Source organism: Marinobacter pelagius (genome assembly GCF_003315345.1).
In the GTDB taxonomy this organism is placed as follows: Bacteria; Pseudomonadota; Gammaproteobacteria; order Pseudomonadales; family Oleiphilaceae; genus Marinobacter; species Marinobacter pelagius_A.
Genome location: NZ_QNRO01000001.1, coordinates 286,897 through 340,056 on the forward strand (window position 1 = coordinate 286,897; position 53,160 = coordinate 340,056).

The following is a 53,160-nucleotide window of genomic DNA, read 5'->3' on the forward strand; positions in this document are numbered from 1 at the left end:
ACCCAGGGAGCTGGCCGAGGTCTCTCCCAGTTGCAGCAGCTGCAGTGGCCGCATCAACAACAGCATCAGGGCCGCCAGGATCACGACCCTGGGCCAGAGATCCGCGAACGGTTGCCAGTTGTTCTGGACCAGGGAGCCGGCGCCCCAGATGAACAGGTTGCCTAGCCACTCGCCCTTGAGCAACAGGAACGCCATGTTGGTGGCGCCGAGGAAGAAGGTGATTACCAGGCCGGCGAGGATCACGGTGACCGGGGAAAAGCCCAGCCGCCAGGTCAGGGCGATGACCATGGCAATGGCCAGCAGGCCGCCGGCAATGGCAGGCAGGTCCGGGCTGAAGGCGAGCAGGCCCGGGAAGAAGAGCGAGGCGACGGTGACGCCAAACTGACTCCCGGCGGCAACGCCGAGGGTGGTCGGCGAGGCCAGTGGGTTGCCGAGGATCTGCTGGGTGACGGCACCGGCGAGCCCCAGTGCCGCGCCGACCAGGACTGCCATGGCCACCCTGGGTGCCCAGCTGAAGTGCGCTAGCACCGACGCGTAGGTATCCGGATTGAAGGTCCAGAAAGCACTCAGCAGGGCCAGCGGGTCCAGTTGCTGCAGGCAGGGCAGGACACTGGCCAGAAGCGCGGTCAGCCACAGGAGCGCGGCCGCCACCGGCAAGCGGGCGGGAAGGGCCGGGCGCTGTGCCGGGAGGGTGGCGGTATTACTGTACATTATCCGAACCTCCCGCCAGCAGACTGTCGGTAATCTGGGTGGCCAGCCGCTTGACCGGGTAGATGCCCCCGAAAGGCCAGGTGGCCTCCACCTGGTACACCTGATCCCGTTGCACTGCCGGCAGGTAGGTCCAGAACGGACTATCGGCGAGGGTGTCGGCCAGCCCTGGCGGTGTCGGGGAGATCACGATAAGCCGGGCCTCCCGAAACGGTGCAATCGCTTCCAGACCGACCACGGAAAACCCCCAGAAATTTCCCGGGTGGGGCCAGGCGTTGGTCAACCCGAGGGCGTCGAGTGCGGTCTGGTAAAGACCGTTCGGGGCGTAGATGCGCACGTGCCGGGCGTCGAGGAAGTTCACCAGCGCGACAGGTCGCTCCGTGACACCCGCCTCGGCAAGTCGCTTCCGCTGGTTGGCGAGGGTCTGCTCGATATCCTCCACCACCTCTTGTGCGCGTGCTTCCCGACCCAGCATTTCGCCGAGGGTGAGTAGCATCTTGCGGGCTTTGGCAAAGGGTTGCGAACCCTCCCTGTAAACACTGACCACATAAGTGGGGGCCAGTCGTTCAAGCAGGTCTGCGGCCGGGGCCATTTCGGCGCTGGTCACGATCAGGTCCGGCTTCAGCTCGGCAATGGCTTCCAGGCTGGGCGCTACCCGTGTGCCGACATTGCGCACACCGCTTTCCGGCAGCGCTGGCTTCCGGACCCAGTGGCTGTAACCAGCCAGGTCGGCCACCCCGACGGGTGTAACTCCGAGCAACAGCAACGCTTCGGTGGCTGCCCAGTTGAGGGCAACGATGCGTTCGGGAACCTTGTCCAGGGTGAGGGTGCCATTCTCGTGCTGCCAGGTGCCCGCGTTGGCGGGTATGGCGAGTGTGATTAACAGGAGAAAGAGGCCAGCCAGCCCCGCGAATTTAGTGCACATAGGAAACCCACTGCCCCGGAGCCCGTTCCATCACACCCATGGGCACGCCATAAATGGTTTCCAGGATGCCGGAATCCATGATGTCCTCGGGACGGCCATCGGCCACCAAACGGCCGGCCTTGATGGCTACAAGACGGTCGCAGAAGCGAGCGGCCAGGTCCACGTCGTGCAGGACAACAATGACGGTCAGCTCCCGTTGCTCGGCCAGGCGATGCACCAGGCGCAGGGTTTCCACCTGGTGTTTCACATCCAGTGCGGAAATGGGTTCGTCCAGGAGCAGACAGCGGGTCTGCTGGGCCAGCAGCATGGCGATCCACGCCCGCTGGCGCTCGCCGCCGGACAGGGTGTCGACGGAGCGGTGGGTGAACGGTTCCAGGCCGGTGTCGGCAATGGCCTGGTCGATCAGTCGGTGGTCTTCCCGGTTATAGCGTCCCAGGGGGCCCCGCCAGGGGTAACGGCCGAGGGCAACCAGTTCGCGCACCGTCAATCCATCGGTGCCCGGTGGATGCTGGGGCAGGTAACCGACGGTGCGGGCGAATTCCCTTGCCCCGGTGCTGCGAAAGGACCGGCCTAGCAGGCTGACGTTGCCCTCCGAGGGAGCCTGATGCCTGGCCAGTACCTTGAGCAGTGTCGATTTGCCGGAACCGTTGTGGCCAAGCAGGGCAGTGACTTCCCCTTCCTGAAAACCGATGTTGATATTGCGAAGAATGGGGGTGTCACCGATACGGACACCCAGGCTGGATACTTCGAAGAACGCCGACATGCAGACTCCCTTGTTCTGAGAGTCTGCAGGTTAATCTAAATACGAATTACTATCAATAATGGTGTTGGGTTTGAAGCTCAGACTTGCCCGGTCTGGACGCGCCATTGAGCCCGGTAGGCTCCGTCCTTCGACAGCAGGGTTTCGTGGTTGCCCTGCTCGACGACCCGGCCGTTCTCGATCACCGCTATGGTGTCCGCATCCACGATCGTGGACAGGCGGTGGGCGATCATGATCACCGTGCGGTTGTGGCCGATCCGGCGCAGGGAACGCTGGATGGCGGCCTCGGTTTCGTTGTCCACCGCGCTGGTGGCCTCGTCCAGCACCAGGATCGGCGGGTTCTTCAGCAGGGCGCGGGCCAGGGACAGGCGCTGGCGCTGGCCACCGGAGAGCCGTACTCCTCGCTCGCCGACCGGCGTACCCAGGCCTTCCGGCAGGGCTTCGATAAAGGACCATGCTTCAGCGGTCTTCGCGGCCTCGATGATTTCCTCATCGGTGGCATCGGGCTTGCCGTAGGCCAGATTCTCGCGGATGGAACCCTCAAACAGGTATACATCCTGGCTGACCAGACCGATGGCCCCGCGCAGGGACTTGAGATTGATGTCCCGGATCGGCTGACCATCGATGTGGATCTCGCCGTGGCTCGGGTCGTAGAAGCGCAACAGCAGCTTGATCAGCGTGGACTTGCCGGAACCGGTGGCGCCCACCAGAGCCAGGGTGTTGCCGGCCGGTACGTTCAGGCTGATGTCCCGGATGCCGGCGCCGCTGGAGGGGTAGTGGAAGCTGAGGTTGCGGAATTCCACCTCACCCTTTACCGGCTGCGCCAGGTCCTTGCCGCCTTCGTCCCGCACGTGGACCGGTTCGGCCAGCAGGTTCAGGATGCGCCGGGTACTGGCCATGGCCCGTTCGAACAGGTCGATGACTTCTGCCAGACCGGTCAGCGGCCAGAGCAGACGCTGGGTCAGGAACACCAGCACGCCGTAGGCGCCCACGTTCAGGGTGCCTTCCAGGGCCATCATGCCGCCGACGGTAAAGGTGGCCAGGAAGCCCGCGAGGATGGCCATGCGGATGACCGGAATGAAGGCGGAACTGATGCGGATGGCCCTGCGGTTGGCATCCACATACGCCTCGCTGCTGGCCTTGAGCCGCTCTGCCTCCCGTTGCTCGGCGGTAAAGCTCTTGATGGTGGCGATGCCGCCGAGGTTGTTGGCCAGCCGGCTGGACAGGTCGCCTACCTTTTCACGAACGTCGGCATACAGGGGGCCGGCCTTGCGTTGGAAATAGAAGGCGCCCCAGATGATCAGGGGAATCGGAGTGAAGGCCAGCAGGGCGACGGTGGGCGAAATCACGAAGAACACAGCGCCGACCGCCACCACGGTAACCAGGACCTGGATCATGGCGTTGGCGCCGCCATCGAGGAAGCGCTCGAGCTGGTTGACGTCGTCGTTCATGGTGGCCACCAGCTGGCCGGAACTGCGGGCCTCGAAGAAGCTCATGTCCAGCCGCTGGGCATGTTCGTAGGCGTCCTGGCGCAGGTCGGATTGCAGGCGCTGGGCGAGATTTCGCCAGAGAATCTGGAACAGGTACTCGAACAGGGATTCCCCGGCCCAGATGAAGAAGGTCAGTATCGCCAGGACCGTGATCTGCTCCCGGGCGGTCTCGAAGCCGAGCCCGGCCACGAAGCTCTGCTCCTGATTCACCACCACGTCGATGGCGACCCCGATGAGGATCTCCGGGGCGATGTCGAAGAGTTTGTTGATGATGGAGCAGGTGGTGGCGGCAATGATCTGACGGCGGTAACCGCGGGCATAACGCAGAAGGCGGCCCAGGGCGGCGAAGCTGCTGGCATGGGTCTGGCTGTGGCTTGGCATGGTGTGCTCTTGACTGTACCTGATGCTGGTTGGCAGGAAGAGCGCCAAGGGTAGCGGTTCGCGAACGGGATTAAAAGAGAATCATTATCAAAAAAGCCCCGTTCGAGACGGGGCTTCAGGCGTCCGTTGGATCACGAGTCGCTGACGCTGTCGTCCTCAAGGGTGACGACACTGTCGGCCATCACCTCCGCGGACTCGAAGGTATCATCTTCCATATCACCTGTGACGGTGACCAGATCGCCTTTTTCGATCTGCTGGAAACCTTCGCCATCCATTGGATCGTAGGGCATCAGTGCGGTATCCACGGTCATTTTCTGTGCGCCGGAATCGATGGTGAATTCGGCGCCATTTACACCGGTTACCGTACCAGTGAGGATCAGGTCACCCACACTCAATGTTGGTGCGACATCGAGATCGGTGAAGGTTTCCTCGTCCATGGCACTGGCATAGAAGTAAGTACCGAGATTGTCCACGTAGACGCTGCTGGCCTCGACTTTGGCGCCCTCGAAGGTGTCGTCATCCACTTCACCATAAACGGTGACTTCATCCCCCGGAAGGACTTCGCCGTTTTCCTCGAACCAGTCCCAGTCGTCCATTTCAACCGTGACCAGGCCTTTGCCATAGTCCAGCATGAAGGTATCTTCGGTGGTGCTTGTGACCTTGCCGCTCAGGGTGATCCATGAACCGTCCGGGGCAAGGTACGGGCTTTCATTTTCCGCTGCTGAGTCCGCGGCGAGAGTTGCAGCCGGTGCGGCCAGCAGGGTGGAAGCGATTGCCAGTGAAAGCGTGGTGCGTTTCATAATCAGATCTCCTTACCAATCCTGGTGTGTTGATCTGTGAATGTGTGGATGCGGTGTGTTGCTTTGGTCACCGTATCCATCGCCTCTGGCTCTCAACCTGATGTTTCGTTCCCGAGAATAAAGGGGATTGAATCTTTGTTAATGTTCTGGAAATGTGAATGGAAGCTGGGGAAACCGTCCAGAAATGCGGCATGCCGCATTTCTAGAGAATCTCCACGCCCTCACACTTGTATCGACCTATTAATGTATCTTCCTGCAACAGGTTGCCCTCCAGGTCAAAACAGAACAGGTAGGTTTCGGTGCGGTCGCCGATTTCCACGCTTTTCAGGCCAATGCATTCGCTCGGATGGCCGGGGATGAGTTTGAAGGAAGATATGCCCCGGTCCGGTGTTCGGGGGCCGATTTCCAGGGTGCGGATATCGGTGAAATCCGGGTTGGCCATGATCAGTGTATTGCCCCCGCGCTCCTGTTCGTCCACCGGTTCGTCGAAAGGCGTGGTGGAGATCTTGCGCGGGAAAAACAGCCACTGGTTGCGATAGGGGTGCCATTCGGCGGCTTCGTGTGTGACATAGCCCTGTTCGCCGACGCCAAGTGCTGTGCGCATATTCTGGTAGTACTGGTGCCAGTCGACGCTCTCGAGTGCGTAATTCCGGTCCAGCACCTTGATCCACTCTTCCCGCGCGTTCTTGCCGTGGCTGCCGACGATCATCTGGTCGCCCTTCAAGGTGGCCCACTCGCTTTTGAATCCCTTGAAGGCTTCGTCGCCACTGCCGGTCATCAGGATGTGGCGGGGTATCAGCTGGTTTTCATTGCGGATTTCGCACACCAGACCTGTGCGGTCATCGAAGGTGATCAGCCGCTGGCCGAAGAGCACCAGTTCCGAGAATTCGGCGCCCCGACCTCCTTCGGCGATGAGGCTGATAAGTTGGTGTTCTCCACTCTGGTGTGCCGGGATTTCCTCCAGTCGGTAGCGAACCTTGCCGGTGTCCGGATCGGTTTCCCGATAAAGCTTGTCGTAACGCAGGGTGGAACGCCATGCGACCTGGCCGTCTTCCAGCTGGATCTGGGCGGCATGGTCTTCGTCGGTGATGATGGCCAGGGTGTATTCGCTGGTGTCCGGTCCGTAGCGTTCGAGGCGGGCAATGTCGGCGGGTTTCCGGCTCATGGTCGTCCTCCCGATTCGGGGTGGCTGTGTTACTTTACCTTGGACAAATAGGCCGGTATTTACCAGTTATTTGCCTGGACGTTTGTGGTTGCGTTGCAGCCAGCGGTCGAGCTGGTCGGCAAATTCCTTGCGGTCGGTCTGGCTGAACGGGGCCGGGCCACCGGTGACCTGGCCGGCGCTGCGCATTTCTTCCATGAAGTTGCGCATGGCAAGGCGCTGGCGAATATTTTCTTTGGTGAAGGCCTGGCCCCGTGGGTTGAAGACGTCGGCGCCTTTATCGATGGCCTCGGCGGCCAGGGGGATATCCTGGGTGATGACGAGGTCGCCTTTGGTCATCTGGTCCATGATTTCGTTGTCGGCGACGTCGAAGCCGTGGGGGACCTGGCGGCGGCTGATCCAGGGGCTCGGCGGCAGGCTTATGGCGTGGTTGGCGATGAACGTGGTCTGGATTTGCCAGCGGGTGGCGGCGCGGCAGAGGATTTCCCGGATGGGGACGGGGCAGGCGTCGGCGTCGACCCAGATTGGCATTTCGTTTTTCCTTTGATGGTGGCTCTGAGGATAGAGTTTAACTGTTCTTGAATTGAGCTTGTTAGTTGATGTCCGCGTATTTTGGAGTATGGGGCCTTATCTTGGCGTAGGCGACTTCGGTCAGCACTGTCCAAAAACCGCTACGAGCACGTCCCTGTGCGCTTGTTTCAGGCCATCCTTGGCCTTCAACATTTTTGGACAGTGCTGACCGAAGCCGCTCTCTGGCTCAGGGAGATGACTCCGCGATAATTGGAGGGAGACCAACGTGATACCTCGAAAAATGTTCTTGTCGATGGTCCTGAGTACTTTGGCGTTGCTCTTACCGCTCCAGGTTTTGGCTAGCGACGAAAACGCCGAAGCTTGGGAGGCTCTCAGAGAGGGCCGCGCCATCCTCATTCTCCGTCATGCCCTCGCCCCCGGGACAGGCGACCCCGCCAATTTTGATCTGAACGACTGCAGCACCCAGCGGAACCTGAACGAGGCCGGTCGGGAACAGGCGCGGGCGTGGAAGCCGTTTTTGGCGGAGCACGGGATTGTGGAAGCGCGGGTATTTACCAGTCAGTGGTGCCGGTGTCGGGATACGGCTACGGAGATGAACGTGGGGGAGGTGACGGAGTGGCCGTCGTTGAATTCGTTTTTCCAGGGCCGGGGCGATGGGGCTACCCAGACCCGGCAGACGATTGCTTTGGCGAATGAGCTGGAGCCGGGGCTGCCGGTGGTGATGGTGTCGCATCAGGTGAATATCACCCGGTTGGCCGGGATCTATCCTTCGTCCAATGAGGGTGTGATTCTGGCGTTGCCGTTGTCGGAGGATCCGACGGTGCTGGCGCGGGTGGCGCCGGGGCGTTAGGGAATCGGCGGCTGGGGTTTCTGGTATAATCCGGTTCTCATTCAATTAACAGGAAATGATAATGTCCCAGCTTCCTCCTTGCCCCCAGTGTGGTTCCGAGTTCACTTATGAAGATGGTGTTCAGTTGGTTTGTCCCGAGTGTGGGCATGAGTGGTCCGAGGCTGAGCAAGCCAATGCTGAGACCGGTAAGGTGGTTCGTGATGCCAATGGCAATGAACTCCAGGACGGCGATACGGTCACTGTCATCAAGGACTTGAAGGTCAAGGGCTCAAGTTCAGTGGTGAAGGTTGGCACCAAGGTGAAGAATATTCGCCTGGTGGAAGGTGATCACGATATCGATTGCAAGATCGACGGCATCGGTGCTATGAAACTGAAGTCGGAGTTCGTCAAGAAGGCCTGACGGCCGTTGTCCGTTACCGGGAGCTTCAGGAGAGAGCAGATGGTTGAGAAGGACCAGGAAGGGGTTTCACAGCCTGAGGTCCCGCACCACAAGCGCCATGAGCTGCACCAGGAGCTTCCGGTCGACTTTCCGGATCCGTTCTTTCGCGGTCTGCACCGGATTATCCGCTTTGCCATACGAGTATTGGCCGTACTCATGGTGGCAGTGATTCTCTGGGGCGTGGGTGATGTGATTTATATCATCTACGACCGACTGATCACGCCGCCTTTCCTGCTGCTGAATATCAACGACATTTTCTACACCTTCGGCGCTTTCATGGCGGTGCTGATTGCTGTGGAAATCTTTATCAATATCCGGCTTTACCTTGGCACGAATGTGTTCCCGGTCCAGTTGGTGGTTGCCACGGCGCTGATGGCGATTGCCCGGAAGGTGATCGTGCTGGATTTTGAGACTCTCACTCCCATGTATCTGATTGGTATCGCGGCAACCACGCTGGCGCTCGGATTGACCTACTGGCTGCTCCGGCAGGGTAACCAGTACCAGGAGTGGGATGACTGACACCCCGGATTGATCAATTGCCTCCTCTCGTCTAAACCTTAAACAGAGCCCCGTCGGGCCGGGCCAAGGAGTACGGGATGAGACAACGCCATGAATTTCATGTGGATAGCACCCGCTATCTGGATGACCACGGCAAGCCGCTGGATGACTTGCCCGCCCTCGCCGGGGACACCGAGCGTATCCTGGCTGCCTACCGCAATATGGTGCTGACCCGCACCTTCGATTCCAAAGTCATCGCCCTGCAACGCACCGGCAAGTGTGGCACCTACGCTTCTGTGCTCGGGCACGAAGTGATTGGAACCGCCATTGGCCAGAGCATGGCCAAAACCGATGTGTTTGTACCTTATTACCGGGATCAGGCGGTGCACACGCTCCGTGGCTTGAGCCTGAGGGACATGATGCTGTACTGGGGTGGCGACGAGCGGGGCAGTGCGAACTGGGAGAATTGCCCGGAAGACCTGCCCATTGCGGTGCCCATCGCGACCCAGTGCTGTCATGCCGTGGGCGTGGCCTCGGCGATCAGAATCCGGGGCGAGGAGCGGGCGGTGGTTTGCTGCGTGGGTGACGGTGGTACTTCCAAGGGGGATTTTCTGGAAAGCATCAACCTGGCCGGGGCCTGGCATTTGCCGGTAGTGTTTGTTGCCATCAACAACCAGTGGGCAATCTCCACGCCGCGCAGCCTCCAGACCGGGGCCGAGACCATCGCCCAGAAAGCCATCAGCGCCGGCCTGCCGGGGCATGCAGTGGACGGCAACGACTATTTTGCCGCCTCGGAGGTTCTGGATACCGCCCTGGAGCGGGCCCGTGGTGGCAAGGGCGCGACTCTGATCGAGGCGGTGACTTACCGGCTTGGAGACCATACCACCGCTGACGACGCCACCCGCTACCGCACCGCCGAGGACCTCAAACGGGCCTGGGAGAAGGATGGCGTCAAACGCCTGCAGAACTGGCTGCACGATAACGACCTCTGGGATGCCGACAAGGAAAAGGCACTGCAAGCCGACTGCAAGAACAGGGTGGAGAAGGCGGTTGAGGAATACCTGGCCACGGAACCCCAGCCACCTACCGCGATGGTCGATTACCTGTTCGAGACACTTCCCCCGGCTCTTCAGGCCCAGCGTGAACGGATCGCCGCCAAATACCGGGGAGGTGAGTCATGAGCAAGGGCGAGCTGCGTGACGTGACCCTGGTGGAGGCGGTCAACCTGGCCCTTCACTGGGAAATGGAGCACGACGAGAATGTGGTGGTACTGGGCGAGGATATCGCCACCAACGGCGGTGTGTTCCGGGCTACCGTGGGCCTGAAGGAGAAGTTCGGTTTCAAAAGGGTGATGGACACACCGCTGGCGGAAAACCTGATTGCCGGCACCTCCGTGGGTATGGCCACCCAGGGCCTGAAGCCGGTGGCGGAGTTCCAGTTCATGGGGTTTATCTACGCTGGCATGGAGCAGATCGTCAGCCACGCTGCCCGCATGCGTAACCGCACCCGGGGCCGGTTGCATTGCCCCATCGTGTACCGCGCACCCTTTGGCGGTGGTATCCACGCCCCCGAACACCATTCCGAGAGCACCGAGGCGCTGTTCGCCCACATTCCGGGCCTGCGGGTGGTGATTCCCAGCTCGCCCCAGCGTGCCTACGGTCTGTTGCTTGCGGCCATCCGCAATCCGGATCCGGTGATCTTCCTGGAGCCCAAGCGCCTGTACCGGGCAGTGACCCAGAGCGTCGAGAACAACGGCGAGGCGCTCCCGCTGGACACCTGCTTCACCCTGCGCGAAGGCGATGACGTGACGCTCATCACATGGGGCCCCTGCGTGATGGAAACCCTCCAGGCCGCCGACAAGCTGGCACATCAGGGTGTGACCTGCGAAGTCATCGACGTGGCTACCGTCAGCCCCCTCGACCGGGAAACCTTGCTGTGCTCCGTCGCCAAGACCGGCCGGGCCGTCATCATCCACGAAGCCTGCCGCAACGGAGGCGTAGGCGCCGAAATCGCCGCCTCCCTCGCCGAAAGCGCCTTCCTGGACCTCCAGGCCCCGGTGGTGCGGGTAACCGGCTACGACACGGTAATGCCCTACTACCGCAACGAGGCCGCATACCTGCCACAGGTAGAAGACATAGTCGAAGCAGTAGAGCAAGTGATTGCTCTGTAGATCAGGCCAAACTCGGTGGCATGATCGCACCCCCGGGGTCTGACCCCGCGGGGTCAGACCCCAATTTCACGCCCCAAAGGGGCGGAAAAGTCACCAAAATTTGCGGCCCTGCACCGGGGTCTGACCCCAAAGGGGTCCGACCCCACCTTCACAAAAGAAACCAGGGGAGTCACAAATGAAAAACTTCAAACTTCCAGATTTAGGCGAAGGCCTCCCCGAAGCCGAAATCGTCGAATGGCACGTCAAAGCCGGCGACACCGTCGAAGTCGACCAGACCCTAGTCAGTGTCGAAACCGCCAAAGCCATCGTCGACGTCCCATCCCCCGAGGCCGGCACCATCGCCAAACTCTACGGCGAGCCGGGCGACATCATCCACACCGGGGAACCGCTTCTGGCCTTCGAAGGCGAGGGCAGCGACAGCGGCACCGTGGTCGGCGAACTCAAAACCTCCGGCAAGGAAGACAAAGGCCAGGCCGGCCAGGAACAATTCATTATCGGCGCCGCCGCATCCAGCAAACGCGCCCGCGCCAACCGGGCTACACCCGGCGTACGGGCCCTGGCAGAACGGTTGGGTGTAAACCTCGAGCAGATCAAAGGCAGCGGCCCGGGCGGCCTGATCACCAACGACGACGTCCACCGCCAGGCCAGCCACCAGAAAAAACTGGGCGACGCCGAACCCCTCCGGGGCACCCGCCGTACCATGGCCAAGAACATGGCGCTGTCCCATGCCCAGGTAGTGCCGGTTTCCATCTTCGAGGATGTGGACATCGGCGCCTGGAAGAAGGGCACCGACATCACCATGCGCCTGGTCCAGGCCATCGGTGCCGCCTGCGAAGCCTGCCCCGAACTCAACTGTTGGTTCGATGGCGACAACCTTACCCGCCGATTGCAGGAGGAAGTTCATGTGGGCATCGCCGTGGACACCCCCGATGGCCTGTTCGTGCCCGTACTCCGGGATATCACCCATCGCAGCCTCAAGGACCTGAGAAAGGGCCTGGAGAACCTGAGGGAGGCTGTCGCCACCCGCAAGATTCCACCCAAAGAAATGCAGGGCGCAACCATCACCCTCTCCAACTTCGGCACCATGACCGGCCAGTACGCCAACCCCATCATCGTTCCGCCGCAAGTGGCCATCATCGGAGCCGGCAGGATCCGGGATAAGGTCGTACCCGTGGACGGCAAACCCGCAGTCCGAAAGGTCTTGCCGCTTTCGCTGACCTTTGACCACCGCGCCGCCAATGGCGGGGAGGCCTCCCGGTTCCTCGGGGCTATGATGGAATCGCTCTCCGGGGCATAAGACCACAAAGCCGCGACTATTTGCCGCACACTGCTACTTGGCACGCGCACCAGACCTTCCTATGCTGGCAATAACCCGTTTACCCATTGAAAGGATCCACCCGATGAAGAAAGGCCTGAGCATCCTGCTTCTGTGCATGGCCACACTGGCCCCCACCGCCTTCGCCGCTGATTACCAGAGCGGTGATGTGACGATCGAAAACCCCTGGAGCCGTCCGACACCGCCCGGCACCCCCATGGGCGTGGGCTACATGAGCATCACCAACAACGGTGACAGCGACATCACCCTCGTGGCCGCCGAAACACCCCGCGCAGGCCACATCTCCATCCACGAAACCAGCATGAAAGATGGCGTGATGCGAATGCAGCCCGTGAAGGGCGGCCTGGTGGTACCGGCGGGAGAGACCGTAGAGCTCAAACCCCACAGCTACCACCTGATGCTGGAGAAGCTGACCCAACCGCTGGCAGAAGGCGAGAACATCCCGGTAACACTGGATTTTGAAGGCGCCGAAGACATGGCCATCGAGTTGGCAGTGCAGCCTCTGGACGGCGGCATGAAGATGGAGAAAAAGGAGATGGACCACTCCGGGCACCAGATGGGTGATTGACGCCAACCGCTGATTCTCGGATTCATTTTATCCCGCCACCCTCCCCCTAAGACTGGAGTTATGCGAACGAAGGCGTATAACTCCGGGATTCTCCTCTCAACTCTTTGATTCCCCCGCCGCTTTTGATCTCTTTCCCTGAATTAGGCGCCTTGCCGCGTGCCCCGGTGTTTGCAAAAGACTTCCCAGGGCTTTCGGAATGCATGACTTAACGTTCTGAACTATATTGGGTTTTTGGTTTCGTTCGTGACAGGGCTGTTGGAGTTATACGAATGCGTGATAGACGCCCGGAGTTTTGCGAACGCGTTCGTATACTTTGCTGTTAGCTGTGATTGCCTCACCTGAAAAGTGATACTATAGTGTCACTATCAAATTGGATCAGGGTGAGCCCATGAAAGTTGAGCTTGTTACAAACCTTAAGCGCCAAGCCACAAAAATCTTGGCAGACCTTCATCTGTCCAAAGAGCCGGTACTGATCACTGAACATGGCCAGCCATCCGCTTATCTTGTTGATGTACAGGATTACGAGTTCATGCAGCGCCGGCTTGAGTTGCTTGAGGGGCTCTCACGAGGAGAGCGTGCTGTACTTGAGGGAAGAACGTACAGCCAAAGTGAGGCCAGGGAGAAAATGAGTAAATGGCTGAAGTAATCTGGACTGAGCCGGCTCTTCAAGAATTAAACGCAATCGCAGAGTACATTGCTCTGGATAACCCTGCTGCCGCAAGCCGTCTGGTCCAGGAAGTTCTCGATAAAACCGAGCGTTTGGAAAATTTTCCCCAATCCGGGCGGATTCCTCCTGAGCTCCCTAATTCGGTATACAGGGAGGTAGTGGTTACCCCTTGCCGCATTTTTTATCGTGAGGATGAGCAGCGGGTTCTCGTGCTCTATGTCATGCGAGAGGAGCGGCAGCTTCGTGCGTACATGCTTGGTAACAGCTAACCAGGCGCGTCACTCGGATGCCTTTGTCTCCGCTTCGCTCCGTGAAAGTCACCGGTGCGCTTCGGCGATAGCAATTCAAGGAAGTAGCGGTGAGTGAGCCTAGAAATTTTATTGATAAGCATTTTGGGGCAATCATAACTGCAGTTGTGTCTCTGAGTGCTGTCCTTGTTTCCGCTGCCCAGATTTGGGTTGCTACCATTAACAAGGAAAAAGAACTTGCAGTGGCAAGGACCACGGCGGAAGAAGCAAGAAATTTGAAAGAGTTGACATCTTCTCGTTCTTGGAAGGTAGATCTGGCTAAGTTTATGGCTGAAAATCGAACGGCCATTTTTTCCGAAGGAGAAGATGGGCGCCAACTGCAGAAAGTCATGCTTGCTACTTTTCCGCCGGAAATCACCTATAGCGTTTTCGGGAGCTTGTCTGATATCTCCGGTGATAAAACCAATACTTATTGGGCAGACGCGGAGAGAAGTGCCGCTAAGCTATATTACCCTCGCGTTAAGATCTATTACGAAAAAGCCTTTCCTCGTGAAATAATCGATGTGATTGGCGACACACTAGCTGAAGGTGACATTGCCTATGACTACTATGATCAGGAAATACCAAAAGGTTTGACCAATGGCGACGTGAGGTATTTTCATGCAGATGACCAAGAACTGGCGTATCAAGTAAAAAGAGATTTTGAAGAATTGGCGTGTTTCAGTGGATACGGTTTAAGGGTGGGCGTAATTCCATTGATAAGAAGCAACAAAAGAGCGCCAAAAGGCACCGTGGAAATTTGGCTGCCAGGTAAAGCTATCCATGGAAACACCGTAGAAGAACAATGCTAACAAATAGCTGTTGTCGCACGCGTCTACGCAGGCGCTCCGGCACGCCGCAAAGCCAAGGCGTTAAACCCATGAGTAAAGGCAGATTAGGAAAAACTGGCGGAATCATCTTGGGTGCGATTTGTATCGTCTTCGGAACGTGGGGCCTCGTCTTTCAAGAGTATAGAAGCGAAGGGTATCGATGGAGGGGTGGCTTGCAGTTAGAGGGGCACCCGGCAGCTTTGACCGGAGCCGCAGTATTGTTGGCTGGCGTATACATAATTTATTTAAGCTTCTCTAAAAAATAGAAAAATTGCTTAACGGGTCGGGGTGGCATGCAGCTAATGGCAACCGGACGCCACTTTCCTGCCGCCGGCGTGCTCCGCGCTGGGTGTAATAGGGCTAGTTTGGATGATTTGGGTTAAGTTGATTGGAGTTACTGTCCTGACGCTTGTTTCAGCTTGTACCTATGGGCCTCAAGAGGAACTGGCACAAATTGAAAACGTGGCAGTACGGCCTGATACCCTTCAGTTCGCAGTAGCGGTTCGCTATGTGCGATTTCAGCCGGCAACCGGTATTACAGCATTTCCCAATGGAGGGATACCGAACTATCTCGAAAGGACAGCCATAGTGCATCTTGTCGATGTATCGAAGGATCAAATTGTGGAACTCGCCAGAATTGAAGCACCTGACCAGTTGAAAACGGGGTTTAGTGCCTGGATGACTGGTTGGAAAGGGAATTCGGTATTCTTGCAGTTATCCGGTTGTCCGGAGTCTGAATGTTACGGCGATCTTCTGCAGTTTCACCATTTCGCACTCAGCCCCAACACTGAGCCTAGAAACATCGGTGCGCGCCCAGAGGATATAGACCGGACGCCAGGAATGCTCTCTCGTGCGGCCGGGGAAAAGGTGTATATGAGAGTGAGCGCTGATTCAAGGGTGATCAGTGTACGCACTGACGAGTCGGAGCCTTTTATTGAACGCTATATGCTTCAAAACTCCGGTGAGTTGGTGGAAATTGCACCCAACAAGTAATTTCAGTTCGCGTTGGCCTATGAGCTGCTTCTCGGTTCCAAACCGATGATCTTGGGCACAAAGAGAAGCGTAAAATTGGTTGTGTGCCCCTTAGCTTATCTGTGTGCCCAAACTGGAGCGTAAATGAAAAAGTTCATCGGTTTAACGTTGGCCATATTTGTACAAGTGTTTTTCGTTCAAACCGCAATTGGAGAAGAATCACGGACGGCCTTGGTGCCTTTGCCCTCGGTTGATGACTTCACCCGAGGCGAAGATGGCTGGGGAGTAGGGCTTGGTTTGGGTATTGAGTACGAGTCTGCCTACGAAGGGTCTGATGAATATGAGCTTGAGGTCGATCCTGCTGGCGCAGTGCAATGGCGAAATGGAAATGATATCTACTATTGGGCGGGTGCGGCGCTCGGCTGGCGGGGACTTCGATCTCAAGCCTGGCTATTTGACGTGAGTGTGGCTTTCCCTTTCGAAGAGGGTCGTGAAGAGAGTGATTCCGAGGACGGTCGTCTGGACGGTCTCGGTGATATCGACGGAAGCACTGAAATAGTTTTGCAGGCGCGTCGTGCACTCGATTCGGACTGGCGCTATTGGCTAGATGGACGACTTATTGCTAGCGAAGACGGAAGCCTTGGTATTTTTGGGGCTGGTCGTCGTTTCGGTGATCAAACAGATGGCACGGGGTCTGATCTGAGTCTTGTTTTGGTTTTTCACGATAGCGACTACGCTAATCGGGATTTTGGTATTAATGCAGAACAGGCAGTTAATTCCGGGCTGGCTGAAACCGATCTCGACGGTGGCTTTCGCTCTATCGGTCTAAACTATACCTTCCGTTATTTTGTAAGCGACAACTGGCAGCTATATGGCGAGGCGCTATACGAGCACTTCAGTAGCGATGTCAGGGATAGCCCAATTGCGCGCAGCGATTTCGAAGCGGAAGTGGGTGTTGGAGCCATCTACGTATTCTGAATCTGGATCAAATATCTCGTGTCGCGGATCTTGGGCTATGCATGGAGGCATCATGAAACCACGGATCAGTATGATTACATTGGGCGTGAGCGATCTGCAGCGTTCGATCGAGTTCTATGAAAAAGGACTTGGCTTTCCGCGAATGGATTCCCCTCCGGAAGTGGCATTTTTTACCTTGAGCGGCACCTGGTTAGGGTTGTACGGACGAAACGCTCTTGCCGAGGATGCATTGGTAGATGGGGCTCCTGGAGGTTTTTCAGGTTTCAGTCTGGCGCACAATGTCAGTTCTGAACAAGAGGTCGATCAGGTAATGGCCCAGGCGGTTTCAGCGGGTGCCGTGGTCACTAAGCCCGCCCAGAAGACCGACTGGGGCGGCTACGCAGGTTACTTCTCTGACCCCGATGGTTACCTTTGGGAAGTCGCACACAACCCGCTTTTCTGGGTAGGGCCGCCGGATGGAACTGCCTGACAAATTGTGGTCTTTCGCCGCGCTCTTTGTGGGTTTATCCGGTTTTGCACACGCCGAAGCTGAACCGGTGTTTGATTTATGCGCGCCCTACGTGGAGAAATCTGCGGTGGGTGAGCCGGCAGCCCAAGGCGGGTGGCCCGTTCATGTCCGACTGACAGAGGCCGGAGCCGCAGGCCTTGAAGACTTCACTGCAGCAAATGTCCGAAGAACAGTCCGCATTGAGGTGAACGGTCGGCAGTTTACTCGGGCCACGATGTGGGTTCCTGTCGATAACGGTAATTTACGGGGGCATTTTGGTTCCCGGGAAGAAGCCCGGGCGTGGCAGCGGATTCTGGCAGAGGATTTGCCTCCAGGTCCATGTGGTGCCAGGTGAGAAATGCCGGCCTGGTTAGGGCCTCCCCGCCGCACTTGATTCGCTTCAGACACGAAAGACACCCGGTTAAGTTTCTGTGGCTTAAAGTGCGGTTTCACGTCCTTCCACCATACGGTCTACAGTGAATGGAAAGTCCGTGTCTACCGGATGCAGAAGGAGGCGACCATGGCAGAGGTCATTCTGGAGTCCACCATCACCTGTCCCGAGTGCGGTCATCAAAAAATGGAAGTGATGCCGACCAATGCCTGTCAGTATTTCTATGAGTGCGAGGCCTGCAAAGCGCTACTAAAGCCGAAGCCGGGCGATTGCTGTGTGTTCTGCTCGTACGGCACCGTGGCTTGCCCGCCGGTTCAGCAAGGTCTCTCTTCATGTGGAGGGGAATGCCATGGATTATGATTTTCTGGATGAAAGTGGGCAGATTCTTCGTGAAGCTGGCCGTCTCGGCAGGATTGCCCCCAATGTAATCGAGTTTCTTTCCGCACCGGCGCGTGTGGTGAGCTTTCGCATTCCGATGAAAATGGACGATGGCAGTTTCCGGGTGTTTGAGGCTCACCGTGTCCGGTATAACGATGCCCTCGGGCCGAGTCGGGACGGTACGCGGATTTCCCCCGATCTTGACCTGGATGAGGTGAAATCGCTGGCGATGATCATGTCGATCAAGCATGCCGCTGGCCGAATTCCCGCAGGTGGCGGCAAGGGGGGCATTGTCGCTGACCCCAGATCATTGAGCGACCGGGAATTCGAGTCACTCTGCCGGGCCTATATCCGCTACCTGCGTCCGAGAGGGCAGGCTTACGATGTACCCGGTGCAGACATTGGTACGAATCTGCAAACCATGAGCTGGATGCTGGACGAATATGAGTCGATCACCGGCTACCATGAGCCGGCGGCAGTCAATGACAAGCCGCCCATCCTTGGTGGCTCGCTGGGAGGTTTTGAGGCGACCGGGAGCGGTGTTTTCGACGTGTTCAGGGAAGCTGCCGAGCAGGCCGACTTTGACGTCGAGAATGCCCGCGTGGCTATCCAGGGATTCGGTCAGGTCGGGTCGGTGGCGGCGAGCATGTTCTACGAAGCCGGCTGTGATGTTGTGGCGGTTTGCGATAGCCGTGGCGGCGTTTACTCGAACGACGGCCTCGATATCCCCGCCCTGCTGGCGCACAAGAAGTCCACGGGAAAGGTCTCGGACTTTGCCGGTAGCGATCCGATAACAAGCGAAGCGATGCTGGAATGTGACTGCGATGTGCTGGTGCCTGCCTCGGTTCAGGGTGTGATTACCGCGGACAATGCCGACCGGATCCAGGCCCGCATGGTGGTCGAAGCCGCCAATGCGCCAACCACTTTGAAAGCGGATGCGATGTTGCTGGAAAGGGGCGTCATCATTGTTCCGGATGTGCTGGCTAATGCCGGAAGTGTGCATTTGTGCCAGATGGAGCGTAGCCAGGGTCTTTCGGATAATTACTGGGATATCGATACCATCAACCACTTGCGACAGGAGCGATTGGCAAGAGGTTATCGGGAAGCCGTGAATACGGCGGCTGAACACCAGGTGAAATCGGTCCGGCTGGGCGCGTGGATTAATGCGCTCAAGCGGATTGAAGAGGCGATGCACCTGCGCGGTTGGTGTTAGGTGGGTATGGCCAGGTCAGCTCCACCGGTGGGAGAGCATTTGAGGTCCGGGTTTTCCTGGCCGATCAACTCCAGAGCTACCGCGGCATTGCGTGCGCGGTCGCGCATCATGTCGTTGTGATAGCTGTCCGGTTTCCACGGTGAGTACATGGTTTCTTCCGATGGACCTGGCTCGATTTTGAAATAGCAGGGGGCCGCAATCCGGGCGATCTCGGCAGCCTCGTAGAAACGCACGAAGCCTCCCATGGACTGGACCAGGCAAAGGTAAACATCCATCGGGATCTGGATACTGCTGCGGATGGCGGAAAGCATTGGCAGGCTCAGGTCGGCGAGGGGGTTGAAAGTATCCGCCCCCAATTGCTGGGCTACATGCGCTCCAGCCGGGTTGGCCTGGCCGGCAAAGACTGACAGCTTGAAGATGACATCATTCGGAATGACGCCCTTCTGGCGTAATTGGTTGACCAGCCACAGCACGCCTTCATCTGTAACCAGAAAACCACGAAATCCGGCATTCATGCAGCGTTCGAGGTCTTTCAGCCAGTGCCGGACGGAATCCATGCCGCGCAGGCGCATGCCCGAAACGAGACCCTCGGGGGTGGACATCTGGCGGCCGGCATCCCAGCTGCGGCGTGGGCCGGGCGTCATCACCACTTCGATCTTCTGTTCCCGCGCCAGTTGGGCAAAATCCTGCAATTCCGACTGGGTGAGATAGGTGGCGCCACCGACGGTCGCAATGATGCGATGAACCGGTACTTTTTGGTGCTCCGCCTCTTTGATCATCGTCTCCAGGGCGGAGACCCGCTCGACCCCGGAGATTTCGATGCGGTAGTGCCCGCCATCGGGGAACCGCAGTCCCGACGATGGCAGTTGATTGTTGTCATGAGCCGGGAGACCGAGTTCTTCGAGCGCCTGTTCCAGGTTATCCATCACTGCCTCTTGTCCTCAGTTGTTTGGGCTATCCTTCACTATTAGCACACCACAGCGGAAAAGGTGGAAAAGGAGGTTCCCATGGCACTGAGTAGCGCCGAACTCATTAACGATCCCATCGGTTGTTACCCGCAGGCGACTGTGGCCTGCTTCGATCCCACCCGTGGCGAACTGCCAAGGCGGCAACTGGATGAGGCCCGGACACAGGCCTTTCTCGAACGCCTGGCCGCCGCCGGGGCTCCGGCTGCACTCATTGCCTCGTCTACCGGGCAGGGGCATCTGCGCACCGTGGATGAGTTGGCGGCCTGGTTTCGTTGCGCGGCGGAGGCGAGCACCGGTGACATGCTGCTCATGGGGCTGCTGAGGCCGGAAGACGGGATCGATGCCAATGAGCGGCTATTGGACCTGCTGGCCGACCTTCAGTATCCGGTGGTTTTCGTGCGCCCGGGAACCGACCTGACCGGGCAGGCCAGCGACGAGCAGGTGAGTGACAGCCTGGCGCCAATCATTGCAGCGGCAGCAGATCGGGGGCTGGCCATCGGACTGTATTCGATTTCTGATGTCAGTGGCCTGCCGCTCAGTGCCGAATCAGCGGCCAAACTGCTCGGTTGCGATGGCGGAGAACACATCGTCGCCGTGAAAGTGACCGAGACTGATTACGAGGCGAGCACCGCACGATTCCTGGCGCACCCGGCGCTGAGTCGCCTGAAGATTGTTCAGGGCTGGGATCCCCACCTGAGCCGTGCGCTGCGGGATGGTCCTCGCTTCGACGCTGAGGGTCGACAACGGGCCGGCATTACATCGGGGCTGATGTCGCTGGCGGTTTACCAGTATCTGCATATTCTGGATGCGGCCGCCCGTCAGGATTGGGACGAGGTCGCGGCGGCCCAGCAGTCAACCGATGCCATCTTCCGTTCAATGCAGGACGACCCCAAACATTTTGCAGATCTTCAGCGTGCCAAGTTCATCATGGGCCTGGGGCACCCGTTAGCAGGGCAAATCAGCGACGAGCATGTCGAGCGGGTTTTTGAGGCACTTGAACACCTGCCCAGAAACACGGATCGGCAGCGTATCGCACGCAGCCTGGATTTGATGGGCGACGGACCGTTTCATGATCGACTTCGTATTTTGCAAGGCATCGACGAAGCATAGGTCCTTTCGGTTCGGGCTGAACCAATTAGTAACGTTGTCCCCCTATCCATGGGTAATACGACCCAGCCTGATTTAATCCAGGGCAACCTTTAGCCCGATGCCTGTCAGCAGACAGCCAAAGATGTTGTTCTGGGCTTTATGGTAACGGGCATTGCCGCTGGTAAGTGCCCAGAGCGCCCGCCCCAGAACCGCGTAGACAAAATCAAAGACCAGTCCTGTCAGCACCAGAATCAGTGCCAGGATGGCGAATTGTCCGGCAATGCCCGAGAGTTCCGGGTGGATGAACTGCGGAAGCAGAACGGAGCAGAAGATCAGGGATTTGGGGTTGAGCAGGTTGGTTGCCAGCCCTCGTCGGAAACTGGCCAGATACCCCGCTGCTGGCACAGTGCCTGCCGCTGACTGGGGTTGATCGTGGAGCGAATGGCCTGTCCGGAAGAACTGCCAACCCAGGTAAAGCAGATAGGCCGCGCCCAGTAATCGTACTGTGTGGTAGGTCCAGGGGTGAGTTGCAAACAGCGTCGCAAGCCCCACCGCCGCGAGCAGGACATGGCAGCCCCTGGCAATGGCAAGACCGACAGCGACGGCCATGGCCTTTCTGGGGCCGCTGCTCACGGACGTTCCGAGTACCAGGATCATGTCCGGTCCCGGCGCGAGGTAAATCGCCACAAGCGCAGTCAGGAACAGTAGAAGGTCAGTCACGGGCCAGGTCTCTTGCCGGTATTGAAGCTTTGAGTATACCTATCGTCGTCTAGTGAATGGTTGCTTTATCAGCCACAAAAGAATAGAAGATTGGTGCTATTAGCTAATTTTATTCTTTTATGAGGCTATTCATGCCAAATCATAAGTTAGACCGATTTGATCGGAAGCTTCTGGAGGCGCTGCAGACGGATGGCCGGGTGCCGAACACGGATCTGGCCGAGGAGATCGGCCTGTCCCCATCGCCTTGCTCGCGGCGGGTGCGGTTGCTTGAAGAGTCCGGGGTGATCAAGGGCTACAGCGCAATCCTGGATCAGGAAAAAGTAGGGTTGGGGCTAACCGTATTCGTCGACATCAAAGTGGAGCGTCATCAGGAAAAGGAAGCCGAGGCTTTTTGCGAAGCGGTGAGCGTTCTGCCGGAAGTGGTGATGGCTCACCTGGTGTCCGGGGAGTCGGATTTCCTGTTGCAGGTAGTGGTGCCCGATCTCCGAGCCTATAAGGAATTTTTAACCAATACGTTGCTCAAGTTACCAGGGGTCCGGGACATCCGAAGCAACTTTGCGATCCAGACCGTCAAACCCCAATCGCCCCTTCCGCTGATTCATTTGCCGGTATGAAGAGGGCAGTGGGGGCATATACTGTTCGTGTGCGTTCGCGTCTTTCGACTACCATTGGAACCCAAATGATCATGAACGTACTCGAACTCAAGGTCCCACCCCTGGTTTTGGCCATTCTCTTCGGCGGCGCCATGTGGGCGATCTCCCGTATACTGCCGACGGGTGATGTCTTCATCCCCGGGAAGCTCTGGTTTTCCGGTGTTGTCCTGGCGGTCGGGGCGTGCATTGCTCTGCTGGGGGTTCTGGAATTCAGGTCTGCGGGCACGACAGTGGATCCTCGCACACCGCATCAGTCCGAAAGCCTGGTGGTAAAAGGAGTGTATCGTTTTACCCGAAACCCGATGTATCTCGGCTTTTTTCTTATGCTGGTCGCCTGGGGGATTTTCCTGGGCAGCGTATTCGCCGCGCTACTCTTGCCGCTTTTCGTCGTTTACATGAACCGGTTCCAGATTCTGCCGGAGGAACGACATATGCGAGCGTTGTTCGGGGAAGCCTTTGATCGCTATGCATCTCGGGTTCGGCGGTGGTTGTGAAGTCGCTCTGGCTGCGGGGTAGGCAAGCCTGACTCTACCCGTTACAGTTCGGCCTTTTCCACATCGGGTGGTCATTGATGAAAAGCTGGATTTTCCTGGGTATTGCAATCGTCGCCGAGGTGCTCGCAACGTCGGCACTGAAGGCCAGTGACGGGTTCACCAAACTGGTGCCAAGTGTTCTGGTGGTCGGCGGCTACGCCATCGCGTTCTACTTTCTGGCTCTCACGCTTAAAGCAATTCCGGTTGGCATTGCCTATGCTGTATGGGCCGGTCTGGGCATTCTGCTGGTGGCGCTGATTGGCTGGCTGGCGTTTGGCCAGCCGCTGGATCTGCCGGCGGTAATCGGGATGACGCTGATCGTTTCGGGAGTGCTCATTATCAGTCTGCTGTCAAATTCCAGTGCCCACTAATGCAATTAAACCGAAGGACCCGGTTGATGAGGTTCAGGTAGCCCCATGAAAGAGGATGATCTGGATATATTGATGGAAACGATTCCGGATGTGCGGGATGGTCTGACCCGTACCGAGCGGATCATCCTGTATGTGCTGCATGAAACCCAGCGGGAGCTCAACGGCCGCAACGTGCCTACGGTAATGCTCTATGGCCGGGTGCTGGAGTATGTGAATATCAGTGAGCAGGAGCTCCACGTTTATCTGGACCGGCTGGGTGTCAAAGGAGACGGATAACCTTGGTTTACTACATCACGAAAGTGGCTGTGACTGCTGTCCTGGTGGTCCTCATTTCTGAAATCGCCAAGCGTAGCTCCGTCATTGGCGCCATTCTCGCCTCGGTCCCGCTCACCTCGGTCCTCGCCATGATCTGGCTGTATGTGGATACGGGGGATATTCAGAAGATCAGTGACCTGGCCTCCAGCATCTTCTGGCTGGTACTGCCTTCCCTGGCGTTGTTTATTGCTCTGCCCCTGTTGCTGGACAAGGGCATGAATTTCTACCTGAGCCTGATTATTTCTATTGGTATCACTGCGGTCTGTTACCTGGTGATGGTGCTTGTGTTGAAACACTTCGGGATCAGTCATTAGCCCGGATTGAGTGGGTCGAATCGGTAGTAGTCCTTCAACGCGTTGAACACCTTCGGCTGCTCATGCCGCAAGTGCGCCGGCTGCTGGAAGAACGCTTCGGTCAGTACCGCGAAGAATTCCGCCGGCTCGGTGGCGCCATAAGGATCGAGCCAGGGCTTGTGGTGGTGCTCGATGGTGTTTTGCAGGTGTTCGTATGCTTCTGTCATGGTCTGCTGCCAATGGCTGGCCTGCTCGCCGCTGAGCGGAGGTGCGCCATCGGCGGAGCCGTCCAGGTAATCCAGTTGGTGGGCGAACTCATGGAGGATCACGTTATGCGGGCTGTGGGAATCGTTGGCGGCATGCTCGCATTCGCTCCAGGCCAGTACCACCTGCCCGTGGCTGGAGGCCTCGCCCGCCCGCACTTCCTCACCTTCGTGAACGATCATGCCGTGTTCCCAGGCATGCTGTACGCGGTAGACATCCGGGTACAGCAGGATGCTGCGGATATCATCGTAGTGGGAGAAGGAGCGGCCGAGCAGCAGGAGGCAGGCGTGACCGGCGATGGTGAGGCGAACGCGCTCGTCCACTTCAAAACCGTCGCAGCCGTAGAAGTCTTTCTCCGACAGGAAAAGCTGAACCAGGCTTTCCAGAATTTCTTTTTGTGGTTTCGGCAACCGGCGGTAGAAGGGTACCTGCTGCTCAAGTACTGCTCGCCACTGTTTGGGAAAGGGCTGGCTGAGCTCCCGCTTGCGGCGCCAGGTCCGGTAGAAAAACAGGTAGAACACCGAGACTGAAATCAGGATGACCGCAAAAACGGCAAATACCACGGGTGAGGACATACAGCTCCTGGCTGATGGGAGTCGAATTACTCCCGATCATACCTGAAAGTCCCTTTGCCCACCGAATAGAGACGCCTGGTCCGGCCGTTTCTGGAGGAATCGGTGCTTTCTGAATGAAAGGTTGGCTTTAAGGTAGTCGGCGCTTATGCTCATCACACATATTTCTCTTCCGGGAGTCGTTTTATGAGTCTGGCTGTTGCTTTGCACGTGCTTTCCGCCGTTATCTGGGTCGGCGGGATGTTTTTCGCCTACATGGCCATGCGGCCGGCGGTGGTTGAGGTGATTGAGGCGTCCCAGCGCGGTGTGCTCTGGTGCCATACCCTGTCCCGATTCTTCAAGTGGGTATGGGCTGCGGTGATCCTGTTGCTGGTGACCGGTTACTGGATGGTCTTCAGCGTGTTTGGTGGCATGGCCGGTGCCGGCTGGCATATCCACGCCATGCAGGGACTGGGGATTGTGATGATTCTTTTGTACTTTCACGTGTATTTCGCGCCTTTCCGGCGGCTCAAGCAGGCTGTTGCCAACAAGGATCCCCAGGAAGGCGGACGCCAGGTCGGGCAGATCCGCAAGCTGGTGGGCACCAACCTGATCCTGGGGTTGATCGTGGTGGCGATCGGTGCCGGTGGCCGGTATCTCTGAATCAGGCGGCTGTTGATCGGAGATCCGGATTGATGTCACCCATACGCGAGAAGGCCATTGCCGGTCTGAAGGCCGGCGACTCCTTTACCGTCACCCGCACCTTCACTGAAGAAGAGACCCTGGCATTCGGTGAAATCAGCCGGGACCACAATCCGGTGCACTACGATGATCGCTTTGCCGGGGAGAAGAACCTGCAGGGCCGCATTTGCCACGGCTTGCTGGTGGGCGGAATGATTACCGAGGTGGGCGGTCAGATCGGCTGGCTCGCCTCCGGGATGAATTTCCGGTTCCGCCGGCCGGTGTATTTCGGGGATACCATCGCCTGCGTGTTCACGATCACCGAGGTGGACGATTGGAACCGGGCAAGGGCAGAAGCGGTGTTATCGAACCAGCACGGTGAAACAGTGATCGAAGCCTGGCTGACCGGTGTGCTGCCCGGCGAGCCGGAGCGGCAGATAATGGCGCAGACCGCTGGCGATTCTGATCAGACGTCCTAAAATTTGGGGAAGGTCCGGCCCCGGGATTGGAAGCCGGCCAAACGCAGGATGCGCCAATGAAACTGTTCATTGTGGACGACCATCAACTCTTTATTGATGGTATGCGACACCTGCTGTGTCACCTGGACGGTGTCAGTGTCATTGAAGAATGCACTCGGGCTGAGGAGGCAATCGAGAGGCTCGAGGCAGAGGACAGTTTTGACCTGGTTCTGATCGATCTCGGCATGCCAGGCATGGATGGTTTGGCCATTCTCCAGAGGCTCAGGGAAACCGGCTCCGGCACCCCGGTGGTTGTGGTTTCCGCCGAAGAGGACATCGCCCGTATCGGTCATGCGCTTGAGTTGGGGGCGTTGGGGTACATTCCGAAGGAGCAGAGCGCGATCGACATGCTCCATGCCGTGAAGCAGGTGTTATCCGGTGAGCTCTACGTGCCCGAACTGGTTCGGGAACGCCTCAGTCTGTACCAGTCCCGCCGGCATCCTGAGCACGGCACCCTGACCCGTCGCCAGATGGATGTTCTCGAACTTGTCGCCAGGGGCTACTCCAACAAGCAGATCGCGTCCGCACTGTTTGTGGCCGAACATACGGTCAAGGTTCACATCGCCGCCATTCTCAAAGCGCTCAATGCCACCAATCGGACCGAATGTGTGCATAAGGCCCGGAGCCTGGGCTTGCTGGATTAATCCGCGCTGGCAGTGCTGGTGAGCTGGCGCTGTATGAGGCTTCTGAGCCGGGCCGGGCTGACCGGTTTGTGAATCATCCTGAGGCCACTCCTTTCAACCTCCCGAAGCTGCCGGGAACTCGTGGTGCCGGTGATGATGATGCCTGGCAGGTCCGGCCCGTAGCGTTTCCTGAGGCTCCCGATAACCTCAACCCCGCTTTGTGACCCCTCCAGGCTGAAATCCGACAGCACCAGATCTGGTCGCCCGTGGGTTTTTCGCAGGGCCTCGGGCAGGGAAGACGCGGCGGTAACGTTGAAATTCCAGCGCCTGAGCAAAGTTTCCATGGCGTTGAGGACATTAAGGTCGTCATCTATGACCAGGATGTGATGGCCCGAGGCCTGCCAGACCGGCTCCGGAGCTTTATCTTCCCGATGCCTGATCCGGTTTGGATCACCAGCCGGAAGGGTTAGGCTGAAGACAGACCCTCGGCCGTCGCTGGAACGCAATTCCAGGGGCAGTCCCATCAGCGCGCAGAGTTTGTGGACGATGGCCAGGCCGAAGCCGAGGCCCTTTTCTCTCTCATCGTCGTGGGGCGAGGGGTGTGCCTGTTCGAATTCCACGAAGATCCGGTCCTGTGCTTCGCGGGGAATACCGATGCCGGTATCCCAGACTTGCACAAGTACGGAATCCTGTCTGGGCCGGGCGCTGATGAGAATGCCACCTGAGCGGGTATACCGGATGGCGTTGGCGATCAGGTTGCGCATGACGCGTTCGAGGAGCGTCCGATCCACCTTCACTACGGCAGGTCGGGTATGGAGTCTGAGGATCAGGTTCTTCTGTTCGGCCTTTTCCTGGAACTCTTCTTTCAGCTGAACAAGAAAGAATTCGATGTCAAAATCCACTGGTTCCGGCTGGATAATATTGGCGTCGAGCCGGGACATGTCGAACAGGGCATCAAACATTCTGCGCATGGTATCCAGGGATGCATCGATCCGGCCGAGAATGCGTTGTTCTTCCTGGGGGCTGCTGGCGCCCTTGAGCGCATCGAAGAACAGGGAGAGCGCATGCAGAGGCTGCCGGAAATCATGGCTCGCTGTCGCCAGAGTGCGGGACTTTGTCCGGATCGCGGTCTGCAGTTCCCGGGAGCGCTGGCTGAGCTGGTCTGCAAGACCGGCCGTTTCAAAGCGAAGGTGCATTTCCGAACGCACGATGGAGTTGAGCTTTTTTGCAAAGCTGTAGGACGCCAGAATCGCGAACGCGACCATCATCGCCAGGGCGAACCAGGCGACCTCGCCGAGGCTGATGAAGTGGGCCACCAGAGCTCCCTTGATGGGCATGCCGTAGCTGTAATAGAGCGGCAGCCAATGGGTGCCGGCAGAGATGGAACCGATACCCAGGATCAGGGCCAGGGTGATCATGAACACCTGGTGTGGCACGGACTCGGTGCCGGCAAACAGAAACACCGCGATAGCCCACAGGGCTCCGAGGTAGATCTGTAACAAAAGGAGCTTACGGTGCCAGGGTTCGGCACTGGCGTGGGTGACAATCTGCTTCTGATAGGCGGTGGTGAGGAGATAGCGGGCGCCAATGCCTGCGAGAACGAGAGCGAACCATCCTGAAAGCAATACCCGGTCCACCTGGTTCCACAGGACCAGAACGACGGTCAGGGGAACCAGGATGGTTATGGCGGCCCAGTCTCGCATCTTGCTGAAGTGAGGGGCCAGTGCTTCGAACGTGATGCGTTGCTCGATCTCCGTGGCATTCATGGGTGGTCGGTTACCTCAGCGCCTGTATGGTTCGCTGGTCTGCCTGGTGTCGTTCCACGAGAACCGAGAAGGTTTGCGGACGACACTGAACCCACCAGGAGCCGACAAAAGGCCTCTGGCGGTGCGGATGTGCCACTTCGCGACCGGTGTTAACGAATCCCCAGTTTGTTGCTTCATCCAGAAGCATGGCCCGTTGTCCGGAGAAAGCAAATGGCTGGGTTCTGGCGGGGCCACCCCGGGGATCGCTGGTTTTCATGTTGCCGCAGACCACCATGTCTCCGCCGGGGCCCGCGCCGGCAACGCCGTAGACGTTGAAAAACTCGACTTCTCCGGTGTCCGCCAACAGTTCGGCGACAGAGTTGGTGGCGGCGGCTTTCTGCTCGGAAGAGAGAATTACCAGCAGTGATTCCGAAGTATCGGAAGCTGGCGGATCCAGTGATGCATAGCGCTGGGTATCGGTGCTCGCACAGCCTGTGATAGCGGCAAGCGCGAGCAGTAAGGGTAAGGTTTTCATTGTGATCTCCGCTATTCCCTGTTCGGGCTCTGGTTGAGCCGTCTCCCGGAACTGAGATGAGCTCCGGATCCTTGCGTGAAGCTGCAATGAGCGTCACATTTCAAGTATTGGGAATCGATAGCGGTTCTTGTATTACTCAAAAGAGCTAATTTCATGGCCCGGAACGAACAGACAAGGAAAGTCCTGTAACCATGGTGATTTACGCACTCTGCTCGCTGATCTTTCTCGTACTTGCCGGACTTTCTTCCCGCCGCCTGGCGGATCGGAGGGCAGATCGCCGGATCATGGAGTCACTGGTCCGGAACCAGCCGCGGGATCCCGCCCGGTTTGACCCGGCCATTGTCGACCACCTGCCGGAACCGGCACGGCGTTACTTGCTTTACACCATCGCCCCGGAAACGCCGCTCTACACCGTGGCAACGCTTTCCATGCAGGGAGAATTCGGCATGGGAGACCGGGACAGGCCAAATTACCTGGCGATGTCGGCCCGGCAGACTCTGGCGGCGCCGGTCGGTTTCATCTGGAGTATGAGTGCCCGGCGCGGCTGGATCCGGATCTCCGGTTCGGACACCGCGCGCTGGACACGATTCTGGTTAATGGGTCTGCTGCCGGTGGCCCGTATGGGAGGTACGCAGGATCACGCCCGTTCGGCGTTCGGGCGGTACGTGGCAGAAGCCGTGTTCTGGACCCCCGCGGCGCTGCTGCCCGGGCCGAACGTGCACTGGGAACTGGTGGATGTGAACGTCGCCCGGGTAACGCTGCGCCATAACGGGTTATCCCAGTCGGTGGATGTGACGATGGCAGAGGATGGCCGGCCGCTTCAGGTGCACTTTGACCGCTGGAGTAATGCCAATCCGGAGAAGGAATATCGCTGGCAGCCTTTTGGCGGTTATCTCTCAGAGTTTCGGGAAGTAGAGGGCTTCCGGTTGCCGATGCACGTTGAGGCCGGCAACCATTTCGGAACCGAGCGCTATTTTCCGTTCTTTGTGGTAGACGTAACGGAGATTGCCTTTCCCCATGACTGAAAGAACGGATCGCACGGGCAAGCTGCGGGCCTGGGTTCACAGGCACCCGGTGCTGGCGTTTCCTTTGATTTACCTGGGCTGGGCTTATCTTTTCTGGACACCGGTGCTGCTCTCGGATTCGTCTGTCTGGGCATTCCCGAACCTTCTATGGTTCCTGCTGGGTGGTACCAGCCCGGTGGTGGCGGGGCTGTTGCTGGCGGCTATTTCCGGGGGCAGGGGCCAGTTGCGTGACCTGGGCAGGCGACTGGTGGACTGGCGCCGGATTCCCGCCATCTGGTGGCTGGGGCTCCTGGTGTTCTGGCTGGTTTTCGATCTGGCCAAGGCCGGCATCGCCGTCCTTATGGGCATCACAAATACACCGCTGGATCCTGACTGGGGACTGTTCTTCAATCCCGGTCCTTTGCTATTTCTTCTGTTGTTATCTTTCGTGTTTCCGGCAATCGAGGAAGTGGGCCTGAGGGGCTATTACCTCGAGACCTTGCAACAACACCTGAGCCCGGTCCTGTCCGGTGTGATCAATGGCCTGGTCTGGGCCGCCTGGCATGCGCCCTTCGTCTGGTTCCCTGGCTACTATGCCAATACCACCTTCAACCCGGAGCTATACTGGTGGTTGCCCATGATCGTCTGCCACACCCTGATGATCATGCATGTCTACAATCGCACCGGGCGCAGTATCCTGGCGGTGCTGGTCTTCCATGCGATGATGAACTTCACCGGCGAGTGGCTGCGCATCTCGCCGGACATGTATCCTTTCATGCTTGCCGGAAATGTCATTCTCGCCGCACTGGTTGTTCTGGTGTGGCAAAAACGGAGTTTACCTGCCCGATGACCTGGATGGATCTGATTACCCGAGGGCTGCCAGGCAGGGCTCCCTTTGCCAGGGAGGCGCTGGGGCTGACCATTAACGGACCACAAACACCGAGATATCACTGTGCTTGACGATGTTCGCACCATTGGAGCGCAGCAGGTGCAGCTTGTCACCGATACCCGGTGGATGTGAGGCCATAATTACCAGGTCTGCACCCGTGTCCTTGATGGCATCCAGCAGCTTGTCGTCCAGTTCGACTGCAGTGTCTACCGACTCCAGCACTTCCGCGTCGGTTTTGATGCCGTGGGCGTTGCCCTGTTCTTCGGCAAATTCCTTCATCTTGGCGCGAAGCTCGTCCGGGTTGTGGGCGGCGGCGCCGGGTGTGCTGTTGGTTACGGTGACATAGCAGAGGGTGGCGTTGTAATGCTTGGCCATGTCGATGGCAGTGTTCAGCGCCTTGGGCATTTTGTCCAGGTGGGACAGGTCCACCGGAACCAGGATTTTGCTGTACATATCGTTACTCCTCTTCGCTGAAGCAAATGATGTCTCCTTATTACAAGGGTGGCACCGAACCCGCTCCCGTGCCAAATCTTCCGGCGTTGTACTTGATCCCGGGCAAATCGACGCCGACCATGGCTGTGTCCCATGCAGAAAAGAGGTGGATGCCGTGAAGTACATCTTTGAAGTCCGAGTCCAGGAAGGCCACACCGCCGAGGAGTACGCCGACGCCTGGGTTCGCGCTAGCGAACTGATCCAGCAGGCGCCGGGTGCCCGCGGCACCATGTTGCACCGCAAGGTTGGCGATCCGAACACCCTGATCGCCATCGCATCCTGGGACAGCAAGGAATCCCGGGATGCCATGGAGACCAACAAGGATCCGAGGATTACCGAAATCATTCGAAGCGCGGCGCCGTTTGTGGAGATCACGCCGCTGGGTGAGTTCGAGGAGCCGGAGTGGGTGGTGATGCCTCCGGATTCGGGGCAGGAGTGGGGAATGTGAACGCTGTCTGATCCGGCGGTGAACGGTACTTTGGTCTATATTTATCCGACGCCCTGTATCGTTCATCCGGAGGTCAGTCATGTCTGTTCGTGAAATCCCCCTGTTCATTGATGGTAAGCCAGTCCGTTCAGAAAGTTCGGAGTGGCGAGATGTCGTCAATCCTGCCACCCAGGAGGTCGTTTCCCGGGTGCCGTTTGCCACCGAGGCGGAAGTGGAGCGGGCCGTTGCCTCTGCCAAGGAGGCGTTCCGAGAATGGCGGAAGGTCTCGCTGGCCCAGCGCATGCGCATCATGTTGAAATTCCAGGCCCTTGTGGGGGAGCACACCAAGGAGCTGGCGGCGCTGATCACCGAGGAGCACGGCAAGACCCTGCCCGATGCCGAGGGCGAGGTTGGCCGGGGTCTGGAAGTCATCGAGCACGCCTGTTCGATCACTTCCCTGCAGCTTGGTGAGATCGCCGAGAACGCCGCCGGTGGCGTGAATGTCTATTCCCTGAACCAGCCGCTGGGTGTGGGCGCCGGTATCACTGCGTTCAACTTCCCGGTAATGCTGCCTTGTTTCATGTTCCCGTTGGCCATCGCGACGGGCAACACCTTCATCCTCAAGCCTTCCGAGCAGGATCCCAGCTCCACCATGCGTCTGGTGGAACTGGCCCATGAGGCCGGCATTCCTGACGGGGTGTTGAACGTGGTTCATGGTGGTCCGGATGTGGCCAACATGATCTGTGATCACCCGGACATCAAGGCACTGTCCTTCATCGGTTCCACCCACGTTGGTACCCACATCTACAACCGCGCGGGTGCTGCGGGTAAGCGCGTCCAGTCCATGATGGGGGCGAAGAACCACTGCGTGATCATGCCCGATGCCAACCGCAGCCAGGCCATCAACAATATGATCGGTTCGGCGTTTGGTGCGGCCGGCCAGCGCTGTATGGCCAACTCGGTGCTGGTCCTGGTGGGCAAGGCCCGGGAATGGTTGCCGGAAATTATCGAGAAATCGAAAGACCTGAAGGTTGGTCCGGGCATCCAGCGGGATGCCGATCTGGGTCCGCTGGTCTCTCCCCAGGCCCTCAAACGGGTGGTCGGCCTGATTGAAAAAGGCGAGAAGGAGGGCGCCACCCTGGCGCTCGATGGCCGCGGATGCACGGTTGAAGGTTACCCGGAGGGCAATTTCGTGGGGCCGACGATCTTCACCAACGTGAAGCCGGAAATGACCATCTATCAGGAGGAAGTTTTCGGGCCGGTACTCTGTGTGGTGGAAGTGGATACCCTCGATGATGCCATCGAGTTCATCAACCGGAACCCTAACGGCAATGGTACGTCCATCTTTACCGGCTCCGGCTGGGCCGCACGCCGCTTCGAAAATGACATTGATGTGGGCCAGGTGGGTATCAACGTGCCGATCCCCGTGCCGGTCGCCTTCTTCAGCTTCACCGGCTCCCGGGGCTCCAAGCTGGGCGACCTCGGCCCCAACGGCAAGCAGGCAATCCAGTTCTGGACCCAGACCAAAACCGTCACGGCACGGTGGTTCGAACCTGACAATTTGTCTGAAGAGGTCAATACTACTATCTCGATGAAGTAGGAAAAGCGGGCCGGGCAACCGGCCCTTCGGTTCATCTTTCCAAAACCAATGTACGAACAACAAAAGGAAGAGAAACCATGACTCAGAAGTTCAATGTTCCCGCAGCGCTGGCAGCCGGCTTTACCGCCCTGACCCTGTCGACGGCCATTCACGCCGCCGGCCCGAAAAAACTGGATGTGGCCAGTACCTTCAATACCAATATCTTCATCGGTGAGGGTGCGGTGCGCTTCGCCGAAGAGTTGAAAACTGTCACCGATGGCAATGTCGAGCTGGAAGTACACAACCCCGGTGACCTGGTGCCCGCATTCGAGGTATTCAACTCGGTGTCCTCCGGTGCTATCCCCGCCGGCTGGGACTGGATCGGTTACTGGGCCGGCACGGTGCCGGTGACCAACCTCTACGGCGCACTGCCGTTTGGCCCCACCCCGGAAGCATTCATGTCCTGGATGTGGTCAGGTGAGGGCACCGAGCTGCTCCAGAGTGCCTACGATGACTACAACGTGAAAGTGCTGCCTTGCTTTATCTCGCCCCAGGAGACCGGTGGCTGGTACAACAAGGAAATCAACAGCATCAAGGACTTCGATGGCCTGCGTATCCGGATCTCCGGTCTTGGTGCCAAGGTGCTGAACAAATACGGCGCGTCCACCCAGCTGATTCCCGGCGGGGAAATCTACCTGGCCCTGGAGCGGGGTCGTATCGACGCCACCGAGTTCTCGGTACCCCAGGTGGATCAGCTGATGGGCTTCGAGGAAATCACCAAGTATTACTACTTCCCGGGTTGGCACCAGTCGGCCAGCTGGTTCTCGTTCATCATCAACAAGGATGTCTGGAACGAGTATGACGACGCCACCAAGGCCAAGTTCGAGACCGCCTGCCGGGCCACCCTGCAATGGTCCATGGCCGAGGCTCCGGCCGAGCAGATGCGTGTGATCGGCAAGCTGAAGGAGAAGGGCATCGAGGTCAAGCGCTTCCCGGATGAGGTCATTGCCGAGCTGCGCAAGGGCTGGAACGAGGTCCGCGCCGAGGAAATGAAGAACAACCCGCGCTTCAAGGAGGCTTACGAGTCCCTGATGGAACATACCCAGTTGGTCAACGACTGGTACGACCTGCAGGCCATTCCCCGGGATTGATCCTGTAATGTTCCTGCCGGCGGTGGCGTGTGCCACCGCCGGTTTTTCACTACTCATTCGGGCCTGACGGATACACCTGCAGTATGAACTCCAACACTGGTCATTATTCGGATTCCCTCCCACCCTGGCGCAACGGACTCGCCAGAATTCTCGCAACAATCGCTGTTCCCCTGATCGCCATTGGTGTCTGGCTTGGCCGGGTGTCGAGCTGGCTTGTGCTGGCGATCATGTTTGTGGTGCTGACCACGGTCGTGATGAACGCAGTGGGTTGGAATGAGCTCTACAGCTGGGATACCAAGATACTGTTGCTGGGCGATGCCATCACCATCAACTCAGTGATCGAGATGCAGTGGCACTTGTTCGGGCTGCTGACACTGATCGGAGGCAGCTATGCCTTGCACTCGGACACCCACGTCCGGGTCGATATGTTGCACCATAATCTGGGTCCGACAGGCAAACACTGGGTCGATATCATTGGTCACCTGGTATTCCTTATTCCTTTCTGTGTATTGATCGCCTGGTTATCGAAGCACTTTGTCCAGATGTCCTACCTCTCCGGCGAGCAGTCCAACTACGGCGGGCTTACCGATCGTTATCTGATCAAGGGGGCGCTGCCTGCGGGGCTGGCTCTTCTGGCCATCAGTGCGCTTGGTCAGATTTTCGACCGCCTCGCAAAGATTCTTGATCCTCGCCGCAACGCAGAGGAGTCTCATCATGCTGGATGAATACGGCCTTGCGATTGCCATGGTGGTTGCCCTTTTGCTGGGTATTTTCAGTGGTTATCCGGTGGCTTTCCTGCTGGGTGGGCTCGGTATCCTTTTCGCATTCATCGGCGATATTCCCCTGCCATTTCTGGGCACGGTATCTTCCCGGATCTTCGGGGGTGTCATCGAGAACTGGCTGCTGATCGCCATTCCCCTGTTCGTGTTCATGGGGCTGATGCTGGAAAAGTCCGGGGTGGCAAAAAATCTTCTTCTGACCCTGCAGAGACTGTTTGGCAGGGTTCGTGGTGGCCTGGCCATTTCGGTGGCTCTGCTGGGTATCGTAATGGCGGCGAGTACCGGCATCATCGGTGCCTCTGTGGTGATGCTCGGTCTGCTTGCCCTGCCGGTCATGACGCGACAGGGTTACAAGCCCGAAATTGCCTACGGCGTTGTCGCTGCCTCGGGCACTCTCGGGATCCTGATTCCGCCCTCGATCATGCTGGTACTGATGGGGTCGATCATGAACCTGTCCGTGGGCGATCTGTTCAAGGCGGCACTGTTCCCGGGGCTGTTACTGGGCGGTCTGTATGCGCTTTACCTTCTGGTGATTGCCCACCTGAAACCGGATTGGGCGCCGTTGGCTGAAGAAGGCGGGGACGCGCACCTTACCGAGGAGCATTCGCCGCTGGTAATCGCCCTGCTCAGGGATCTGGCAGGCCCGGTGGTTCTGATCGTGGCCGTTCTCGGGTCGATCATGGCAGGTATCGCGACGCCGACCGAAGCAGCAGCTATCGGTGCTGCGGGTTCCCTGGTGCTTGCCCTGGGCCTGCGGCAGCTGAACTGGGGCGCACTCCGGCAGGTGTGCCGGGACACCTCTCGAACCTCGGCCATGATCCTGTTCGTGGTGATCGGCGCCACCTGTTTCAGCGTGGTGTTCAAGCGCCTCGGCGGCGATGACATGATCGTGGACATCATCACCGGTACCGGTCTTGGCCCCTATGGCCTGTTGCTGCTGCTCATGGGCCTGATCTTCATCCTCGGGTTCTTCCTGGAGTGGATCGAGATCAGTTTCGTGGTGCTGCCGCTGTTGCTGCCGGTGGTAGAGGGGCTCGAGTTTGCCGGGGTGAGTAGTACCGGCCTGATGGTGTGGTTTGCCATCCTGGTGGCGATCAACCTGCAGACCAGCTTCCTGACGCCGCCGTTCGGTTATGCGCTGTTCTACCTGAAAGGCATTGCGCAGGGGAATGTCAGTATCGGCGTTATCTACCGGTCGATTATTCCGTTCGTGCTACTGCAGCTGACGGGCCTGATTCTGTGCATCGTCTTCCCATCGATTGCACTCTGGTTCCCCGGGTTGACGGACTAGTCCCCGGGGGCCGGTTCTGGCCGCAGGGTGAGATCCTTGTGCAGGCGGTAGCTGTGAAGATCCCGGGCCAGGTACAGAGTGCCCCGGTACAGACCCGCCGCTTCGGCTTCGACTTCGCCGATGTGCGGGTAGGCATCACGACTAAGCTGATAGCGGGAGCTGAAATGCGTCAGTACCAGGTTGGGGATGCCCACCGCCTCCGCAAAACGGGCGACCTGGGCTGCCGAGCTGTGCTGGGGCCAGGTGCCAACGCGGTCGGCTACTTCCTGGGTGTAGGTGGCCTCGTGGATCAGCACGTGGGCGTCCTGGCAGGTGGCTTCGAGTAATTCCGGGTTGTCGTTGTCGCCGCCCACCACGATTTTTCTGGGCTGCCGGGTAATGGCGGTGTACTGGTCGCTGCGAAGTACCGTTCCGTTCTCCAGCACCACATCCCGTCCTTGCTGTAACTCTCCCCAGGCCGGGCCGGGTTCGACGCCGTCAGCCTCGAGTCTGTCCTTCAGCAGCTGACGCTCCAGGTTCTTCTCGGTAAAGGTGAAAGCGCGGCTGGAGACCCGGTGGGAAAGCGGGGTGGCCATGACCTCCACGGCATCGTCTTCCCAATAGAACTCATCGGCTTCCGAGTCGATGTATTTGAGCTCATAGCTCAGGCTGGAATCGCTGTTGCCCAGCGCGGTTTCCACAAAGGTTTTCACCGGCCTGGGTGCAACCAGAAACAGGGGCTCGGTGCGGCCCAGCATGGAGGCGCTGGTGAGCAGGCCGGGCAGCCCGAAGGTGTGGTCGCCGTGCACGTGGGTGATAAAAATCGCCTGCAGCTGCATCACCGAGTGGCGGGTGTGCAGCAACTGGTGCTGGGTGCCCTCACCGCAATCGATCAGGTACCAGTGTTTCGGTTTGCCATGCATCAGGGCCAGGCCAGTGACATTTCTGGCCTTTGTCGGCGTGCCGGCTGATGTGCCGAGGAAGGTGAAATCCATGGGGTTTCCTGTTGGGGCTTTTGAAAGAGTATAAAATTGAAAGACAGGATCACAAGGCAGGAGTCACTGATGGCAGAACCGACGATCATGCAGGTCCAGTTGCTCAGCCCGGATGAGGTGGTGGATGCCTGTGACGAAGTCGCGAGGCACATCCTGGCCAGCCGGTTCCGCCCGGATATGATCGTCGCTGTCGCCCGGGGTGGCTTCATGCCTGCCCGTTTCCTGTGTGATTTCCTGAACCTGGGTGCATTGTGTTCCATCCGCGTCCAGCATTACGAGGCTGGAGCCAGCAAGGGTGAGGAGGCCCGGGTGACCATCCCCCTGGCCACGGACATCCGCGGCGCCCGGATACTGGTGGTTGACGATGTCAATGACAGTGGCGATACCCTGCGGGCGGCGCGCTCTTACCTGGAGCCCCTCGGCCCGGCGGAGCTCCGGACTGCCGTACTCCATGAAAAACTGGTGACCACCTGCCCGGCGGATTTCAGTGCCGGCGAGGTGCGAAAGTGGCGCTGGATTCTCTATCCCTGGGCCATGGTGGAGGATATCGCCCAGTTTGTCCGGGAAATGGCGCCTGCTCCACATGATGCAGACGAAACCTTGCAGCGTTTGCAGACCTGTTATGAGCTGGAACTGACGCCCACCCAATTGTCCCGGGTGGTCTATTTCGGCGGTTTACCGCACGCCCTTTTGCCGGGTGCCTGACAAACAAACCCGCACCTCGCAGGCGCGGGTTCGCGTCAAGCGAACGGCCTTACCAGCCCTGATATTATTGGCGCTGGCGGTCCTGGAGCTGTTGGCGCTGCTCGTCAGTGAGCACGTCGTTCATTTCTTCCTGGAATTTCTGACGCCGCTCGTACATCTCCTGCATTCTCTCCTGTTGTTGTTGCCAGTGCCGGTTCTGGATTTCCTGCATGCGCTGTCTTTGTTCATCTGTCAGGTCCAATCCGGCACCCGGCCCCATGCCCGGGTAGCCCCCCATCATGCCCGGGCCGGGGCCATAGCCCATGCCGGGACCCATGCCACGGTGCATCCCGGGGCCGTAGCCCATGCCCGGTCCCATGCCATGCATTCCGGGGCCATAACCCATACCAGGGCCGTAACCCATACCTGGCCCCATGCCATAGCCCATTCCGGGGCCCATGCCGGGTCCCATCATACCGGGCCCCATGTAACCCTGTGCCGCTGCGAGGCCGGAGAGACCGAGCCCCATAATGGAGACCAGCAATGTTTTCCTGAATGCTTCTGAAGTGCGCATTCCGGCTTCCTCCCTGTTGAATCAGATGATGAATCCCGAAAAAGGATTTGCTCACGTTAAAGCTTAGCACAAGTTTTTCTATCGGCAAGCGGAGGGCAGAGTTGGGACGGAGTTGTAATGCGCCGCTTTCGTCTTTGGCAGTTGAGCGGTATATTCGGAGGCAATCACGGAAAATCATCAGAAAATAGCTGAAAATATTACGAAATTTCCGGTTCTTATCGCTTTCAATGACCAACGGAGACAAAACGTGACCGAACCCTTCTCCTACCAGAGTTTCTCGGTTGATGTGTCCAATCACATCGCCCATGTCCAGTTCAAACGGCCGGACGCCCTCAACACCATGAACAAGGCCTTCTGGCTGGAATTGCCACGGTGCATGCAGGATATTGAAGCCAACACCGATGCCCGCGTGATCGTGATCTCGTCTACCGGCAAACATTTCTCCGCTGGCATGGATCTGGGTGTGTTTACCGATTCAAAGGCCGTACCCATGGGGGGCGACCCGGGCCGGATGGCCGAGAACCTTCGCCGGGTGGTGTTGCAGCTGCAGGACACCCTGAGCTCGCTGGAGAAGGTTCGTCTGCCGGTGCTGGCGGCGGTGCATGGCGGTTGCATCGGCGGTGCCCTGGACCTGGTGTGTGCGGCAGACAGCCGGTACTGCACAGCCGATGCCTACTTCACCATCAAGGAAACCGAGCTGGGCATGACCGCGGATGTCGGTACCCTGCAGCGCCTGCCCAAGTTGATCCCAGAAGGTGTGGTGCGTGAGCTGGCCTATACCGGCCGGAAGTTTGGTGCGGATGAGGCCCACCGCCTGGGGTTTGTGAATACCGTATACGACAATCACGAGACCATGCTGGAGGGCGTGATGGAGATCGCCGCCCGGATCGCTGCCAATTCGCCGCTGGCGGTTACCGGCTGCAAGGAGATGATCAACTACAGCCGGGACCACTCGGTGGAAGACAGCCTGAAGTACATGGCCACCTGGCAGGCCGGCATGTTCCGCCCCAATGACATGATGAAGACCTTCCAGGCCAAGGGTCAGAAGCAGCCGCCAGAGTATGACGACCTGTTCCCCGTGAAAGATCTGTTCAGCCAGTAAGTCATGGCGAGAACGGGAGGTTCTTCCATCTCTACCCGGGCCGCCCTGGTTTTTCAGGGCGGCATCGGCGTCGTTGGCCTGTTGGCGATCTGGCTGTTCGATATTCCCGTGCAGTGGGGTGGTTTGGGCGGGTTCGAGATCGTGCTGTACGGCGCTCTTGGCGCTGTCGGCACTTATCTCACGCTGATTCTGATAACCCGGATCCCGGGCCTGTTCCCCGACAACCTGGAACAGCAGATGCGCGGGCTGCACCGTTTCGCCCGCAGCTTTTCCTGGACGGTGTTGGTGTCATTATCGGTGCTAGCGGGTGTCGGAGAGGAGCTCCTGTTCCGGGGAGCCGTCCAGGGTTGGCTGATTCAGCACACCGGGCCCTGGACCGCCGTTATTGCGTCGTCAGTCCTGTTTGGCCTGGTTCACTACGTGTCATTCACCTATTTCCTGGTGGCCACCGGGCTGGGTCTGGTTCTGGGCGCCGCCTACCATCTCTCCGCGAGCCTGGGCATGGTCATGCTCTGGCATGCGCTTTATGACGTGCTGGCCCTGTATTGCCTGCTGCGCTTCCCCCACTGGTTTGGAATCGACTCCACGGGCTCACGGTAGTCGCCTCAGCCCTGACTCTCGCTTTTTCTCGCCTCGAAGTTGGAGAGCTCCACGTTGATGGCGTTGGTGGAAATCTGGATCTCGTACAGCGAGTACAGCAGTGAAAGGGAGAGCAACACCAGGCTGATACCAAACGCCACAATGCCCGGCATTTCCGATCCCAGAAACAGCAGGAACATGGACACTGTGCACAGGAAGAAACTGAGCACGCCAAATGTCTGCATGCGTTTGGTCAGCACGATGCGCTTTCTCAGCATACCGATCTGGCGGGCAATCAGGGCGTGATCGTCTTCGGAGTCCATCTGCTTGAGCTGGCGGATTAGCTGGGCCAAAACCAGAAACCGGTTGGTGTAAGCCAGTAACAGCAGAGAAATGGCGGGGAACAGCAAGGCGGGGGTGGTCAGATCCAAATGTGAAAGCTCCTTTATCGATGGGAAATGCGGTTGGACTGCAGGGCCTGCGTGAGACGGTCCATGGCACCTCCGCCGTGGCGCCAGAAATGCCAGTATAGCTTCACTTCCAGTTGTTGCCCGGTGGCGATGCTGGACAGTCTTCCCGCCGCCAGTTCCTCCCGCACCTGGATTTCCGGAATCATGCCATAGCCCATGCCAGTGGTTGCCAGCTTTACAAATCCTTCTGAGGATGGGCAGAGATGGTGGGGAAAGGAACCATGAAAGCCGCATTGTGCCAGAAAGCGATGTTGTAACTGATCGTTTGGTCCGAATACGATCGCTGGCGCGTCCCGCAATGCTGTCTCGGTCAATCCCTCGGGGAAATACCTTCTGATGTATTCGGGGGTTGCCAGCGGCAGGTAGATCATTGAACCCATGGGCACGCAGCGCGCGCCCGCGACCGGTTGTGGGCTGCTGCACAGGCAGGCGGCGACATCGCCCTCGCGCATTCGGCGCAGACCAATGTCCTGATCCTCTATCACAAGGTCAAGCAACAGCTCCTCGTCCCGGCAGAAGTCAGCGATGGCATCGGCCCACCAGGTGGCCAGGCTGTCGGCGTTCAAAGCAATGCGTAGCCGCGCCGAGGGCTCATTGAGGGTAGGCAGGGATTTCGCCAGATCCCGCTCCAGCAACTGCACCTGCTGTACGTGGTTGAGCAGCCGCTGGCCGGCGGGTGTGGCTTTCAGGGCTGGGCTGCGAACGAGCACCGGCTGACCCAGCCGAATCTCCAGCGTGCGGATCCGCTGGGACACCGCCGACTGACTGAGCCCGAGGGCAGCGCCGGCGCGCTCAAAACCTCCGCATTCGACAACCGTCGCCAGCGCTTCCAGCAATTTGTAGTCAATCATAAGTAAAACTGATGCAATATTACGAGTATGAATTTCAAGTATATAGCCGTCGCGTTATGCTTGCGCCAGTTTTTCAGGGAGATTGAGCGTGCTTGAGAGTTATCTGACCGGGTTGGTGGTTTGCGGCGGCATTATCGTGGCGATCGGCGCCCAGAATGCCTACGTGCTGAGCCAGGCCATTCGCCGTGAGCATCACTGGTGGTCGGCGGGGCTGTGCATGGCTTCGGATGTGATCCTGTTTACCCTGGGCATGTTCGGCGTGAGTGCGGCACTGATGGCCATGCCCCAGGCCCTTGAGCTGCTGCGCTGGCTGGGTGTGGCATTTCTCGGTTGGCTGGCACTGCAGGCGTTGGTGCGGGCAAGCCGGGGCAGGGCGGCGCTTGAGGCCGGGGAAGTTAACCGGCGCAGTCTGAAGGGGGTGCTGTTTACCACCCTGGCCGTCACCCTGCTCAACCCCCAGGTTTATCTCGACACCCTTTTGCTGATTCCGGCTGTGGGCGCCCAGCAGGAGGACGCCACCAGCTTTGTCGCGGGCGCGAGCAGTGCGTCGATCCTGTGGTTTGGCGGGTTGGCCTGGTGCGGGTCGGCACTGGCACCAGTCCTGTCCAGACCGACGGCCTGGCGGGTCATTGATGGCGTGATCGGTCTGATGATGGCCGCCATTGCCCTGCAGTTGGCCATCGGCGGCCTGTAACTCCGGGCAACCCCGGAAAAACCTGATCAGTCGTCCTCGAAACGTCGTGCCTCGGTGAAACGGTCGGCCCAGTAATAGCCGTCCAGTTCTGACAGGGTGACGCCGACGGAAGTGGAGGCATGAATGAACCGGTTCTCGCCCATGTAGATGCCGGCACGCTGTTCCTTCCCGCCAATCCTGAAAAACACCAGGTCCCCCGGTTCCACCTGGTCCGGCGATACCTCCCGGCCATGGCGAAGCATCTGGGCGGTGGTTCTGGGCAGAGTCTGGCCGAGCCCTTCCCGATAAGCTGTTAAGATAAACCCGGAACAATCGAACCCCCGGGCTGAGGTGCCTCCGTATTGATAGGGGGTGCCCTGATAGCGCTCGAAGACCTGCCACAACCGGTCGACCTTCTCTGGTGAATCCGGCGCTTCAACCGGCGAAAACTGCCCGGTTTCGCCGGTCTGCAGGTGCTGATTACTGGCACAGCCGCCAAGAACAAGACCGAGCAATGTCAGAACCAGTATTTGCCGCAGCATTGACGCCATGCCGTTACTCCGCAACATTGAATCTGTATAAACCTTATTACTGATCGGGCCGGATGTCAGGTTACGGCTTGTTTGACGTTGGCAGGAAGCAATCTGTGGGAGCAGGAAAACGTACGAGGGCAAGCAGGATCGGCCGGTGGTTAGCCGCGGCCGTCGCTCTTCTGTTGCTGGTGGTAATCGGTGCCGGTGTCTATGCCCGGGACGCCTGGCAGCAGTTGATGGCGAACCAGGCGATCCAGAAGTTCGACTGGCAGGGAATGCATCTCTCGTTGGAAGGCATTCGTGCCGACGGCTTTTCCCTGGTCAGCTCCGATCCGGCGCGGCCGTTCGCGGTAAACGGTTCGGGTTTTGTGCTGGGCTGGGACTGGCAGACTCTTTCGCTGGCCAGCGTCCGGGTTGAACAGCTCGACATTGATATACCGGAATGGCCGGAGCCTGCAGCGGGTGGATCGGGGGCGAAACCATCGCTGTTGCCCGAGCAGTCGCCGACCTGGCTTCCGGACACCATTTCAGTGAGCAGTCTACGGGTTGATCTGCCCGACGACACCGAAATCCGCGGAAACCTTTACGTTGAGCTGACGCCGGACCCGGAGCAGTGGCGTGTGGAGACGACCGAACTCTGGGTCAACGGTTCGTTGCCGGACTCCGAGCCTGGAGGCTGGCGCATCGACGGCATCGAGGGGCGTATCGGAATGGCCGGAACCGCGGGTGTGGCGTCAGCCAGGCTGGAGGTTCTGGCCGGCTCAATCCTGACGATGAATGGAGTGGCTAGCCCGGATGGGGGCGAGACAGTCCGTCTGGAACAGGTGGAAGTGCGGCCAGGTGGTAGCACGCTCGAAGCCGGGTACAGCCTGAGCAACCGAAGCCTTGAGAAGGCGCGATTGGTCGGCCCCCTGACGCTTGATGTCGGGATGTTGCAGCAGGCCAATCTGAAACCACAGTCCTGGAACTTTGAAGGCGAGCTGGATGCGGATCTGAACCGGGTCGATATCCGTGGCGCGGCGAAGGGAGCTGCTGGGCTGGCGTTAGACGTCGAAGCCCGCTGGCCCTTCAGCGCAACTCCACGGGTGACTGTCAGCGCAGAGCTGGAAGGCAGCAATGCCAGTCGGATCCTGGCGGAAACCCTGGAACAATGGCCAGCCGGGATCGAGATCAGCGATGGGAGTCTTTCTGCGAACGCCAGCGTTCGCCTTCCGGACACGGGGCCGTCGCTTGAGGGCAAAATTATCGCCAGCGGGATGTCCGGTATTGTGGGTCGAATGGCCTGGACCGGCCTGAGCGGAACCCTGGAATTGTCGTTGGACGATAACCTGGTAGCCCGTACCTCGGAACTGCAGTTGGACCAGCTCAATCCCGGGGTGCCGCTGGGGCCGGTCTCCGTCACGGGCAGCTACCGTGCGCCGTTGCAGGTATTGATGCAGGGAACGGTTTCAGTGGTTCGGGCTCGCGCCGGATTTCTGGGTGGAGAGGTCAGGGTCAAGCCGGGAGAGTGGAGCCTGGCTGATCTGCCAGTGACCGTCCCTGTGTGGCTCAATGGCATACAGGTCGACCGCCTGATGACCGTCTATCCCGCCGAGGGACTGGCAGGTAGTGGCACGCTTCAGGGTGAAGTGCCGCTGGTGATCAGCCGGCAGGGTGTGCAGGTTTCCGGAGGCAACATCAGGGCCGTGGCGCCCGGAGGCACCCTGAAACTTCCCGCGGACCGGTTGCAGGCACTGGCCCGGAACAACGAAACCATGGACCTGGTGGTGCGGGCCCTTCAGAACTTTAACTATTCCGTGCTGAACAGCACGATAGACTATGATCAGGAAGGAACCCTGAACCTCGGTCTCAGGCTCGAGGGTAGCAATCCGCAGGTGCGGGATGGCCACCCGATCGTGGTGAACATCAACCTGCAGGAGGATATTCCGGCACTGTTGACCAGCCTGCAGCTCAGCGGTCGGGTGAACGAAGCGGTCACCGAGAAAGTCCGGAAACTGATGGAAAAGCGTGAGTCTGGTAACGGGAAAAACTGATCCTGCTTTACCGGCCACAATAAACGGGGGAGATCTATGAAAGCGCAAAGCCGGATATCTGCCGGCACCGCCCGGTTAAGACAGGGGGCTGTGATAGCCACCATTGCCCTGCTGTCCGCAGCCTGCACGCCAACCGTGCAGATGGCGGCGCCAAAGGAGCCCATCACCGTCAACCTGAACGTCAAGATCCAGCACGAGATCTACGTGAAAGTTGATAAGGAAGTGGACGAGTTGTTCGAAGACCAGGGCCTGTTCTGATGGTCGTGGACGCTTCAACGGGGAGAGAATCATGAGATTGTTCAGTAAATTCGGCGTGCTTGTGTTGGCCCTGTGTCTGAGTCTGCCCGCGCTTGCCATGAGTCTCGAAGAGGCCAAGCAGCAGCTCGATACTGCCAAGCAATCCGGGCTGGTGGGCGAGACCCCCACGGGCTATCTGGCGGTGGTCAAAGCTGACGGCAATGCCCGGGAAATCGTTGACGCCATTAACGAGGCCCGGCGCCAGGAATACAGTCGCATTGCCGCCAAGCACAATATTCCGGTTGCCGAAGTGGAGGCTGTTGCCGGCAAGAAGGCAGTGGAAAAGACTCCCGCCGGCCAGTTTGTCCGGGTCGGTGACAAGTGGGTGCGAAAATAGCCGGCCTATCCCTGTCTATTTTGCCCTCTTCAGAAGTTCCGGGTCGTTGTGGCGGGGATTGTTGACCGCCTGGGAGACTTCGTATTCCTCAAGACGCTCCGGGGGCAGCCGTTGGGTTGCCGCCCGGACAGCCGAGCGTTCGCTCAGCTCCGGGTTCAGCCAGTCCCGCAGGCAGCCGGGATCAAGCACCACGGGTTGCCGGTCGTGGATGTGTTTCAACGCATCGTGGGCTGGTTCGGTGATGATGGCGCAGGCAGTGGTTTCATCCCCTTCCATTGGCGTCCACACGCCCGCAAAAAAGATAGCCGGGTCTTTGTCCGGATCCCTCGGGGTGACGTAGTGGGGCTCCTTGCCGTGTTCCGTTGCCATCCATTCGTACCAGCCGTTGGCAGGGATCAGGCACCGGTGGTGGGCAAACGCCTCGCGGAAATATTTCGAGGTGGCCACGGTTTCCGCCCGGGCGTTGATGGGTGAGGGCGCTTTCTCGCCGGCCCAGACCGGACGGAAGCCCCAGTGGGAGTGGGCCATGATCAGGGTGCCATTCATGGTCATGCGAATCATGGGAATGCCTACACCGGGCGTGATGTTGTAGCTGGGCTCAAACTGGCCGTCCACTTCGAGCCCTTCCGGAAAGTACTCAAGGATCAGGGTTTCCGGCGGTGTGTAAAAGGTGAATCGTCCGCACATGGGGCAACCTATTCGCTCTTGCCGGCCTCGACATCGGCCAGGAACTCCCGGATGTCCTCGAACGCTTCCTGAGCCTCCGGGAGCATGTCGCCAAAAATGTGCCACACATGCACCATGCCGGGCCAGGTATGGAGTTCCACCATGGACCCTTCGGACTGGGCCTTGGCGGCGTAGCGTTTGGCGTTATCCAGCAGCATTTCGGTATCACTGGCATGGATCAGGGTTGGCGGCAGGTTGGCGAGGCTGCCCCGCAGCGGGGAGGCGACCGGATTGGTCGGTGACACCCGGAAGGCCGCCAGGGTTCCCCACCAGATAATTGGCAGCGGGATCTTGGCCAGGCCGCCAAACACCGGGCCCAGCAATGGGTCGGTGGGAATGTTGTTGCGGTTGCTGGGGGCGGTGAGGGTCAGGTCGGTTGAGGGCGCCAGGGCAACCGCCGCATCGGCCTGCCTGAGCCCGTTATCCCGCGCCCAGGCCAGCAGGCTCAGGGTATGGCTGCCACCGGCGGAATCTCCCGCCACCACGATAAAGCTGGCGCGTTCCCGACCCTCCGGTCCGTGGTCCAGCAGCCAGCTGTAGGCCCTTTGGCAATCCCGTACCCCATCCATGAAACGGTGTTCCGGCATCAGCCGGTAATCCACGGTGAAAACCGCGGCATTGGCCAGCCTGGAGAACCGGTCGGTAATGGTCCGGTGGCTCCTGGGGCTGCCGGCTGCCCAGGCCCCACCGTGGATATAGAGCACACGCCGGCGGGTATCGACTCCGGGCGCGATGACCCATTCGCCGCGCGGCTCCTCGTTATGCCGGAATTCCGATACCAGCGCCATGCCTTCGCTGAGAGTATCCATGTGCTGGCGCAGGGCCATCAGCCGGGCCTTGCCCTTGAGGTCCTTGGCGGCTTCCCTCAACTCCCGGAGCTGTCCCAGAACCTGTTGATGACCTTCGCTCGGGGTTCTTTCCCGCACCGGGTAATCCCTGTCATCCAGGTGGGACAGGTCTTCGATCCTGAACAGGAAAAAGGTGGCGGCCACAATGAGCAGCACGATGGCCAGAACAATCCAGATAATATCCACTGCGTATCCTTGATGGCTCCCTGGAGCGGGTGGGTCTATGCTGAAATCATAACCGCGTTAACGGGCGGGTGCTGCCCCTGAATGTCACAGAAGGAGTAGGCCTTTGCAAATAGCCTATCGGGCCCGGGACATTACCGAAGCACACATTGTAGCCGGGTTTCTGGAGGTCCATGGAATCGAATCCTACGTTGGCGGCCATTACCTGCAGGGCGCTCTGGGGGAGATCGGTGCGGCCGGTTTCAGCAATGTCCATGTGGATGATGAGGACCTCTACCGGGCCCGCGAGCTGATCCGGGAATACGAAGAGGGAGGCTCCACAGCACCCGCTTCATCCCCGGATCAGGACAAGCCCGACCAGTACGCCCGCTGGTTTCTGCTGGCACTGATCGTTACAGTGTGGCTGCTTGTCCAGATCTACTGATCCAACCAATTGAATCCAATAGTGAAACGGAGGAATCATGTCTGCATCCGGAGTAGTTGTCATTACCGGCGCCAACCGGGGAATCGGCCTGGAACTGGCACGGTATTATGCCCGTGAGGGCGGCGACGTGATCGGCGTATGCCGGCAGTCTTCCGATGAGCTGGCAGAGGTGGCCTCCGAGGTCATCGACGGGGTGGACGTCACTACCGAGGCCGGCATCGAAAAACTCAGATCGGCCCTGGCGGGCAAGAAAATCCGGCTGCTCATCAACAATGCCGGCCTGCTGCAGGACGAACAGCTCGGCAGCATCGATTTCGATTCCATCCGCAAGCAGATGGAGATCAACGCCTACGCGCCGCTGCGGGTAGCCGAGGCACTGGTTCCGCAGATTGAAGAGGGCGGCAAGATCGCCAACATCACCAGCCGCATGGGCTCCATTGCCGACAACGATTCCGGTGGCCGCTATGGGTACCGCGCCTCCAAGGCGGCCCTGAACGCTTTTGGCAAGTCTTTGGCGGTGGATCTCAAGCCGAAGGGCATTGCCGTGGCCCAGTTGCATCCGGGTTACGTGAAGACCCGCATGGTGAACTTCGGGGGGATGATCACGCCCGGGGAATCGGCCCGTGGGCTGGCGGATCGGATTGCCAACCTGAACCTGGAGAACACCGGTTCCTTCTGGCACAGCAATGGCGACGAGTTGCCCTGGTAAACGGAGGTCGAGGTGACAAACGAAGCCCGAGTGGCCCTGGTAACCGGCGGAGCCCGGGGAATTGGCCGTGGCCTGGTGCAGTTCCTGGCCGATCGCGGCTGGCAGGTGGCCTTCTGCGATGTTGACCGGGAGCAGGGTGAATGGTTGCAGCAACGGCTTGGCGACCAGGTGCGGTATTTCCAGGCCGATGTGACCAGTGAAGCGGAGGTTGCCGGCATGATCCGCGCGGCGACCGACTGGCACAGCCGACTGGACGCGGTGATCAATAACGCCGGGCTGGCCGGCCCCGAGAACGGGCCTGTTGAGGAGCTGGACCTGGCTGTCTGGCAGCGTCGGCTGGATGTGAACCTGACCGGTCCGTTCCTGGTTACCAAGCATGCGGTGCCCCATCTCCGGAAGAATGGCGGCGCCATCGTCAACATCGCTTCCACCCGGGCCCTGCAATCGGAGCCTGACACCGAGGCCTATGCCGCCACCAAAGGCGGCATCGTTGCCCTGACCCACGCCCTGGCCATGAGCCTGGGGCCGGAAATCCGGGTCAACTGCATCAGCCCGGGCTGGATCGACACCCGTGCCTGGCAGGATCGGGAACAAAAAGCTCCCCCACTGTCGGAAAGCGATCACCGTCAGCATCCTGCCGGTCGGGTGGGCGAGCCGCGAGATATTGCCAGCCTGGCGGCCTTCCTGATTTCCGAAGAAGCGGGTTTCATCACCGGCCAGAACTATGTGGTGGATGGCGGTATGACCCGCAAGATGATCTACGAGGACTGAGCCGTGCCCCGGGTGTTTTTCGGGGTGGAAATCCCGTCGGAGGTCAAAAAGCGCTTGCTGAAGCTCAAGACTCCGATCAACGGGGCCCGATGGCAGAGCCGCAATCAGCTGCACATGACTCTGGTCTTTATCGGAAGCGTGAAGGATGAGGATCTGGAGACCTTGAGCTACGCAGCCTCCATGGTCTCCACGCCCGCCTTCGAGGTGGAAGTGACTGGCTTGGGCGCCTTTGGCCGCCCGGAACAGCCCCGGAACCTCTGGGCCGGTGTCTCGCCGGAGGCGCCGGTGGCGCAGCTGTATGATCAGCTGTCCGCCCAGGTGGCGGCTGCCGGTTTCGAGACGGAGCACCGCGGGTTCCGGCCACATATCACGGTGTCCCGGTTCCGCAAGCAGGCCGCCTCGATTGTGAGCCTGCTGGAAGAGCACGGGCAGGACCGATTCGGGGTGCTCCCGGTGACGGAGTTCGTTCTGTTCGAGAGCGCCCCGGGAGCCGGTGGGTCGGTATATACCGTGATCGAGCGCTTGCCGCTGCGGCCGCCGCTTGACGAAACGGAGTCGCCGGACCAAATATGAGTGCATGCCCGCGCATTTCCGCGCCTGCTTCGAGGTATGTATGTGCCCACCTTTTTCCGATCCCGACCAACGCCTTTTTGTCCGCAACGCCACCCTTGATGATATTCCCGGGATCATCGAACTGAGCCGCCGGGTATACGAGGGGACCGGCATGTACGGCTACACCAAGGGGCCCCTGACCGGGCAGATCAATACCTTTCCGGAGGGTCAGTTTGTCGCCATGCTGGGAGACCAGGTCGTGGGGTACTGCGCCACGTTCCGGATTGCCGGCGAGGTGGCCTTGGCCCGTCATGACTGGACGTCGATAACCGGCAATGGTTACGCCTCCCGCCATGACCCGGAGGGCGACTGGCTTTACGGCATGGAGGTGTGTGTTGATCCGGAGTGCCGCGGGTATCGGATAGGCGAGCGCCTTTATAACGAGCGAAAAAACCTGTGCCAGACCCTGAACCTCCAGGGCGTGGTATTTGCCGGGCGTTTGCCTACCCTGCGCCAGAAACTGAAGAAATACGGCACGGTGGAGGCCTATGTCGATGCCGTCCGTAACAAGGAACAGAAAGACCCTGTGCTGTCGTTCCAGATGCATCAGGGCTTCGAAATCCACGACATCATTCCCCACTACCTGGATGCCGACCATGATTCCATGGGCTATGGCATTCACCTGGTCTGGCGCAATCCCAAGGTTCCCCGGAGCGGCCAGGATGAAAAGCGCAAGCGTTACGGGCACCGGATGCCAGACACTGTGCGCATCGGCACCGTCCAGTACCAGCAGCGGCCGGTGGCTTCGTTCGATGAGTTCAGTGAGATCGTTCGTTACTTTGTGGATGTCGTCTCCACCTACAAGGGCGATTTCGTGGTCTTTCCCGAGCTGTTCACCCTCCAGTTGTTATCCATAGAGGCTCGTGGCGGCAGTCCGGCGGAGGCGTTCTCGGCGGTCACTCACTACGCCGAACGCTACCGGGAACTGATGCGGGATCTGTCGCTGCGCTACAACATCAACATCGTGGCGGGCTCCACCCCGGTACGGGAAGAGGATGGCACCATCCGGAACATGGCCCATGTTTTCTTGCGGGATGGCCGGGTATACACCCAGCCGAAGATTCACCCGACACCCAATGAGGCCTACTGGTGGAATGTGCGCGGCGGCAATCGCGTGAATGCCATTGAAACCGATTGCGGCACCATCGGGGTGTTGATCTGCTATGACGCCGAGTTCCCGGAGCTGGCCCGGCATCTGGTGGATCAGGGGGTGAGTATTATCTTCGTGCCGTTCTGCACCGATGAGCGCCAGAGTTACCTGCGGGTCCGCTACTGCTGCCAGGCGCGGGCGGTGGAGAACCAGGTCTACGTGGTGTTGTCCGGCAACGTTGGCAACCTGCCCAACGTGCCGAACATGGAGATCCAGTACGGCCAGAGCTGCATCCTGACCCCCTGTGACTTCCCCTTTGCCCGCGACGGCATCGCGGCGGATACCGAGCCCAATGTCGAGACGGTGGCGTTCGCAGACCTGCGGCCGGAGACCCTGATCACCGCCCGGAACAGTGGAACGGTGAAGAACCTGCAGGATCGCCGGCACGATCTCTACAGCGTGAACTGGCGGGGCGAGTAGTCCCGGCTGGCGCTTGTGGCTGGTACTCGAAGCCGGTCTCTGCCATATTGTTGGCCGACTATGGCCGCTGGCCAATCCGCTTTTAAAACAACAAGTTCAGGGGCTCCATGGAAAAAACCCGGATTACCATCGTCGCGATCACAGGCATTGTCCTGTTCTTTCTTGCCAACTACCTGTGCCGCTTCCTGCTCGGTTTCAGTGGCCTGCTGGCCTCACTGATTATTGCCGCGGCCATTGCCGCCTACATGGGTTTTTCGGTGGCCAAGGCTCTGGAACGCATGCCTATGGCCGAGGAAAAATCCCGGCTGCTCTGGATCTATGGTGGTTTCCTCGGGGCCCTGTTTGCCGCCTTTGCAGCCTGGCTGTTCCTGGGCGAGGGCTTTGATGCGGTGGTGTTGGCAACCCTTTTCCTGCATTACCTGCCGTATCCCGCCCTGGCACATGTTTTCCTTTCCGAGGGGCTGATGCGCCGCTTTCTCGGCAGCAAGCACAAACCCTGATCACCGGAGTCCCGGATTTGAGTGAGCTACGCCTGGACACGGTATCGGTTGGCACCCTGAAAGAAGTCTCGTTGCAGGTCGGCAGCGGGGCGGTGGTGTGCATCTCAGGTGCCTCCGGAAGCGGCAAGAGTCGTTTGCTGCGGGCAGTGGCCGATCTGGAACCCCATGACGGTCGAATCTACCTCGATGATATCGAACAGGTTTCCTTGCCGGCCCACGAATGGCGCAAACGGGTGGTGATGATTCCGGCGGACAGCCAGTGGTGGTTTGATGAGGTCGGCGCCCACTTCGCAGAGGAAGCCCGTCACACCATGCCCGAAGCTCTAGGTTTTCCTCCAGGGGTGATGGACTGGCCGGTGAGCCGGCTGTCCTCCGGTGAACGCCAGCGCCTGGCCCTGTGGCGGGCGCTGGCAATGGCGCCGGAAGCGCTGTTGCTGGACGAGCCCACGGCGAACCTGGATGAAGACATGACGGCCGCTGTGGAGGTCTGGTTACTGGATGAGATCCGGCGCCGGAACCTGGCCGTGCTCTGGGTGGCCCATGATCAGGGGCAGATCCGTCGAGTGGCGAATCACCACTATCGCATCAGCGGATCGCAGCTGGAGTGGGTGAATGGAAGTTATTGATCTTGCCTGGTGGAAGTTGGGGCTGGCCGCCGTGCTGGTGCTGGCGCTTGCCGGAGTCAGCCTGTGGGCCAGGCTGGGTATCACCCGCAGCCTGCTCATCGCCAGTGTCCGTACCGGCATTCAGCTGGCCCTGATCGGGCTGGTTCTGGAAGCGCTGTTCGCCTCGGCCAGACTTTACTGGATTGCCCTGTTGGCCACGGTCATGCTGCTGGTGGCGGGCAGGGAAGTGATGGCTCGACAGCAGCGGAGGCTGCGGGGCATCTGGGCGTTCGGGATCGGCACCGGCGCGATGTTTGTCTCCTCCTTTGCCGTCACCGTACTGGCCCTGACGGTGATTATCGGCCCATCGCCCTGGTATGCCCCTCAATACGCCATCCCCCTGCTGGGCATGATGCTGGGCAACACCATGACCGGGGTGGCCCTGAGCCTGGATCGCCTCAACGAGTCCGTCTGGCACCAGCGGGCCGTCATCGAAAACCGGCTGATGCTCGGGCAGACCTGGCGTCAGGCGGTGGAGGATATTCGCAAGGATGCCATGCGGGGAGGCATGATGCCGTCGATCAATGCCATGGCCGCCGCAGGCATCGTCAGCCTGCCCGGCATGATGACAGGCCAGATCCTCGCCGGCAGTCCCCCCGCAGTCGCGGTGAAGTATCAGATACTGGTGATGCTCATCATCACGGTCGGCACCGGTTTTGGTGCCCTGATGGCGGTGTCCTGGGGCAGCCGTCGGCTGTTTGACGAGCGCGAGCGGCTCCGCCTTGACCGGCTAGTGAAAGTCGGCAAGTGAAT

66 protein-coding genes (1 of these 66 only partly in view) are annotated in these 53,160 nt (G+C 59.2%); 46 read left to right on the plus strand and 20 right to left on the minus strand.

Annotation, left to right across the window (positions count from 1 at the left end):
• From fhuB to DET50_RS01395, 7 genes are all read right to left on the minus strand, one after another.
• Nucleotides 1-711: the 5' portion of a Fe(3+)-hydroxamate ABC transporter permease FhuB gene (gene fhuB / locus DET50_RS01365; protein WP_113861094.1), read on the minus strand. Its footprint begins 1,320 nt before the window's first position; the window shows 711 of its 2,031 coding nt (coding positions 1-711); it begins with the start codon at nt 709-711; its stop codon lies off the left edge, out of view.
• Nucleotides 701-1,633, minus strand: a complete 933-nt coding sequence (locus DET50_RS01370; RefSeq protein WP_113861095.1) for an iron-siderophore ABC transporter substrate-binding protein — start codon at nt 1,631-1,633, stop codon at nt 701-703. The genes fhuB and DET50_RS01370 overlap by 11 nt, the downstream gene beginning before the upstream one ends.
• A complete protein-coding gene (locus tag DET50_RS01375) occupies nt 1,623-2,396 on the minus strand; it encodes an ABC transporter ATP-binding protein (RefSeq protein ID WP_113861096.1) in 774 nt (257 codons plus the stop codon). The genes DET50_RS01370 and DET50_RS01375 overlap by 11 nt, the downstream gene beginning before the upstream one ends.
• A gap of 77 nt (nt 2,397-2,473) precedes the next feature.
• Entirely contained in the window at nt 2,474-4,264 is a 1,791-nt protein-coding gene (locus DET50_RS01380) for an ABC transporter ATP-binding protein (RefSeq protein WP_113861097.1), read from the minus strand.
• A gap of 131 nt (nt 4,265-4,395) precedes the next feature.
• Nucleotides 4,396-5,064 carry a NirD/YgiW/YdeI family stress tolerance protein gene (locus tag DET50_RS01385; protein WP_113861098.1) on the minus strand — a complete coding sequence of 223 codons (669 nt, stop codon included), beginning with the start codon at nt 5,062-5,064 and terminating at the stop codon, nt 4,396-4,398.
• 202 nt (nt 5,065-5,266) lie between these two features.
• A complete protein-coding gene (locus DET50_RS01390) occupies nt 5,267-6,229 on the minus strand; it encodes a hypothetical protein (protein ID WP_113861099.1) in 963 nt (320 codons plus the stop codon).
• 66 nt (nt 6,230-6,295) lie between these two features.
• A complete protein-coding gene (locus DET50_RS01395) occupies nt 6,296-6,757 on the minus strand; it encodes a YaiI/YqxD family protein (RefSeq protein ID WP_113861100.1) in 462 nt (153 codons plus the stop codon).
• Nucleotides 6,758-7,049: 292 nt separating this feature from the next.
• Between DET50_RS01395 and DET50_RS01400 the strand changes: the two genes are divergently transcribed.
• The 15 genes from DET50_RS01400 to DET50_RS01470 all read left to right on the plus strand — a co-directional run bounded on the left by DET50_RS01400 (nt 7,050) and on the right by DET50_RS01470 (nt 18,821).
• Nucleotides 7,050-7,607, plus strand: coding sequence for a histidine phosphatase family protein (locus DET50_RS01400; protein WP_404932710.1), 558 nt, complete (start codon nt 7,050-7,052; stop codon nt 7,605-7,607).
• A 61-nt stretch (nt 7,608-7,668) separates the two neighbouring features.
• Entirely contained in the window at nt 7,669-8,007 is a 339-nt protein-coding gene (locus DET50_RS01405) for a zinc ribbon domain-containing protein YjdM (RefSeq protein WP_113861102.1), read from the plus strand.
• 39 nt (nt 8,008-8,046) lie between these two features.
• Nucleotides 8,047-8,565, plus strand: coding sequence for a phosphate-starvation-inducible PsiE family protein (locus tag DET50_RS01410; RefSeq protein ID WP_113861103.1), 519 nt, complete (start codon nt 8,047-8,049; stop codon nt 8,563-8,565).
• A gap of 77 nt (nt 8,566-8,642) precedes the next feature.
• The gene (gene pdhA, locus DET50_RS01415) at nt 8,643-9,725 is read left to right on the plus strand and encodes a pyruvate dehydrogenase (acetyl-transferring) E1 component subunit alpha (protein ID WP_113861104.1); all 1,083 of its coding nucleotides are present in this window, start codon (nt 8,643-8,645) and stop codon (nt 9,723-9,725) included.
• Nucleotides 9,722-10,714 carry an alpha-ketoacid dehydrogenase subunit beta gene (locus tag DET50_RS01420; protein WP_258546018.1) on the plus strand — a complete coding sequence of 331 codons (993 nt, stop codon included), beginning with the start codon at nt 9,722-9,724 and terminating at the stop codon, nt 10,712-10,714. The genes pdhA and DET50_RS01420 overlap by 4 nt, the downstream gene beginning before the upstream one ends.
• A 175-nt stretch (nt 10,715-10,889) precedes the next feature.
• Entirely contained in the window at nt 10,890-12,011 is a 1,122-nt protein-coding gene (locus DET50_RS01425) for a dihydrolipoamide acetyltransferase family protein (protein WP_113861105.1), read from the plus strand.
• Nucleotides 12,012-12,114: 103 nt separating this feature from the next.
• Nucleotides 12,115-12,618: a copper chaperone PCu(A)C gene (locus DET50_RS01430; protein WP_113861106.1), complete on the plus strand. Its 504-nt coding sequence runs from the start codon at nt 12,115-12,117 to the stop codon at nt 12,616-12,618.
• 388 nt (nt 12,619-13,006) lie between these two features.
• Entirely contained in the window at nt 13,007-13,264 is a 258-nt protein-coding gene (locus tag DET50_RS01435; protein WP_022990189.1) for a type II toxin-antitoxin system Phd/YefM family antitoxin, read from the plus strand.
• Nucleotides 13,252-13,554 carry a type II toxin-antitoxin system RelE/ParE family toxin gene (locus DET50_RS01440; RefSeq protein WP_113861107.1) on the plus strand — a complete coding sequence of 101 codons (303 nt, stop codon included), beginning with the start codon at nt 13,252-13,254 and terminating at the stop codon, nt 13,552-13,554. The genes DET50_RS01435 and DET50_RS01440 overlap by 13 nt, the downstream gene beginning before the upstream one ends.
• An 89-nt stretch (nt 13,555-13,643) precedes the next feature.
• Nucleotides 13,644-14,384, plus strand: coding sequence for a hypothetical protein (locus tag DET50_RS01445; protein WP_113861108.1), 741 nt, complete (start codon nt 13,644-13,646; stop codon nt 14,382-14,384).
• 387 nt (nt 14,385-14,771) lie between these two features.
• A complete protein-coding gene (locus DET50_RS01450) occupies nt 14,772-15,395 on the plus strand; it encodes a hypothetical protein (RefSeq protein ID WP_113861109.1) in 624 nt (207 codons plus the stop codon).
• A gap of 123 nt (nt 15,396-15,518) precedes the next feature.
• On the plus strand, nt 15,519-16,352 hold the full coding sequence (locus tag DET50_RS01455; protein ID WP_113861110.1) for a MipA/OmpV family protein: 834 nt from the start codon (nt 15,519-15,521) through the stop codon (nt 16,350-16,352).
• Nucleotides 16,353-16,404: 52 nt separating this feature from the next.
• Nucleotides 16,405-16,821, plus strand: a complete 417-nt coding sequence (locus DET50_RS01460) for a VOC family protein (protein ID WP_113861251.1) — start codon at nt 16,405-16,407, stop codon at nt 16,819-16,821.
• Between the two features lie 538 nt (nt 16,822-17,359).
• On the plus strand, nt 17,360-17,590 hold the full coding sequence (locus tag DET50_RS01465; RefSeq protein WP_113861252.1) for a GDCCVxC domain-containing (seleno)protein: 231 nt from the start codon (nt 17,360-17,362) through the stop codon (nt 17,588-17,590).
• A complete protein-coding gene (locus DET50_RS01470; protein WP_113861111.1) occupies nt 17,580-18,821 on the plus strand; it encodes a Glu/Leu/Phe/Val family dehydrogenase in 1,242 nt (413 codons plus the stop codon). The genes DET50_RS01465 and DET50_RS01470 overlap by 11 nt, the downstream gene beginning before the upstream one ends.
• Here DET50_RS01470 and DET50_RS01475 read toward each other — a convergent pair.
• Nucleotides 18,818-19,747: a hypothetical protein gene (locus DET50_RS01475; protein WP_113861112.1), complete on the minus strand. Its 930-nt coding sequence runs from the start codon at nt 19,745-19,747 to the stop codon at nt 18,818-18,820. The two genes, DET50_RS01470 and DET50_RS01475, sit on opposite strands and share 4 nt — an antisense overlap.
• Nucleotides 19,748-19,828: 81 nt before the next feature.
• On the opposite strand from DET50_RS01475, the gene DET50_RS01480 reads away from it, so the two are divergent.
• The gene (locus DET50_RS01480) at nt 19,829-20,899 is read left to right on the plus strand and encodes a hypothetical protein (RefSeq protein WP_113861113.1); all 1,071 of its coding nucleotides are present in this window, start codon (nt 19,829-19,831) and stop codon (nt 20,897-20,899) included.
• 72 nt (nt 20,900-20,971) lie between these two features.
• Here DET50_RS01480 and DET50_RS01485 read toward each other — a convergent pair whose 3' ends face one another.
• Nucleotides 20,972-21,598, minus strand: a complete 627-nt coding sequence (locus tag DET50_RS01485; protein ID WP_113861114.1) for a LysE family translocator — start codon at nt 21,596-21,598, stop codon at nt 20,972-20,974.
• A gap of 131 nt (nt 21,599-21,729) precedes the next feature.
• Here DET50_RS01485 and DET50_RS01490 point away from each other — a divergent pair, with 131 nt between their 5' ends.
• From DET50_RS01490 to DET50_RS01510, 5 genes are all read left to right on the plus strand, one after another.
• Nucleotides 21,730-22,212 (plus strand): Lrp/AsnC family transcriptional regulator, encoded by a 483-nt coding sequence (locus DET50_RS01490; RefSeq protein WP_113861115.1) that lies wholly within the window; start codon nt 21,730-21,732, stop codon nt 22,210-22,212.
• A gap of 65 nt (nt 22,213-22,277) precedes the next feature.
• Entirely contained in the window at nt 22,278-22,745 is a 468-nt protein-coding gene (locus tag DET50_RS01495) for a methyltransferase family protein (protein ID WP_309472645.1), read from the plus strand.
• 77 nt (nt 22,746-22,822) lie between these two features.
• Nucleotides 22,823-23,155: an SMR family transporter gene (locus tag DET50_RS01500; protein WP_113861116.1), complete on the plus strand. Its 333-nt coding sequence runs from the start codon at nt 22,823-22,825 to the stop codon at nt 23,153-23,155.
• 45 nt (nt 23,156-23,200) lie between these two features.
• Nucleotides 23,201-23,431, plus strand: a complete 231-nt coding sequence (locus tag DET50_RS01505) for a hypothetical protein (RefSeq protein WP_113861117.1) — start codon at nt 23,201-23,203, stop codon at nt 23,429-23,431.
• Between the two features lie 2 nt (nt 23,432-23,433).
• Nucleotides 23,434-23,784: a DUF3147 family protein gene (locus tag DET50_RS01510; protein ID WP_113861118.1), complete on the plus strand. Its 351-nt coding sequence runs from the start codon at nt 23,434-23,436 to the stop codon at nt 23,782-23,784.
• On the opposite strand, the gene DET50_RS01515 is transcribed toward DET50_RS01510, so the two are convergent.
• Nucleotides 23,781-24,602: a M90 family metallopeptidase gene (locus DET50_RS01515; protein ID WP_113861119.1), complete on the minus strand. Its 822-nt coding sequence runs from the start codon at nt 24,600-24,602 to the stop codon at nt 23,781-23,783. The two genes, DET50_RS01510 and DET50_RS01515, sit on opposite strands and share 4 nt — an antisense overlap.
• A 183-nt stretch (nt 24,603-24,785) precedes the next feature.
• On the opposite strand from DET50_RS01515, the gene DET50_RS01520 reads away from it, so the two are divergent.
• From DET50_RS01520 to DET50_RS01530, 3 genes are read left to right on the plus strand one after another with little or no spacing between them, the layout of a single operon-like run.
• Complete coding sequence (locus DET50_RS01520; RefSeq protein WP_113861120.1) at nt 24,786-25,241, plus strand: CopD family protein; 456 nt, start codon at nt 24,786-24,788, stop codon at nt 25,239-25,241.
• A 32-nt stretch (nt 25,242-25,273) separates the two neighbouring features.
• Nucleotides 25,274-25,738: a MaoC family dehydratase gene (locus tag DET50_RS01525; RefSeq protein WP_113861121.1), complete on the plus strand. Its 465-nt coding sequence runs from the start codon at nt 25,274-25,276 to the stop codon at nt 25,736-25,738.
• Between the two features lie 56 nt (nt 25,739-25,794).
• Complete coding sequence (locus DET50_RS01530) at nt 25,795-26,421, plus strand: response regulator (RefSeq protein WP_113861122.1); 627 nt, start codon at nt 25,795-25,797, stop codon at nt 26,419-26,421.
• Here DET50_RS01530 and DET50_RS01535 read toward each other — a convergent pair.
• Both DET50_RS01535 and DET50_RS01540 read right to left on the minus strand, forming a co-directional pair.
• On the minus strand, nt 26,418-28,166 hold the full coding sequence (locus DET50_RS01535; protein WP_113861123.1) for a hybrid sensor histidine kinase/response regulator: 1,749 nt from the start codon (nt 28,164-28,166) through the stop codon (nt 26,418-26,420). The genes DET50_RS01530 and DET50_RS01535 overlap by 4 nt on opposite strands.
• Nucleotides 28,167-28,176: 10 nt before the next feature.
• A complete protein-coding gene (locus tag DET50_RS01540) occupies nt 28,177-28,680 on the minus strand; it encodes a hypothetical protein (protein WP_113861124.1) in 504 nt (167 codons plus the stop codon).
• Nucleotides 28,681-28,871: 191 nt separating this feature from the next.
• Between DET50_RS01540 and DET50_RS01545 the strand changes: the two genes are divergently transcribed.
• Together DET50_RS01545 and DET50_RS01550 are read left to right on the plus strand one after the other, a co-directional pair.
• Nucleotides 28,872-29,705 carry a DUF6544 family protein gene (locus DET50_RS01545; protein WP_113861125.1) on the plus strand — a complete coding sequence of 278 codons (834 nt, stop codon included), beginning with the start codon at nt 28,872-28,874 and terminating at the stop codon, nt 29,703-29,705.
• Complete coding sequence (locus DET50_RS01550; protein ID WP_113861126.1) at nt 29,698-30,534, plus strand: CPBP family intramembrane glutamic endopeptidase; 837 nt, start codon at nt 29,698-29,700, stop codon at nt 30,532-30,534. Before DET50_RS01545 ends, DET50_RS01550 begins: the two co-directional genes overlap by 8 nt.
• 72 nt (nt 30,535-30,606) lie before the next feature.
• On the opposite strand, the gene DET50_RS01555 is transcribed toward DET50_RS01550, so the two are convergent.
• Nucleotides 30,607-31,026 carry a universal stress protein gene (locus DET50_RS01555; RefSeq protein ID WP_113861127.1) on the minus strand — a complete coding sequence of 140 codons (420 nt, stop codon included), beginning with the start codon at nt 31,024-31,026 and terminating at the stop codon, nt 30,607-30,609.
• A gap of 154 nt (nt 31,027-31,180) precedes the next feature.
• On the opposite strand from DET50_RS01555, the gene DET50_RS01560 reads away from it, so the two are divergent.
• From DET50_RS01560 to DET50_RS01580, 5 genes are all read left to right on the plus strand, one after another.
• Nucleotides 31,181-31,513 (plus strand): antibiotic biosynthesis monooxygenase family protein, encoded by a 333-nt coding sequence (locus tag DET50_RS01560; protein ID WP_113861254.1) that lies wholly within the window; start codon nt 31,181-31,183, stop codon nt 31,511-31,513.
• 79 nt (nt 31,514-31,592) lie between these two features.
• Complete coding sequence (locus DET50_RS01565) at nt 31,593-33,092, plus strand: CoA-acylating methylmalonate-semialdehyde dehydrogenase (RefSeq protein WP_113861128.1); 1,500 nt, start codon at nt 31,593-31,595, stop codon at nt 33,090-33,092.
• Nucleotides 33,093-33,169: 77 nt separating this feature from the next.
• A complete protein-coding gene (locus DET50_RS01570; RefSeq protein WP_113861129.1) occupies nt 33,170-34,222 on the plus strand; it encodes a TRAP transporter substrate-binding protein in 1,053 nt (350 codons plus the stop codon).
• A gap of 83 nt (nt 34,223-34,305) precedes the next feature.
• On the plus strand, nt 34,306-34,947 hold the full coding sequence (locus tag DET50_RS01575; protein WP_113861130.1) for a TRAP transporter small permease subunit: 642 nt from the start codon (nt 34,306-34,308) through the stop codon (nt 34,945-34,947).
• Nucleotides 34,937-36,292 carry a TRAP transporter large permease gene (locus DET50_RS01580; protein WP_113861131.1) on the plus strand — a complete coding sequence of 452 codons (1,356 nt, stop codon included), beginning with the start codon at nt 34,937-34,939 and terminating at the stop codon, nt 36,290-36,292. Before DET50_RS01575 ends, DET50_RS01580 begins: the two co-directional genes overlap by 11 nt.
• Here the strand turns inward: DET50_RS01580 and DET50_RS01585 are convergent.
• Entirely contained in the window at nt 36,289-37,266 is a 978-nt protein-coding gene (locus tag DET50_RS01585) for a ribonuclease Z (RefSeq protein WP_113861132.1), read from the minus strand. The genes DET50_RS01580 and DET50_RS01585 overlap by 4 nt on opposite strands.
• A gap of 69 nt (nt 37,267-37,335) precedes the next feature.
• On the opposite strand from DET50_RS01585, the gene DET50_RS01590 reads away from it, so the two are divergent.
• Entirely contained in the window at nt 37,336-37,971 is a 636-nt protein-coding gene (locus DET50_RS01590; RefSeq protein ID WP_113861133.1) for a phosphoribosyltransferase, read from the plus strand.
• 64 nt (nt 37,972-38,035) lie between these two features.
• Here DET50_RS01590 and DET50_RS19385 read toward each other — a convergent pair whose 3' ends face one another.
• The gene (locus DET50_RS19385; RefSeq protein ID WP_181799905.1) at nt 38,036-38,524 is read right to left on the minus strand and encodes a hypothetical protein; all 489 of its coding nucleotides are present in this window, start codon (nt 38,522-38,524) and stop codon (nt 38,036-38,038) included.
• Between the two features lie 247 nt (nt 38,525-38,771).
• Between DET50_RS19385 and DET50_RS01600 the strand changes: the two genes are divergently transcribed.
• On the plus strand, nt 38,772-39,626 hold the full coding sequence (locus DET50_RS01600) for a crotonase/enoyl-CoA hydratase family protein (protein ID WP_092006774.1): 855 nt from the start codon (nt 38,772-38,774) through the stop codon (nt 39,624-39,626).
• Nucleotides 39,627-39,629: 3 nt separating this feature from the next.
• Nucleotides 39,630-40,226, plus strand: coding sequence for a CPBP family intramembrane glutamic endopeptidase (locus tag DET50_RS01605; RefSeq protein ID WP_181799906.1), 597 nt, complete (start codon nt 39,630-39,632; stop codon nt 40,224-40,226).
• Between the two features lie 5 nt (nt 40,227-40,231).
• Here DET50_RS01605 and DET50_RS01610 read toward each other — a convergent pair whose 3' ends face one another.
• On the minus strand, nt 40,232-40,636 hold the full coding sequence (locus tag DET50_RS01610) for a DUF2721 domain-containing protein (protein WP_092006771.1): 405 nt from the start codon (nt 40,634-40,636) through the stop codon (nt 40,232-40,234).
• Between the two features lie 14 nt (nt 40,637-40,650).
• A complete protein-coding gene (locus DET50_RS01615) occupies nt 40,651-41,526 on the minus strand; it encodes a LysR family transcriptional regulator ArgP (RefSeq protein ID WP_113861134.1) in 876 nt (291 codons plus the stop codon).
• Nucleotides 41,527-41,614: 88 nt separating this feature from the next.
• On the opposite strand from DET50_RS01615, the gene DET50_RS01620 reads away from it, so the two are divergent.
• Nucleotides 41,615-42,220, plus strand: coding sequence for a LysE/ArgO family amino acid transporter (locus DET50_RS01620; RefSeq protein WP_113861135.1), 606 nt, complete (start codon nt 41,615-41,617; stop codon nt 42,218-42,220).
• 26 nt (nt 42,221-42,246) lie between these two features.
• Here the strand turns inward: DET50_RS01620 and DET50_RS01625 are convergent, their stop codons facing one another.
• A complete protein-coding gene (locus DET50_RS01625) occupies nt 42,247-42,750 on the minus strand; it encodes a C40 family peptidase (protein ID WP_258546019.1) in 504 nt (167 codons plus the stop codon).
• A gap of 95 nt (nt 42,751-42,845) precedes the next feature.
• Here DET50_RS01625 and DET50_RS01630 point away from each other — a divergent pair, with 95 nt between their 5' ends.
• Genes DET50_RS01630 through DET50_RS01640 form a run of 3 tightly spaced genes read left to right on the plus strand, consistent with a single transcriptional unit; the run spans nt 42,846 to nt 45,399 of the window.
• A complete protein-coding gene (locus DET50_RS01630) occupies nt 42,846-44,765 on the plus strand; it encodes an intermembrane phospholipid transport YdbH family protein (RefSeq protein ID WP_181799907.1) in 1,920 nt (639 codons plus the stop codon).
• 36 nt (nt 44,766-44,801) lie between these two features.
• The gene (locus tag DET50_RS01635; RefSeq protein WP_113861137.1) at nt 44,802-45,023 is read left to right on the plus strand and encodes a YnbE family lipoprotein; all 222 of its coding nucleotides are present in this window, start codon (nt 44,802-44,804) and stop codon (nt 45,021-45,023) included.
• A gap of 31 nt (nt 45,024-45,054) precedes the next feature.
• The gene (locus tag DET50_RS01640; RefSeq protein WP_113861138.1) at nt 45,055-45,399 is read left to right on the plus strand and encodes a YdbL family probable chaperone protein; all 345 of its coding nucleotides are present in this window, start codon (nt 45,055-45,057) and stop codon (nt 45,397-45,399) included.
• Nucleotides 45,400-45,414: 15 nt separating this feature from the next.
• Here the strand turns inward: DET50_RS01640 and DET50_RS01645 are convergent, their stop codons facing one another.
• Together DET50_RS01645 and DET50_RS01650 are read right to left on the minus strand one after the other, a co-directional pair.
• Nucleotides 45,415-46,086, minus strand: a complete 672-nt coding sequence (locus DET50_RS01645; protein WP_113861139.1) for an SOS response-associated peptidase — start codon at nt 46,084-46,086, stop codon at nt 45,415-45,417.
• Between the two features lie 8 nt (nt 46,087-46,094).
• The gene (locus DET50_RS01650; RefSeq protein ID WP_113861257.1) at nt 46,095-47,153 is read right to left on the minus strand and encodes an alpha/beta hydrolase; all 1,059 of its coding nucleotides are present in this window, start codon (nt 47,151-47,153) and stop codon (nt 46,095-46,097) included.
• Nucleotides 47,154-47,262: 109 nt separating this feature from the next.
• Between DET50_RS01650 and DET50_RS01655 the strand changes: the two genes are divergently transcribed.
• The 8 genes from DET50_RS01655 to DET50_RS01690 all read left to right on the plus strand — a co-directional run bounded on the left by DET50_RS01655 (nt 47,263) and on the right by DET50_RS01690 (nt 53,158).
• Complete coding sequence (locus DET50_RS01655) at nt 47,263-47,580, plus strand: putative signal transducing protein (RefSeq protein ID WP_113861140.1); 318 nt, start codon at nt 47,263-47,265, stop codon at nt 47,578-47,580.
• Nucleotides 47,581-47,617: 37 nt separating this feature from the next.
• Nucleotides 47,618-48,289, plus strand: a complete 672-nt coding sequence (locus DET50_RS01660) for an SDR family oxidoreductase (RefSeq protein WP_113861141.1) — start codon at nt 47,618-47,620, stop codon at nt 48,287-48,289.
• A 12-nt stretch (nt 48,290-48,301) separates the two neighbouring features.
• Nucleotides 48,302-49,060, plus strand: a complete 759-nt coding sequence (locus DET50_RS01665; protein ID WP_113861142.1) for an SDR family oxidoreductase — start codon at nt 48,302-48,304, stop codon at nt 49,058-49,060.
• A gap of 3 nt (nt 49,061-49,063) precedes the next feature.
• Nucleotides 49,064-49,633 carry an RNA 2',3'-cyclic phosphodiesterase gene (gene thpR, locus DET50_RS01670; RefSeq protein WP_113861143.1) on the plus strand — a complete coding sequence of 190 codons (570 nt, stop codon included), beginning with the start codon at nt 49,064-49,066 and terminating at the stop codon, nt 49,631-49,633.
• A 40-nt stretch (nt 49,634-49,673) separates the two neighbouring features.
• The gene (locus tag DET50_RS01675) at nt 49,674-51,242 is read left to right on the plus strand and encodes a bifunctional GNAT family N-acetyltransferase/carbon-nitrogen hydrolase family protein (RefSeq protein WP_113861258.1); all 1,569 of its coding nucleotides are present in this window, start codon (nt 49,674-49,676) and stop codon (nt 51,240-51,242) included.
• Nucleotides 51,243-51,349: 107 nt separating this feature from the next.
• Nucleotides 51,350-51,742: a hypothetical protein gene (locus tag DET50_RS01680; RefSeq protein ID WP_113861144.1), complete on the plus strand. Its 393-nt coding sequence runs from the start codon at nt 51,350-51,352 to the stop codon at nt 51,740-51,742.
• Between the two features lie 17 nt (nt 51,743-51,759).
• Nucleotides 51,760-52,368 carry an ABC transporter ATP-binding protein gene (locus tag DET50_RS01685; protein ID WP_113861145.1) on the plus strand — a complete coding sequence of 203 codons (609 nt, stop codon included), beginning with the start codon at nt 51,760-51,762 and terminating at the stop codon, nt 52,366-52,368.
• On the plus strand, nt 52,355-53,158 hold the full coding sequence (locus DET50_RS01690; protein WP_113861146.1) for an ABC transporter permease: 804 nt from the start codon (nt 52,355-52,357) through the stop codon (nt 53,156-53,158). Before DET50_RS01685 ends, DET50_RS01690 begins: the two co-directional genes overlap by 14 nt.
• Nucleotides 53,159-53,160 lie beyond the last annotated feature (2 nt).

Bases quoted from the DNA above. Each gene is read 5' to 3' on its own strand.
- DET50_RS01690 (WP_113861146.1), top strand. From the start codon at position 52,355: ATGGAAGTTATTGATCTTGCCTGGTGGAAGTTGGGGCTGGCCGCCGTG.
- DET50_RS01420 (WP_258546018.1), top strand. From the start codon at position 9,722: ATGAGCAAGGGCGAGCTGCGTGACGTGACCCTGGTGGAGGCGGTCAAC.
- DET50_RS01405 (WP_113861102.1), top strand. From the start codon at position 7,669: ATGTCCCAGCTTCCTCCTTGCCCCCAGTGTGGTTCCGAGTTCACTTAT.
- DET50_RS01460 (WP_113861251.1), top strand. From the start codon at position 16,405: ATGAAACCACGGATCAGTATGATTACATTGGGCGTGAGCGATCTGCAG.
- DET50_RS01625 (WP_258546019.1), bottom strand. From the start codon at position 42,750: ATGGCGTCAATGCTGCGGCAAATACTGGTTCTGACATTGCTCGGTCTT.
- DET50_RS01480 (WP_113861113.1), top strand. From the start codon at position 19,829: ATGGCACTGAGTAGCGCCGAACTCATTAACGATCCCATCGGTTGTTAC.
- DET50_RS01395 (WP_113861100.1), bottom strand. From the start codon at position 6,757: ATGCCAATCTGGGTCGACGCCGACGCCTGCCCCGTCCCCATCCGGGAA.
- DET50_RS01515 (WP_113861119.1), bottom strand. From the start codon at position 24,602: ATGTCCTCACCCGTGGTATTTGCCGTTTTTGCGGTCATCCTGATTTCA.
- DET50_RS01605 (WP_181799906.1), top strand. From the start codon at position 39,630: ATGGCGAGAACGGGAGGTTCTTCCATCTCTACCCGGGCCGCCCTGGTT.
- DET50_RS19385 (WP_181799905.1), bottom strand. From the start codon at position 38,524: ATGCGCACTTCAGAAGCATTCAGGAAAACATTGCTGGTCTCCATTATG.
- DET50_RS01375 (WP_113861096.1), bottom strand. From the start codon at position 2,396: ATGTCGGCGTTCTTCGAAGTATCCAGCCTGGGTGTCCGTATCGGTGAC.
- DET50_RS01660 (WP_113861141.1), top strand. From the start codon at position 47,618: ATGTCTGCATCCGGAGTAGTTGTCATTACCGGCGCCAACCGGGGAATC.
- DET50_RS01435 (WP_022990189.1), top strand. From the start codon at position 13,007: ATGAAAGTTGAGCTTGTTACAAACCTTAAGCGCCAAGCCACAAAAATC.
- DET50_RS01555 (WP_113861127.1), bottom strand. From the start codon at position 31,026: ATGTACAGCAAAATCCTGGTTCCGGTGGACCTGTCCCACCTGGACAAA.
- DET50_RS01390 (WP_113861099.1), bottom strand. From the start codon at position 6,229: ATGAGCCGGAAACCCGCCGACATTGCCCGCCTCGAACGCTACGGACCG.
- DET50_RS01580 (WP_113861131.1), top strand. From the start codon at position 34,937: ATGCTGGATGAATACGGCCTTGCGATTGCCATGGTGGTTGCCCTTTTG.
- DET50_RS01615 (WP_113861134.1), bottom strand. From the start codon at position 41,526: ATGATTGACTACAAATTGCTGGAAGCGCTGGCGACGGTTGTCGAATGC.
- DET50_RS01525 (WP_113861121.1), top strand. From the start codon at position 25,274: ATGTCACCCATACGCGAGAAGGCCATTGCCGGTCTGAAGGCCGGCGAC.
- DET50_RS01675 (WP_113861258.1), top strand. From the start codon at position 49,674: ATGTGCCCACCTTTTTCCGATCCCGACCAACGCCTTTTTGTCCGCAAC.
- DET50_RS01680 (WP_113861144.1), top strand. From the start codon at position 51,350: ATGGAAAAAACCCGGATTACCATCGTCGCGATCACAGGCATTGTCCTG.
- DET50_RS01635 (WP_113861137.1), top strand. From the start codon at position 44,802: ATGAAAGCGCAAAGCCGGATATCTGCCGGCACCGCCCGGTTAAGACAG.
- DET50_RS01370 (WP_113861095.1), bottom strand. From the start codon at position 1,633: ATGTGCACTAAATTCGCGGGGCTGGCTGGCCTCTTTCTCCTGTTAATC.
- DET50_RS01425 (WP_113861105.1), top strand. From the start codon at position 10,890: ATGAAAAACTTCAAACTTCCAGATTTAGGCGAAGGCCTCCCCGAAGCC.
- DET50_RS01430 (WP_113861106.1), top strand. From the start codon at position 12,115: ATGAAGAAAGGCCTGAGCATCCTGCTTCTGTGCATGGCCACACTGGCC.
- DET50_RS01540 (WP_113861124.1), bottom strand. From the start codon at position 28,680: ATGAAAACCTTACCCTTACTGCTCGCGCTTGCCGCTATCACAGGCTGT.
- DET50_RS01585 (WP_113861132.1), bottom strand. From the start codon at position 37,266: ATGGATTTCACCTTCCTCGGCACATCAGCCGGCACGCCGACAAAGGCC.
- DET50_RS01450 (WP_113861109.1), top strand. From the start codon at position 14,772: ATGATTTGGGTTAAGTTGATTGGAGTTACTGTCCTGACGCTTGTTTCA.
- DET50_RS01545 (WP_113861125.1), top strand. From the start codon at position 28,872: ATGGTGATTTACGCACTCTGCTCGCTGATCTTTCTCGTACTTGCCGGA.
- DET50_RS01470 (WP_113861111.1), top strand. From the start codon at position 17,580: ATGGATTATGATTTTCTGGATGAAAGTGGGCAGATTCTTCGTGAAGCT.
- pdhA (WP_113861104.1), top strand. From the start codon at position 8,643: ATGAGACAACGCCATGAATTTCATGTGGATAGCACCCGCTATCTGGAT.
- DET50_RS01550 (WP_113861126.1), top strand. From the start codon at position 29,698: ATGACTGAAAGAACGGATCGCACGGGCAAGCTGCGGGCCTGGGTTCAC.
- DET50_RS01520 (WP_113861120.1), top strand. From the start codon at position 24,786: ATGAGTCTGGCTGTTGCTTTGCACGTGCTTTCCGCCGTTATCTGGGTC.
- DET50_RS01380 (WP_113861097.1), bottom strand. From the start codon at position 4,264: ATGCCAAGCCACAGCCAGACCCATGCCAGCAGCTTCGCCGCCCTGGGC.
- DET50_RS01565 (WP_113861128.1), top strand. From the start codon at position 31,593: ATGTCTGTTCGTGAAATCCCCCTGTTCATTGATGGTAAGCCAGTCCGT.
- DET50_RS01645 (WP_113861139.1), bottom strand. From the start codon at position 46,086: ATGTGCGGACGATTCACCTTTTACACACCGCCGGAAACCCTGATCCTT.
- DET50_RS01570 (WP_113861129.1), top strand. From the start codon at position 33,170: ATGACTCAGAAGTTCAATGTTCCCGCAGCGCTGGCAGCCGGCTTTACC.
- DET50_RS01385 (WP_113861098.1), bottom strand. From the start codon at position 5,064: ATGAAACGCACCACGCTTTCACTGGCAATCGCTTCCACCCTGCTGGCC.
- DET50_RS01530 (WP_113861122.1), top strand. From the start codon at position 25,795: ATGAAACTGTTCATTGTGGACGACCATCAACTCTTTATTGATGGTATG.
- DET50_RS01400 (WP_404932710.1), top strand. From the start codon at position 7,050: ATGGTCCTGAGTACTTTGGCGTTGCTCTTACCGCTCCAGGTTTTGGCT.
- DET50_RS01465 (WP_113861252.1), top strand. From the start codon at position 17,360: ATGGCAGAGGTCATTCTGGAGTCCACCATCACCTGTCCCGAGTGCGGT.
- DET50_RS01575 (WP_113861130.1), top strand. From the start codon at position 34,306: ATGAACTCCAACACTGGTCATTATTCGGATTCCCTCCCACCCTGGCGC.
- DET50_RS01475 (WP_113861112.1), bottom strand. From the start codon at position 19,747: ATGGATAACCTGGAACAGGCGCTCGAAGAACTCGGTCTCCCGGCTCAT.
- DET50_RS01590 (WP_113861133.1), top strand. From the start codon at position 37,336: ATGGCAGAACCGACGATCATGCAGGTCCAGTTGCTCAGCCCGGATGAG.
- DET50_RS01505 (WP_113861117.1), top strand. From the start codon at position 23,201: ATGAAAGAGGATGATCTGGATATATTGATGGAAACGATTCCGGATGTG.
- DET50_RS01410 (WP_113861103.1), top strand. From the start codon at position 8,047: ATGGTTGAGAAGGACCAGGAAGGGGTTTCACAGCCTGAGGTCCCGCAC.
- DET50_RS01640 (WP_113861138.1), top strand. From the start codon at position 45,055: ATGAGATTGTTCAGTAAATTCGGCGTGCTTGTGTTGGCCCTGTGTCTG.
- DET50_RS01535 (WP_113861123.1), bottom strand. From the start codon at position 28,166: ATGAATGCCACGGAGATCGAGCAACGCATCACGTTCGAAGCACTGGCC.
- DET50_RS01490 (WP_113861115.1), top strand. From the start codon at position 21,730: ATGCCAAATCATAAGTTAGACCGATTTGATCGGAAGCTTCTGGAGGCG.
- DET50_RS01500 (WP_113861116.1), top strand. From the start codon at position 22,823: ATGAAAAGCTGGATTTTCCTGGGTATTGCAATCGTCGCCGAGGTGCTC.
- DET50_RS01440 (WP_113861107.1), top strand. From the start codon at position 13,252: ATGGCTGAAGTAATCTGGACTGAGCCGGCTCTTCAAGAATTAAACGCA.
- DET50_RS01495 (WP_309472645.1), top strand. From the start codon at position 22,278: ATGATCATGAACGTACTCGAACTCAAGGTCCCACCCCTGGTTTTGGCC.
- DET50_RS01455 (WP_113861110.1), top strand. From the start codon at position 15,519: ATGAAAAAGTTCATCGGTTTAACGTTGGCCATATTTGTACAAGTGTTT.